The organism is Enterobacter sp. BWH52 (assembly GCF_001037565.1).
GTDB lineage: Bacteria > Pseudomonadota > Gammaproteobacteria > Enterobacterales > Enterobacteriaceae > Enterobacter > Enterobacter hormaechei_C.
The window spans coordinates 1,525,139-1,580,277 of sequence record NZ_KQ089854.1 but is presented as its reverse complement, the minus strand read 5'-3'; the positions used below and the strand labels follow the sequence as shown (position 1 = coordinate 1,580,277).

56 protein-coding genes, 4 tRNA genes and 1 riboswitch (2 of these 61 running past the window's edge) are annotated in these 55,139 nt (G+C 56.2%); of the genes, 33 read left to right on the top strand and 27 right to left on the bottom strand.

Annotated features, from left to right (window positions below; all coding sequences use genetic code 11):
- The 3 genes from SK47_RS07375 to ghrA all read right to left on the bottom strand — a co-directional run.
- Positions 1 to 159, bottom strand: partial view of a TorD/DmsD family molecular chaperone gene (locus SK47_RS07375; protein WP_048243746.1) — the 5' end (the start) only. The gene continues 396 nt to the left of window position 1, outside the view; the window shows 159 of its 555 coding nt (coding positions 1–159); the start codon lies at positions 157 to 159; its stop codon lies off the left edge, out of view.
- Positions 160 to 178: 19 nt separating this feature from the next.
- A complete protein-coding gene (locus SK47_RS07370) occupies positions 179 to 916 on the bottom strand; it encodes a phosphatase (RefSeq protein ID WP_003858061.1) in 738 nt (245 codons plus the stop codon).
- Positions 917 to 1,000: 84 nt separating this feature from the next.
- The gene (gene ghrA / locus SK47_RS07365; RefSeq protein WP_032608987.1) at positions 1,001 to 1,939 is read right to left on the bottom strand and encodes a glyoxylate/hydroxypyruvate reductase GhrA; all 939 of its coding nucleotides are present in this window, start codon (positions 1,937 to 1,939) and stop codon (positions 1,001 to 1,003) included.
- 229 nt (positions 1,940 to 2,168) lie between these two features.
- Here ghrA and SK47_RS07360 point away from each other — a divergent pair.
- A tRNA-Ser gene (locus SK47_RS07360) sits at positions 2,169 to 2,256 on the top strand.
- Between the two features lie 131 nt (positions 2,257 to 2,387).
- Here the strand turns inward: SK47_RS07360 and SK47_RS07355 are convergent.
- The gene (locus tag SK47_RS07355; RefSeq protein WP_023324439.1) at positions 2,388 to 3,293 is read right to left on the bottom strand and encodes a LysR family transcriptional regulator; all 906 of its coding nucleotides are present in this window, start codon (positions 3,291 to 3,293) and stop codon (positions 2,388 to 2,390) included.
- Between the two features lie 109 nt (positions 3,294 to 3,402).
- Here SK47_RS07355 and SK47_RS07350 point away from each other — a divergent pair, with 109 nt between their 5' ends.
- From SK47_RS07350 to SK47_RS07340, 3 genes are all read left to right on the top strand, one after another.
- Entirely contained in the window at positions 3,403 to 4,263 is an 861-nt protein-coding gene (locus SK47_RS07350; RefSeq protein WP_003858066.1) for a pirin family protein, read from the top strand.
- Between the two features lie 19 nt (positions 4,264 to 4,282).
- Positions 4,283 to 4,960 (top strand): isochorismatase family protein, encoded by a 678-nt coding sequence (locus SK47_RS07345; protein WP_003858068.1) that lies wholly within the window; start codon positions 4,283 to 4,285, stop codon positions 4,958 to 4,960.
- Between the two features lie 137 nt (positions 4,961 to 5,097).
- Positions 5,098 to 5,185: transfer RNA gene (locus tag SK47_RS07340), tRNA-Ser, on the top strand.
- Positions 5,186 to 5,479: 294 nt separating this feature from the next.
- Here SK47_RS07340 and phoH read toward each other — a convergent pair.
- The 4 genes from phoH to efeU form a co-directional block, all read right to left on the bottom strand.
- Positions 5,480 to 6,268 (bottom strand): phosphate starvation-inducible protein PhoH, encoded by a 789-nt coding sequence (gene phoH, locus SK47_RS07335; protein ID WP_003858070.1) that lies wholly within the window; start codon positions 6,266 to 6,268, stop codon positions 5,480 to 5,482.
- Between the two features lie 500 nt (positions 6,269 to 6,768).
- Positions 6,769 to 8,052, bottom strand: a complete 1,284-nt coding sequence (efeB, locus tag SK47_RS07330) for an iron uptake transporter deferrochelatase/peroxidase subunit (RefSeq protein WP_003858074.1) — start codon at positions 8,050 to 8,052, stop codon at positions 6,769 to 6,771.
- Between the two features lie 3 nt (positions 8,053 to 8,055).
- On the bottom strand, positions 8,056 to 9,183 hold the full coding sequence (gene efeO, locus SK47_RS07325) for an iron uptake system protein EfeO (RefSeq protein WP_003858078.1): 1,128 nt from the start codon (positions 9,181 to 9,183) through the stop codon (positions 8,056 to 8,058).
- A 40-nt stretch (positions 9,184 to 9,223) separates the two neighbouring features.
- Complete coding sequence (gene efeU / locus SK47_RS07320) at positions 9,224 to 10,057, bottom strand: iron uptake transporter permease EfeU (RefSeq protein WP_003858080.1); 834 nt, start codon at positions 10,055 to 10,057, stop codon at positions 9,224 to 9,226.
- A 251-nt stretch (positions 10,058 to 10,308) separates the two neighbouring features.
- Here efeU and SK47_RS07315 point away from each other — a divergent pair, with 251 nt between their 5' ends.
- A complete protein-coding gene (locus SK47_RS07315) occupies positions 10,309 to 11,493 on the top strand; it encodes a NupC/NupG family nucleoside CNT transporter (protein ID WP_045345700.1) in 1,185 nt (394 codons plus the stop codon).
- An 82-nt stretch (positions 11,494 to 11,575) separates the two neighbouring features.
- On the opposite strand, the gene SK47_RS07310 is transcribed toward SK47_RS07315, so the two are convergent.
- Both SK47_RS07310 and putP read right to left on the bottom strand, forming a co-directional pair.
- Positions 11,576 to 11,995: a DUF3574 domain-containing protein gene (locus SK47_RS07310; protein ID WP_045345698.1), complete on the bottom strand. Its 420-nt coding sequence runs from the start codon at positions 11,993 to 11,995 to the stop codon at positions 11,576 to 11,578.
- Positions 11,996 to 12,066: 71 nt separating this feature from the next.
- Entirely contained in the window at positions 12,067 to 13,575 is a 1,509-nt protein-coding gene (gene putP / locus SK47_RS07305; protein WP_003858085.1) for a sodium/proline symporter PutP, read from the bottom strand.
- 422 nt (positions 13,576 to 13,997) lie between these two features.
- On the opposite strand from putP, the gene putA reads away from it, so the two are divergent.
- Entirely contained in the window at positions 13,998 to 17,960 is a 3,963-nt protein-coding gene (gene putA / locus SK47_RS07300; RefSeq protein ID WP_048243744.1) for a trifunctional transcriptional regulator/proline dehydrogenase/L-glutamate gamma-semialdehyde dehydrogenase, read from the top strand.
- Between the two features lie 51 nt (positions 17,961 to 18,011).
- Positions 18,012 to 18,407, top strand: coding sequence for a lysozyme inhibitor LprI family protein (locus SK47_RS07295; protein ID WP_032608981.1), 396 nt, complete (start codon positions 18,012 to 18,014; stop codon positions 18,405 to 18,407).
- On the opposite strand, the gene rutR is transcribed toward SK47_RS07295, so the two are convergent.
- Positions 18,404 to 19,042 carry an HTH-type transcriptional regulator RutR gene (gene rutR / locus SK47_RS07290; RefSeq protein ID WP_023324433.1) on the bottom strand — a complete coding sequence of 213 codons (639 nt, stop codon included), beginning with the start codon at positions 19,040 to 19,042 and terminating at the stop codon, positions 18,404 to 18,406. The two genes, SK47_RS07295 and rutR, sit on opposite strands and share 4 nt — an antisense overlap.
- 245 nt (positions 19,043 to 19,287) lie before the next feature.
- Here rutR and rutA point away from each other — a divergent pair, with 245 nt between their 5' ends.
- Genes rutA through rutG form a run of 7 tightly spaced genes read left to right on the top strand, consistent with a single transcriptional unit; the run spans position 19,288 to position 24,726 of the window.
- Positions 19,288 to 20,379 (top strand): pyrimidine utilization protein A, encoded by a 1,092-nt coding sequence (gene rutA / locus SK47_RS07285; RefSeq protein ID WP_022650759.1) that lies wholly within the window; start codon positions 19,288 to 19,290, stop codon positions 20,377 to 20,379.
- Positions 20,379 to 21,068 (top strand): pyrimidine utilization protein B, encoded by a 690-nt coding sequence (gene rutB / locus SK47_RS07280; RefSeq protein ID WP_003858095.1) that lies wholly within the window; start codon positions 20,379 to 20,381, stop codon positions 21,066 to 21,068. The genes rutA and rutB overlap by 1 nt, the downstream gene beginning before the upstream one ends.
- 11 nt (positions 21,069 to 21,079) lie before the next feature.
- Positions 21,080 to 21,466, top strand: a complete 387-nt coding sequence (gene rutC, locus SK47_RS07275) for a pyrimidine utilization protein C (RefSeq protein WP_008499822.1) — start codon at positions 21,080 to 21,082, stop codon at positions 21,464 to 21,466.
- 7 nt (positions 21,467 to 21,473) lie between these two features.
- Positions 21,474 to 22,274, top strand: coding sequence for a pyrimidine utilization protein D (rutD, locus tag SK47_RS07270; protein ID WP_048243742.1), 801 nt, complete (start codon positions 21,474 to 21,476; stop codon positions 22,272 to 22,274).
- A 9-nt stretch (positions 22,275 to 22,283) separates the two neighbouring features.
- Complete coding sequence (locus tag SK47_RS07265; RefSeq protein WP_023324429.1) at positions 22,284 to 22,874, top strand: malonic semialdehyde reductase; 591 nt, start codon at positions 22,284 to 22,286, stop codon at positions 22,872 to 22,874.
- A 13-nt stretch (positions 22,875 to 22,887) separates the two neighbouring features.
- Complete coding sequence (gene rutF / locus SK47_RS07260; RefSeq protein WP_048243740.1) at positions 22,888 to 23,382, top strand: NADH-dependent FMN reductase RutF; 495 nt, start codon at positions 22,888 to 22,890, stop codon at positions 23,380 to 23,382.
- Between the two features lie 21 nt (positions 23,383 to 23,403).
- A complete protein-coding gene (rutG, locus tag SK47_RS07255; protein WP_048243738.1) occupies positions 23,404 to 24,726 on the top strand; it encodes a pyrimidine utilization transport protein G in 1,323 nt (440 codons plus the stop codon).
- A 110-nt stretch (positions 24,727 to 24,836) separates the two neighbouring features.
- Here rutG and SK47_RS07250 read toward each other — a convergent pair whose 3' ends face one another.
- Positions 24,837 to 25,757 carry a DMT family transporter gene (locus SK47_RS07250; protein ID WP_003858106.1) on the bottom strand — a complete coding sequence of 307 codons (921 nt, stop codon included), beginning with the start codon at positions 25,755 to 25,757 and terminating at the stop codon, positions 24,837 to 24,839.
- A 116-nt stretch (positions 25,758 to 25,873) separates the two neighbouring features.
- Positions 25,874 to 26,044 (bottom strand): con-10 family general stress protein, encoded by a 171-nt coding sequence (locus tag SK47_RS07245; protein ID WP_001273664.1) that lies wholly within the window; start codon positions 26,042 to 26,044, stop codon positions 25,874 to 25,876.
- Between the two features lie 391 nt (positions 26,045 to 26,435).
- On the opposite strand from SK47_RS07245, the gene wrbA reads away from it, so the two are divergent.
- Both wrbA and SK47_RS07235 read left to right on the top strand, forming a co-directional pair.
- Positions 26,436 to 27,032 carry an NAD(P)H:quinone oxidoreductase gene (gene wrbA / locus SK47_RS07240; protein ID WP_006809323.1) on the top strand — a complete coding sequence of 199 codons (597 nt, stop codon included), beginning with the start codon at positions 26,436 to 26,438 and terminating at the stop codon, positions 27,030 to 27,032.
- Between the two features lie 18 nt (positions 27,033 to 27,050).
- Positions 27,051 to 27,278, top strand: a complete 228-nt coding sequence (locus tag SK47_RS07235) for a YccJ family protein (protein ID WP_006809324.1) — start codon at positions 27,051 to 27,053, stop codon at positions 27,276 to 27,278.
- Between the two features lie 32 nt (positions 27,279 to 27,310).
- Here the strand turns inward: SK47_RS07235 and agp are convergent, their stop codons facing one another.
- Positions 27,311 to 28,552 carry a bifunctional glucose-1-phosphatase/inositol phosphatase gene (gene agp, locus SK47_RS07230; protein WP_048243736.1) on the bottom strand — a complete coding sequence of 414 codons (1,242 nt, stop codon included), beginning with the start codon at positions 28,550 to 28,552 and terminating at the stop codon, positions 27,311 to 27,313.
- 92 nt (positions 28,553 to 28,644) lie between these two features.
- Positions 28,645 to 29,145 (bottom strand): DedA family protein, encoded by a 501-nt coding sequence (locus tag SK47_RS07225; protein WP_003858113.1) that lies wholly within the window; start codon positions 29,143 to 29,145, stop codon positions 28,645 to 28,647.
- A 158-nt stretch (positions 29,146 to 29,303) separates the two neighbouring features.
- Positions 29,304 to 29,473: riboswitch (M-box (ykoK) riboswitch) on the top strand.
- A 60-nt stretch (positions 29,474 to 29,533) separates the two neighbouring features.
- Between SK47_RS07225 and SK47_RS07220 the strand changes: the two genes are divergently transcribed.
- The gene (locus SK47_RS07220; protein ID WP_048243735.1) at positions 29,534 to 30,535 is read left to right on the top strand and encodes a magnesium transporter; all 1,002 of its coding nucleotides are present in this window, start codon (positions 29,534 to 29,536) and stop codon (positions 30,533 to 30,535) included.
- A 42-nt stretch (positions 30,536 to 30,577) separates the two neighbouring features.
- On the opposite strand, the gene SK47_RS07215 is transcribed toward SK47_RS07220, so the two are convergent.
- Positions 30,578 to 30,665: transfer RNA gene (locus SK47_RS07215), tRNA-Ser, on the bottom strand.
- A gap of 254 nt (positions 30,666 to 30,919) precedes the next feature.
- Between SK47_RS07215 and SK47_RS07210 the strand changes: the two genes are divergently transcribed.
- Positions 30,920 to 31,438, top strand: coding sequence for a LuxR C-terminal-related transcriptional regulator (locus SK47_RS07210; protein ID WP_048241054.1), 519 nt, complete (start codon positions 30,920 to 30,922; stop codon positions 31,436 to 31,438).
- Positions 31,439 to 31,478: 40 nt separating this feature from the next.
- Here SK47_RS07210 and SK47_RS07205 read toward each other — a convergent pair whose 3' ends face one another.
- Complete coding sequence (locus SK47_RS07205) at positions 31,479 to 33,092, bottom strand: mechanosensitive ion channel family protein (RefSeq protein WP_048241055.1); 1,614 nt, start codon at positions 33,090 to 33,092, stop codon at positions 31,479 to 31,481.
- A gap of 173 nt (positions 33,093 to 33,265) precedes the next feature.
- Between SK47_RS07205 and SK47_RS07200 the strand changes: the two genes are divergently transcribed.
- From SK47_RS07200 to SK47_RS07190, 3 genes are read left to right on the top strand one after another with little or no spacing between them, the layout of a single operon-like run.
- Positions 33,266 to 34,273 carry an ABC transporter substrate-binding protein gene (locus SK47_RS07200; RefSeq protein WP_022650752.1) on the top strand — a complete coding sequence of 336 codons (1,008 nt, stop codon included), beginning with the start codon at positions 33,266 to 33,268 and terminating at the stop codon, positions 34,271 to 34,273.
- Positions 34,270 to 35,301, top strand: coding sequence for a FecCD family ABC transporter permease (locus tag SK47_RS07195; RefSeq protein ID WP_022650751.1), 1,032 nt, complete (start codon positions 34,270 to 34,272; stop codon positions 35,299 to 35,301). Before SK47_RS07200 ends, SK47_RS07195 begins: the two co-directional genes overlap by 4 nt.
- On the top strand, positions 35,298 to 36,059 hold the full coding sequence (locus SK47_RS07190) for an ABC transporter ATP-binding protein (protein ID WP_048243733.1): 762 nt from the start codon (positions 35,298 to 35,300) through the stop codon (positions 36,057 to 36,059). Before SK47_RS07195 ends, SK47_RS07190 begins: the two co-directional genes overlap by 4 nt.
- A 61-nt stretch (positions 36,060 to 36,120) precedes the next feature.
- On the opposite strand, the gene SK47_RS07185 is transcribed toward SK47_RS07190, so the two are convergent.
- Both SK47_RS07185 and SK47_RS07180 read right to left on the bottom strand, forming a co-directional pair.
- Positions 36,121 to 36,208: transfer RNA gene (locus SK47_RS07185), tRNA-Ser, on the bottom strand.
- A 144-nt stretch (positions 36,209 to 36,352) separates the two neighbouring features.
- Positions 36,353 to 37,981: an ABC transporter substrate-binding protein gene (locus tag SK47_RS07180; protein ID WP_048243731.1), complete on the bottom strand. Its 1,629-nt coding sequence runs from the start codon at positions 37,979 to 37,981 to the stop codon at positions 36,353 to 36,355.
- A 270-nt stretch (positions 37,982 to 38,251) separates the two neighbouring features.
- Between SK47_RS07180 and yccA the strand changes: the two genes are divergently transcribed.
- Both yccA and tusE read left to right on the top strand, forming a co-directional pair.
- Entirely contained in the window at positions 38,252 to 38,911 is a 660-nt protein-coding gene (gene yccA / locus SK47_RS07175; protein WP_003858127.1) for an FtsH protease modulator YccA, read from the top strand.
- 89 nt (positions 38,912 to 39,000) lie between these two features.
- Complete coding sequence (tusE, locus tag SK47_RS07170) at positions 39,001 to 39,330, top strand: sulfurtransferase TusE (protein WP_032610197.1); 330 nt, start codon at positions 39,001 to 39,003, stop codon at positions 39,328 to 39,330.
- On the opposite strand, the gene yccX is transcribed toward tusE, so the two are convergent.
- Positions 39,327 to 39,608 (bottom strand): acylphosphatase, encoded by a 282-nt coding sequence (gene yccX, locus SK47_RS07165; protein ID WP_017693676.1) that lies wholly within the window; start codon positions 39,606 to 39,608, stop codon positions 39,327 to 39,329. The genes tusE and yccX overlap by 4 nt on opposite strands.
- Before the next feature lie 93 nt (positions 39,609 to 39,701).
- Here yccX and rlmI point away from each other — a divergent pair, with 93 nt between their 5' ends.
- Complete coding sequence (gene rlmI, locus SK47_RS07160; protein ID WP_023315772.1) at positions 39,702 to 40,892, top strand: 23S rRNA (cytosine(1962)-C(5))-methyltransferase RlmI; 1,191 nt, start codon at positions 39,702 to 39,704, stop codon at positions 40,890 to 40,892.
- A 60-nt stretch (positions 40,893 to 40,952) separates the two neighbouring features.
- Positions 40,953 to 41,270 (top strand): heat shock protein HspQ, encoded by a 318-nt coding sequence (gene hspQ, locus SK47_RS07155; protein ID WP_003858136.1) that lies wholly within the window; start codon positions 40,953 to 40,955, stop codon positions 41,268 to 41,270.
- Positions 41,271 to 41,302: 32 nt separating this feature from the next.
- On the opposite strand, the gene SK47_RS07150 is transcribed toward hspQ, so the two are convergent.
- On the bottom strand, positions 41,303 to 41,716 hold the full coding sequence (locus SK47_RS07150; protein WP_003858138.1) for a CoA-binding protein: 414 nt from the start codon (positions 41,714 to 41,716) through the stop codon (positions 41,303 to 41,305).
- A gap of 171 nt (positions 41,717 to 41,887) precedes the next feature.
- Between SK47_RS07150 and SK47_RS07145 the strand changes: the two genes are divergently transcribed.
- A complete protein-coding gene (locus tag SK47_RS07145; protein ID WP_022650746.1) occupies positions 41,888 to 42,550 on the top strand; it encodes a curli synthesis inhibitor in 663 nt (220 codons plus the stop codon).
- Between the two features lie 80 nt (positions 42,551 to 42,630).
- Positions 42,631 to 43,089, top strand: coding sequence for a methylglyoxal synthase (gene mgsA / locus SK47_RS07140; RefSeq protein WP_003858146.1), 459 nt, complete (start codon positions 42,631 to 42,633; stop codon positions 43,087 to 43,089).
- A 53-nt stretch (positions 43,090 to 43,142) separates the two neighbouring features.
- On the opposite strand, the gene helD is transcribed toward mgsA, so the two are convergent.
- Positions 43,143 to 45,197: a DNA helicase IV gene (helD, locus tag SK47_RS07135; protein WP_048243729.1), complete on the bottom strand. Its 2,055-nt coding sequence runs from the start codon at positions 45,195 to 45,197 to the stop codon at positions 43,143 to 43,145.
- A 122-nt stretch (positions 45,198 to 45,319) separates the two neighbouring features.
- Here helD and SK47_RS07130 point away from each other — a divergent pair, with 122 nt between their 5' ends.
- On the top strand, positions 45,320 to 45,766 hold the full coding sequence (locus tag SK47_RS07130; protein WP_048243727.1) for a YccF domain-containing protein: 447 nt from the start codon (positions 45,320 to 45,322) through the stop codon (positions 45,764 to 45,766).
- A gap of 18 nt (positions 45,767 to 45,784) precedes the next feature.
- Positions 45,785 to 47,947 (top strand): YccS family putative transporter, encoded by a 2,163-nt coding sequence (yccS, locus tag SK47_RS07125; protein WP_003858151.1) that lies wholly within the window; start codon positions 45,785 to 45,787, stop codon positions 47,945 to 47,947.
- On the opposite strand, the gene SK47_RS07120 is transcribed toward yccS, so the two are convergent.
- Positions 47,904 to 48,530 carry a TfoX/Sxy family DNA transformation protein gene (locus SK47_RS07120; RefSeq protein ID WP_023315767.1) on the bottom strand — a complete coding sequence of 209 codons (627 nt, stop codon included), beginning with the start codon at positions 48,528 to 48,530 and terminating at the stop codon, positions 47,904 to 47,906. The two genes, yccS and SK47_RS07120, sit on opposite strands and share 44 nt — an antisense overlap.
- 217 nt (positions 48,531 to 48,747) lie before the next feature.
- Here SK47_RS07120 and sulA point away from each other — a divergent pair, with 217 nt between their 5' ends.
- Both sulA and ompA read left to right on the top strand, forming a co-directional pair.
- Positions 48,748 to 49,257, top strand: coding sequence for an SOS-induced cell division inhibitor SulA (gene sulA, locus SK47_RS07115; RefSeq protein WP_003858155.1), 510 nt, complete (start codon positions 48,748 to 48,750; stop codon positions 49,255 to 49,257).
- Between the two features lie 356 nt (positions 49,258 to 49,613).
- Positions 49,614 to 50,666: a porin OmpA gene (gene ompA / locus SK47_RS07110; RefSeq protein ID WP_003858156.1), complete on the top strand. Its 1,053-nt coding sequence runs from the start codon at positions 49,614 to 49,616 to the stop codon at positions 50,664 to 50,666.
- 65 nt (positions 50,667 to 50,731) lie between these two features.
- On the opposite strand, the gene matP is transcribed toward ompA, so the two are convergent.
- Complete coding sequence (matP, locus tag SK47_RS07105; protein ID WP_003858158.1) at positions 50,732 to 51,184, bottom strand: macrodomain Ter protein MatP; 453 nt, start codon at positions 51,182 to 51,184, stop codon at positions 50,732 to 50,734.
- Positions 51,185 to 51,370: 186 nt separating this feature from the next.
- Between matP and SK47_RS07100 the strand changes: the two genes are divergently transcribed.
- On the top strand, positions 51,371 to 53,131 hold the full coding sequence (locus tag SK47_RS07100; protein ID WP_032608967.1) for an AAA family ATPase: 1,761 nt from the start codon (positions 51,371 to 51,373) through the stop codon (positions 53,129 to 53,131).
- A gap of 68 nt (positions 53,132 to 53,199) precedes the next feature.
- On the top strand, positions 53,200 to 53,718 hold the full coding sequence (gene fabA, locus SK47_RS07095) for a bifunctional 3-hydroxydecanoyl-ACP dehydratase/trans-2-decenoyl-ACP isomerase (protein ID WP_000227926.1): 519 nt from the start codon (positions 53,200 to 53,202) through the stop codon (positions 53,716 to 53,718).
- Between the two features lie 71 nt (positions 53,719 to 53,789).
- Here fabA and rmf read toward each other — a convergent pair whose 3' ends face one another.
- The 3 genes from rmf to pqiB form a co-directional block, all read right to left on the bottom strand.
- Positions 53,790 to 53,957, bottom strand: coding sequence for a ribosome modulation factor (gene rmf, locus SK47_RS07090; protein ID WP_003858162.1), 168 nt, complete (start codon positions 53,955 to 53,957; stop codon positions 53,790 to 53,792).
- Between the two features lie 254 nt (positions 53,958 to 54,211).
- Positions 54,212 to 54,778, bottom strand: a complete 567-nt coding sequence (pqiC, locus tag SK47_RS07085) for a membrane integrity-associated transporter subunit PqiC (RefSeq protein WP_017384809.1) — start codon at positions 54,776 to 54,778, stop codon at positions 54,212 to 54,214.
- Positions 54,775 to 55,139, bottom strand: partial view of an intermembrane transport protein PqiB gene (gene pqiB / locus SK47_RS07080; protein ID WP_003858166.1) — the 3' end only. It continues 1,276 nt past the right edge of the window; 365 of the gene's 1,641 nt are visible here — the last part of the coding sequence; the start codon falls outside the window, past its right edge — the gene reads right to left on this strand; the stop codon is at positions 54,775 to 54,777. The genes pqiC and pqiB overlap by 4 nt, the downstream gene beginning before the upstream one ends.

Below are 55,139 nucleotides of genomic sequence, written 5' to 3'. Positions count from 1 at the left end.
TTTTTGCAAGCGTTCCAGCAATTCATCCTGTTCGAGCGGCCAGTTCTGCGCCAGTTTACCTTCACGAATCAGGGTAAACAGCGGAACCAGCAGCGGATCCTGCGGCTGGCGGTAATATAAGGTGCCCAGCACGCGGCAAAGGATGGAAAACTCATTCATGTTTTTATTCCGTTATTAATTAAAGATCGGCAAATTCATCAATCGGCGCCATGCCGCGCGACTCAAGGAAGTCGAGCATACGACGCGGCGTGACGTTCAGGATCTGTTCTTCCGGGAAATTCACGTCCCGCAATATTTTCAGGCACTCGCTGAAATCCCCCAGCGTGAAGGCCGTGTGTGAATCAGAGCCCAGCGCCACCATTCCGCCCGCGTCACGCACTGCCGCCGCCACTTCGCGGCAGTTGGCTTCACTGCCCTTACGCGAGTGAACAAAGGAGGAGTTGTTAATCTCCAGCGCCACGCGGTGCTTCGCTGCCGCCTGCGCCACGGCCTGAATATCAATCGGGTATTTCGGATTTCCCGGGTGGCTGATAATGTGCACGTTGCCGCTGGCAATAGTGGCAATCATCGCTGCGGTGTTGGTCTCTTTATCCTGGGGCGCAAAGACCGGCTCATGGAAGCCAGCGAGGATCAGATCTAAAGAGGTCAGCATCGGGCCGGTGCAGTCAATCTCACCGTCAGTATTTTTGATGTTCGCTTCGATGCCGCGCAGTATCCCAATACCGTCCACCAGGCGTGGCCAGATACGCATATTCACAAAATGCCAGTAGTGCGGCGCATCCGCCATATCCGGACCGTGATCGGTTATCGCAAACAGTTTGATGCCTTTCAGCTTCGCCTGAGCGATATAATCATGGAGGTTACTGTAAGCGTGGGTACTGGCGACGGTGTGCATATGCAGGTCAACGGGATACATCTTTCTCTCCTCTGCGGTTTTTCCAAAGGATAGCAGTTATCAGCGGCGAATATTAGCAAAAACCCGGCGAACGCCGGGTTTCTCTCAGTAGCCTCGCTGTCTGTCGACCTGTCCGGTCACCGCGTTACCCTTCTCTATTTCGCTGATGGTATGCGAGATGTACGCCACGGCCTCCGCCGGTCGCGTCACGGCCGCAATATGGGGCGTCATCGCCACGCGCGGATGTGCCCAGAGCGGGCTGTCTTTTGGCAGCGGTTCGCGGCTATACACATCCAGCATTGCGCCTTTCAGTTTACCGCTATCCAGCGCTTTCAGCAGATCGTCTTCCACAACGTGTACCCCGCGCGCCAGGTTCATTAAGTAGCTGTCTTCTGCCAACTGGTTGAGGAGCGTGCCATTGATAATGCCGACCGTTTCCGCCGTATTCGGCAGCAGGTTAATGAGGACGCGAGTCCCTTTCAGGAACGCCGGGAGTTCGTCCGTTCCGGCAAAGCTCTCGACGCCCGGATACTCCTTACGGCTCCGGCTCCAGCAGCGCAGTGGGAAGCCCCACGGTGCGAGCGCTTCGGCGACTTTCGAACCCAGTACACCCGCGCCGAGGATGCCGATGGTGAAATCTTCACGCTGATAATCCGGAAGCGGTTCCCAGTGGGATTGCTGTTTGAACGCCTGATAATCGTCGAAGCGGCGGAACCAGTGCAGCACCTGGCTCACGGCATATTCCTGCATCTGCTGCCCCATACCGGTATCTTCCAGACGAAACAGGGGAATATCTTCCGGCAGCATTTCAGGGTGTGCCTTCAGCTTACTGAGAATGGAATCCACCCCTGCACCAAGAGCAAACACCGCCTTCAAACGGCGTCCCTGAAGCATTTCGACCGGGGGATGCCAGACCAGCGCGTAGTCGGCATGTTCATTATCGCCCTGTTTCCATTCGCGAACGCGTGCGCCAGGCAGAGCCGCCGTGAGCGCGCTAATCCAGTAAGCCGTATCAAAAGTGGGGTGATAGAAGATAATATCCATAGTCATTGCCTTTTATTGCGCTGTTTTATTTTCATTTTCAACTGGCTTGCCAGCATAACAAATTTATCGCTAAACCGCGTTGCTGATAAAAGAGGCGCATTTCGCACATTTAGGAATCAGGTTGCCTGAAGTTTGTCTAAACACGCTAAATTACTGAAAAAGTGGGTTGACGGCAGTACGGCTTTTCCTTACATTAGCGCCCGTCCCGACAACAACGGGATGACAATATGGTGAGGTGTCCGAGTGGCTGAAGGAGCACGCCTGGAAAGTGTGTATACGGCAACGTATCGGGGGTTCGAATCCCCCCCTCACCGCCATATTTGAAAAAGAGCTCGCATGAAAATGCGGGCTTTTTTTTCACATGTTGCACGCCTGTGGGGGATTCGAACTTTGCAGCCCCTGCGGTAATTGTGTCGGGTGGCGCTACGCTTACCCGACCTACAAAAAGCTAGTCTTCAACCATCTTTGCATACTCTTCGGTGAGAAAATCCACCAGCGTCCTGACCGATGGCAGCAGGCCGCGCCGGGATGGATACACCGCGTGGATCACTTCCCGTCTGGGTTCCCAGGCATTCAGCACCCGAACAAGTTCACCTGAAGCCAGCTGATCCTTCACCATCAAAATGGGCAGCTGTACCACGCCCACGCCCGCCATCGCTGCCTCCCGCAGCGCCAGCATGTCGGTAGTCACCAGGCGCGGCGTGAAGTGAATTTCTGCCTTTGCGCCCTCCGGACCGTTCAATTCCCACTTATGCAGGTGCTTGCCCGCCCCCATACTTAACCCCGGCCACTCGCTGAGTTCAGAGGGCATCGCCGGGTTGCCCATCCGTTCAATCAGTGCCGGCCCGGCAACCAGACAGTGTCCCCTGTCCGCCAGCACCCTTAATACCAGATCGCTGTCATCAAACGGGCGCGGACGAACGCGGATCGCCACATCCACCCCCTCCGCCACCAGATCGACCCGGCGGTTGGTGGCTTCGAGCTGAAGGTTGATCCCCGGATAGCGCGCCATAAACCGCGCCAGCATGGGCCCCACGTGAACGTGCAGCAAGGTGACAGGACAGGTGATCCGGACCATACCACGCGGCTCAGCCTGTAAAGCAGCCACCGCCTCCTCCGCAGCTTCAGCCTCCACCAGCATAGCTTTACAGTGCTGATAGAATGTCTGCCCCACCTCCGTCACCGCAAACTGCCGCGTGGTACGTTGTATCAACCGAACACCCAGGCGTTCCTCCAGCTGCGCAATCCGACGGCTCAGTTTCGACTTAGGCTGATCGAGCGCCCGACCCGCCGCTGCAAAGCCGCCATGCTCCACCACCTTCACAAACCATACGAAATCATTGAGGTCCTGCATACGCCTCCATTGTTCCATTTAAGGAACAGTGAATGTCATTTTTGCTATCTACCGGGATATTAACCCTGAATATAAGCTAATTCCATCAACAGGACATCAGGAGTTAATCATGAAAAACGTAACAGGCGTGTATACCGCACCTCGTCCGCACTGGGTCGGTGACGGTTTTCCGGTTCGTTCGATGTTTTCTTACCAGACGCATGGCGAGCCCCTGAGCCCGTTCCTGCTGCTGGACTACGCCGGACCGCATACCTTCCCGGCGGATGGCGCGAAACGCGGCGTGGGCGAGCATCCTCATCGCGGTTTTGAAACGGTGACCATCGTCTACTCAGGCGAAGTGGAGCACCGTGATTCAACCGGCAGAGGCGGCGTTATTGGTCCAGGTGACGTGCAGTGGATGACGGCGGGCGCAGGCATTTTGCACGAGGAGTTCCACTCCAGCGCGTTTTCGCAGAAAGGCGGTGAACTGAAAATGATGCAGCTGTGGGTCAACCTGCCCGCCAAAGACAAAATGGCGACGCCTGGCTACCAGAGCATCACTCAGGCGGATATCCCGGTGGTCACCCTGCCGGATAACAGCGGAACATTGCGCGTGATTGCTGGCCGCTTTGGAGAGGTAACCGGCCCGGCGCATACCTTCTCACCGCTGAACGTGTGGGATCTCGCGCTGCATCAGGGTAGCCACCTGACGCTTAATCAGCCCGAAGGCTGGAGCACGGCGCTGGTTGTCGTTGAAGGCAGCGTGACGGTGAACGGCACCACGCCTGCCGGTGAGGCGCAACTGGTCGTGCTGAGCCAGAGCGGTGACAAACTGCATCTCGAAGCCAGCAGCGATGCCAAAGTGCTGCTGATGGCCGGGGAGCCGCTGAATGAACCCATCGTGGGCTATGGCCCGTTTGTGATGAACAGTAAAACCGAAATCGCCGAGGCTATTCGCGATTTCAACTCCGGCCGCTTTGGCCAAATCTAAACGTAATAAGGAGCGCATTATGTCTACCCCTGCAAACTTCAACGGTGCACGTCCCGTTATTGACGTAAACGATGCCGTTATGCTGCTTATCGATCACCAGAGCGGGCTTTTCCAGACCGTTGGAGACATGCCAATGCCTGAGCTGCGCGCCCGTGCAGCGGCGCTGGCAAAAATCGCCTCGCTGGCGAAGATCCCGGTGATCACCACGGCGTCGGTTCCACAAGGACCGAACGGCCCGCTTATCCCGGAGATCCACGCCAACGCGCCGCACGCACAGTATGTCGCACGCAAGGGTGAGATCAACGCCTGGGATAACCCGGAGTTCGTGGCGGCGGTGAAAGCCACCGGGCGCAAAACGCTGATTATCGCGGGGACGATCACCAGCGTCTGCATGGCCTTCCCGTCCATCAGTGCGGTGGCGGACGGATATAAAGTATTTGCGGTGATTGATGCCTCTGGCACCTACAGCAAAATGGCGCAGGAGATCACCCTGGCGCGCGTGGTGCAGGCAGGCGTGGTGCCGATGGACACGGCAGCCGTTGCTTCCGAAATTCAGCGCACGTGGAACCGTGAAGATGCGGGTGAATGGGCTGAGGTGTACACACACATCTTCCCGGCCTACCAGCTGCTGATCGAAAGCTACAGCAAAGCGCAGGACGTGGTGAAAAATAGCGAAGTGCTCGATTCGCAGCGTTAATCCTGCGCGCTGCGACATAAGCTGATTAAGGCTTAACCGAACAAGCACGAATGCTGAAAATCTGCTTGACCGTTTTAGCGCAACTCCCTATAGTAGCGCCCCGTTGCCCCCCAAGCGGTCAGGCAGCAAAACAATATGGTGAGGTGTCCGAGTGGCTGAAGGAGCACGCCTGGAAAGTGTGTATACGGCAACGTATCGGGGGTTCGAATCCCCCCCTCACCGCCATATTTGAAGAAGAGCTCGCATGAAAATGCGGGCTTTTTTTTCGCATGTTGTACGCCTTTGGGGGGAATGAGAACCCCCGACCGGGGTTCGACAACTGGCGCAGCCAGTTGGACAGACTGAGAACGTAGCGAACAGGCTGCCCGCAGGGCGAGCGCAGCGAGTCAATCCCCCCCGGTGCTATATGCAGCTCGGTGCGGCCTGAGCCCCTCACCCTAACCCTCTCCCCAGGGAAGAGGGGATAAAATGCACAAAAAACAAAGCCCGGTTTCCCGGGCCTTGAACACAACAGCATATTCAATAATACGCTTGTAGCGTGCGCTGGCAGAGCGCCGAGCGGACGCAGTCCTCTTTTGTGAAGCGGACCACCCCTATCATCTCATCTTCCTCAAAACGTGACATGGCATCGCTCAGGCCGGACTTCACGCCCGACGGCAGGTCACACTGGGTAATATCGCCGTTGACGATCACCGTCACGTTCTCCCCGAGGCGCGTTAAAAACATCTTCATTTGCGCAGCGGTCACGTTCTGAGCCTCGTCAAGAATAACGACCGCATTTTCAAATGTACGTCCGCGCATATAGGCGAACGGCGCGATTTCCACCTTGCCAATCTCTGGTCGCAGGCAGTACTGCATAAAGGAAGCGCCCAACCGCTTCACCAGCACGTCATAGACGGGCCTGAAGTACGGGGCAAACTTCTCGGAAATATCGCCGGGCAGGAAGCCCAGATCTTCATCCGCTTGCAGTACCGGACGGGTAACGATGATCCTTTCCACGTCCTTATGAATCAGCGCCTCCGCCGCTTTGGCGGCGCTGATCCAGGTTTTCCCGCATCCGGCTTCCCCGGTTGCAAAGATGAGCTGTTTACTCTCGATAGCATTCAGGTAGTGCGCCTGAGCTTCATTTCGCGCCACAATTGGCGATGCATCGCGGCTGTCCCGCGCCATGCCAATGGATTCTACGCCGCTCATCTGCACAAGCGAGGTGACCGATTCTTCTTCACGCTGTTTATGACTACGTGAATCCCGTCTCAGCACACGTTTTGCTTCGCGACGAGCTTTGATCACTGCTTTCTGTCTTCCCATGGATAGCACCTTGAGTTGTTGGTATTCATCACACGCGCCAGCATCGGCACGATTATGCGCACGAACATCAGAGGGTTGGCTTCCTTGTAAGCCATTGCTTGCATTACCGGATGACGATATACAACGGCTACGCGCACCGTTATGCACGTCGGTAGAAAAAGGTTGTTGAGGTGAAGGAGAGAATTTGGTGGTGAAGAAATCGCTGCCGGAGTCTGAGCCTCCGCGCCGGGTACTGCGGTTGATATGTTTACCTTGTCCAGTACAGGACGCAACCATTCGCGATCTCCATAGTGAGTTAACATCACTGCCGGGAACTACCGCTGTCTTCTCTTAAGTACATCAGGAATTATCATAAATGCAACATTTATTTTACCTGAATGCAACTTTTCGGACTGCCCCTACATGGAAAATCAGTCTTATATAGAAATATTACAGAAATATAACAATACGATAGTCTGGGAAAAAAATAATGTCCCCGCGAACTGTCGCAGGGACGATTATCAGGCTTCTATCAGACCCTGAGCGAGCCAGGCGTTCGCGTCACGCGCGCCGGGCAGGGCAAAGAAATAGCCGCCGCCGATGGGCTTAATGTACTCTTCCAGCGCTTCGCCGTTGAGCCGCTTCTGCACGGTGAGGAATCCCTTCTCCAGATCGTGCTGATAGCAGACAAACAGCAGTCCCATATCAAGCTGCCCGGAGTTGGTCACCCCCAGCGAGTAGCTGTAACCCCTGCGCATCATCAGGCTGGATTGCGTCTCTTTGGTGCGAGGATTGGCGAGGCGAATATGGCTGTCCAGCGCGATGACATCCCCGTTCGGATCGCGGGCGTAGTCGGGTTCATCGTGCTCGAGCTTCATGCCGAGCGGTGCGCCGGTTTGCTTATCGCGACCGAAGATAGTCTGCTGCTCTTTCAGCGGCGTGCGGTCCCAGAACTCCACGTGAAACTGAATGATACGCACCGCCTGATAGCTGCCGCCCACCGCCCAGGCCGGTTCGCCCTGATCCGCCGTCACCCAGACCACCTTGTTCATCAACGCGGTATTGCTGCTGTCCGGGTTGGCGGTACCGTCTTTGAAGCCCAGCAGGTTGACCGGCGTCTCTTTCCCTTTACTGCGCGCGGCGTGGTCAGAGATAAAACCTTCCCGCTTCCAGCGCACGCTCAGCAGATCCGGGGTGTGCTTGATAATATCGCGCAGGGCGTGGATCACCGTATCCTGGGTATTAGCGCAGATCTGCAACAGCAGATCGCCGTGGCACAGCGCCGCGTCGAGAGAATCATTCGGGAATCGCGTCATTTTTTGCAGCGCTTTCGGCTTCTGCTTCGCCAGACCGTAGCGATCATCAAATAGTGATTCCCCCACCGACACGGTGATGGTCAGATTATCGGGAGCGATAAACGCCCCGAGGATCCCGGAATCCATCGGCGGCAGGCGCGGATTCGGTGTTTCCGGTGCCGGACCTCCGGCGGTGAGGAAGGCAATGCGCGTGGTTAATAGCCTGAACAGACGCTCAAGGTCGGCCTTATCACTCGCCAACGAATCGAAAGCCACCAGCATCATCGAGGCCTGCTGCGGCGTCAGGATCCCCGCCTGGTGCTCACCATAAAACGGCTGCGTTTCCATACGCGCGTCCGGGGAGAGCGTGCCGGGTGCGCTTTGCGGTTTTGCCGCATGCGCCACCGGACAGCCGCCCGCCAGGGCAAACGCGCCGCCCAGCGCCCCTACCCCTTTTAACAACCGACGTCGGGAAGGTTCCGCCACGTCGTACTCGTCATGCTCGTTCATCGCTTAATCCAGACCCAGTACGCCACGCAGCAGGGAGAGATCTTCCGCCAGCGTCGTAATCGGGCCTTTCAGCGCGTTACGATCAGCATCGGTCAGCTTGTCGTAGGTTTCGAACCCGTCTTTGGTGCGGTATTTCGCCAGGATAGCGTCAACTTTCTTAAAATTGGCATCCACTTTCGCCAGCAGTTCGCCGTTCTCTTTTTGCAACTGTGGCCGCAGCAGATCGACAATTTTCTGTGCGCCGTCGACGTTTGCCTGGAAGTCCCACAGGTCGGTGTGGCTGTAACGATCTTCTTCACCGCTGATTTTGCTGGCGGCTACTTCTTCAATCAGACCCGCTGCGCCACCCACCACTTTCGACGGTGGGAATGCCAGCTCGCTGATGCGTTTTTGCAGCTCCAGCACGTCGCTGTTGAGCTGCTCGGCGTATTTCTCCATCCCCCTGGTGGAGTTATCGCCAAACAGGGCTTTTTCCAGACGGTGGAAGCCGGTGAATTTCGGATCGGCGGCCTTCTGCTCGTAGTCGTCTTCACGGGCGTCAATGCTGCCATCGAGGTCAGAGAACAGCTCGGCAATCGGCTCGATGCGCTCGTAGTGCTGACGTGTAGGCGCATACAGGGATTTCGCTTTTTCGATATCGCCCGCTTTCACCGCGTCGGTAAAGGCTTTGGTGCCTGCCACCAGGTCCGCCGTCTCTTTGGTGACGTAGGCTTTATAGGCGGTAATAGCGTCGCCGAGACTCAGCAGCGCCGTGCCTTTGGCCGCGTCCGCCGTCGCTGCGCCTTTGACGATCAGCTTACCTTTCGGGTTAGTCAGCAGGCCGCAGGTCATGTCATATTCCCCAGGCTGAAGATTTGCGGTCATCTTCTGGCTGAAGCCCGGCGCGATATTCTCGCGCTCTTCCACCACCATCACGCCTTTCAGGATCTCCCACTCCAGCGCTTTCTGGCTGTGGTTCTGAATAATAAACTGGGTTTTACCGCTGTTAACCGTGATGGTCATCGGCTCACACTGTTTATCGTTGACGGTGACTTTGACCTGCGGAATATCTGCTGCCTGAGCGGCGAAGGCAGACACGAGCAGCGCGGCGATGCCTGCGCATAACGCACTACGACGGAACTGAATGGCCATGACTCTACCCTTTAAAAGTATGTTGTAACTAAAACAGCACTTACGGCGCAACGCGCGACGTCTGCGAGCCGGTACGCGGCGGCATAGCGAACAGGATCAGCGCCGGAACCAGATAGATAAAGTACATCGCCACTTCGCTGACGCTCGGCGTTTCCTGGTAGCCGAAGATCCCTTCAAGCAGGGTACCGGTCAGTGAATGGGTCGACAGGACGTTGCTGAGATCGAACGCCACGTCCTGGAAGTGGTTCCACAGGCCCGCTTCGTGGAAGGCGCGGATCGCCCCTGCCGCCAGTCCCGCGGCCACCAGCAGAATAAACAGGCTGGTCCACTTGAAGAACGCGCCCAGGTTAAGACGAATGCCGCCCCAGTAGAGCAGGAAACCAAGCACAACCGCCGTGGCCAGCCCGAGCATCGCGCCCAGCGGCGGCCAGATGCCCACGTCCTGCTGAAAAGCCGCGAGCAGGAAGAACACGGACTCCAGGCCTTCACGCGCCACGGCGAAAAAGACCATCATGATCAGCGCCCAGCCGTGGTGGTTGCCTTTTTGCAGGGCGTTATCCACCGCCTGCTCAAGCTGTACCTTCACGTTACGGGAAACTTTGCGCATCCAGAACACCATCCAGGTGAGGATCACCACCGCTATTACGGCAACAATGCCTTCAAACAGCTCCTGCTCTTTCTGCGGAAATTCACCGGTGGTTTCGTTGATAAGAATACCCAGCCCCAGGCAGAGCGCCGCGGCAAGGAAAACGCCAACCCACATCACGCCAATCCAGCGTCCGCGCTGGGTACGCTTCAGATAACTGGCGATAAGGCTAACAATCAGGGCCGCTTCAAGGCCTTCACGTAACATAATGAGAAAAGGAACAAACATGCCGACACCTTAAATGTTTATCGCGGTCAACTGATGCAAAGAAAGGTAAATTCTTGTGATAGTGATTATCATTACGGCAACAAGAAAAACAAGCGAAATGTGTTGCGTTTTGATGACCAGATGTAAACGCATTGCGGAGTAATAATTGCCTGAGTAACCGTTGCGTTTATAAGGTATAACAAAAATGCTCATTTACGGTTAACCGGGGCTGTGGCTAAATGTCCACCTCGAAAACCAACTGAAAATAAACCATGTTTAAAATTGTCCATTTCCTGCTGGCGCTGGTGATTATTCTTGCGCTTGCCTGGCTGGTGAGTTTCGACCGCCGAAAAGTTCGTATTCGTTTCGTTTTACAGCTGATCGTGATTGAAATTGCGCTGGCGTTCTTTTTCCTGCATGCAGAAAGCGGTCTGTTTATTATTAAATACGTCTCCGGTTTCTTTGAGTCGCTGCTTAAATTCGCTGCCGAAGGGACGAATTTTGTCTTTGGCGGGATGGGTGAAAAAGGGCTGGCGTTTATTTTCCTTGGCGTGCTCTGCCCCATTGTTTTTATCTCGGCGTTGATTGGTATTCTTCAGCACTGGCGCATTCTGCCGATCTTTATTCGGGTGATCGGGACGCTGCTGTCAAAACTGAACGGCATGGGCAAGCTGGAATCCTTCAACGCGGTGAGCTCGCTGATCCTCGGTCAGTCGGAAAACTTTATTGCCTACAAGGGCGTACTCGGGGATCTCTCTTCGCGTCGTCTGTTTACGATGGCTGCCACGGCAATGTCGACGGTGTCGCTGTCGATTGTCGGGGCCTATATGACCATGCTCGACGCCAAATTTGTCGTCGCGGCGCTGATCCTGAACATGTTCAGCACCTTTATTATTCTTTCGGTCATTAACCCGACCCGCCCGGAAGCGGAGCCGGATATCAAGCTGGAAAAACTGCACGAATCCCAGAGCTTCTTTGAAATGCTGGGCGAGTATATTCTGGCCGGTTTTAAGGTGGCAATGATTATTCTGGCGATGCTGATTGGTTTTATCGCCCTTATTAGCGCCGTTAACGCCCTCTTCTCCAGCATATTTGGCATGAGCTTCCAGCAGATTCTGGGTTATGTGTTTTATCCGCTGGCGTGGCTTATTGGTATTCCATTGAGCGATGCCTTAAACGCGGGGAGCATTATGGCAACTAAACTGGTGGCGAATGAATTTGTGGCGATGATCGAGCTGCAAAAAATTGCCCATCAAATGTCACCTCGCGGGCTGGGTATTTTGTCCGTGTTCCTGGTGTCGTTCGCTAACTTCGCTTCCATTGGCATTGTGGCGGGGGCAATAAAAGGTCTGAACGAGCAGCAGGGCAACGTGGTGTCGCGGTTTGGTTTGCGTCTGGTGTACGGCGCGACGCTGGTGAGCCTGCTTTCGGCGAGCTTTGCGGGGTTGGTGTTGTAAGTTTTGTGCGGTTAATGCCCGGCGGCGCTTCGCTTGCACGGGCCTACGATACTACAACGGCGGGATTTCCCGCCGTTTTTCATTAAAACTGCACGCACACCGGCTGGTCAACCCGCATCACCGATTCCTGCGCGAAGCGTGACTTATAGATCCCGCGCAACGCTTCAATATTCTTCTCACTCTGCACGTCTTTCCCGTGGATCAGCATCAGCGCCTTGCTCGGCTCGCGCGCCACCTTGCCGTCGTTACCCAGCCACTGACCACGGGCATCAAACACCGTTAAGCCATCGCGGAAACGCGGCGTCACGTCCTGGTCAACAAACTGCTGCCACTCGCTGCCGGTAATCTGCGCCCCTGCCGGGCGATTCAAGCCAAAATAGAGCGTGGTCTGCTGCATCTGGTTATCCGCTTTGCAGGTTTCCACCGGCACGTGCTGCGCGGGTGCGTTACAGCCCGCCAGCATCACGAATGCTGCCACCATTAACCCTGTTTTAATTCTCATTGATGAAGACTCACATAGGTGAAAGGACTATCCCCTCTCCCCACCGGGGAGAGGGTTAGGGTGAGGGGAGATTACTCAGCCTGAAGCTTAGTCGGCGGCGCAGTGTGGTAGTGCGCGTCGGCTTCCGCAAAGCGTTTCTGCATGGAGGCAGACGGTGCTTTACCCAGCAGGCTGAAGACAACGATACCGATGCTGCCGAAGATGAAGCCAGGAATGATTTCGTACAGGCCCAGCCAGGCGAACTGTTTCCAGACGATAACGGTCACCGCACCGATAATCATCCCCGCCAGCGCGCCGTTACGGGTCATGCGTGACCACATGACGGAGAACAGGACTACCGGCCCAAACGCGGCACCGAAGCCCGCCCACGCGTAGCTCACCAGCCCCAGCACGCGGTTTTCCGGGTTTGCTGCCAGCGCAATCGCCACCAGCGCAACCAGCAGCACCATAAAACGCCCTACCCACACCAGCTCTTTCTGGCTCGCGCCCTTACGCAGGAACGCTTTGTAGAGGTCTTCGGTGATGGCGCTGGAGCACACCAGCAGCTGACAGCTCAGGGTGGACATCACCGCCGCCAGGATCGCGGAGAGCAGAATACCGGCAATCCAAGGGTTAAACAGAATCTGCGCCAGTTCGATGAACACGCGCTCGGCGTTCTGGTTCACCGCGCCCGCCTGCGCCGGGTTGTTATTAAAGTAGGCGATACCGAAGAAACCGACCGCACACGCGCCCGCCAGACACAAAATCATCCACGTCATGCTGATGCGACGCGCGTGAACGATGGTATGGTGAGAATCCGCCGCCATGAAACGCGCCAGAATGTGCGGCTGGCCGAAGTAGCCCAGGCCCCAGCCCATCAGGGAGACGATGGCGACAAAGTTCAGCCCTTTCAGCATATCGACGTTTTCGATGCTCTTCTGCTTGATCACTTCCAGCGATTCGCCAAAGCCGCCGACGGTGAAAATGACAATCACCGGAGTCAGGATCAGGGCGAAGATCATCAGGCTCGCCTGCACGGTGTCGGTCCAGCTTACCGCCAGGAATCCGCCCACGAAGGTATAGAGGATGGTCGCGGCCGCACCGGCCCACAGGGCGGTTTCATAGCTCATGCCGAAGGTACTTTCGAACAGACGCGCGCCCGCCACGATGCCGGAAGCACAGTAGATGGTGAAGAACAGCAGGATCACCACCGCAGAGATAATGCGCAGGATACGGCTGTTATCTTCAAAGCGTCCGGTGAAGTAGTCCGGCAGCGTCAGGGCGTTGTTGTTGGCTTCGGTATGCACGCGCAGACGGCCTGCCACCAGCTTCCAGTTGATCCACGCGCCGACGGTCAGGCCGATGGCGATCCAGCTTTCGGAGATACCGGAGATGAAAATCGCGCCCGGCAGCCCCATCAGCAGCCAGCCGCTCATGTCGGAAGCGCCCGCAGAGAGTGCGGTGACCATCGGGCCTAAGCTGCGCCCGCCGAGGATGTAGTCGTCAAAGTTTTTAGTGGAACGCCATGCCAAAAACCCTATCAGGATCATGCCAAAAATATAAACGAGAAATGTCACCAGCATCGGTGTGCTAATAGCCATTCAAATTCTCCAAAATGTCGAGCGACAACCGTCCGGGTTGCCTTGTTATGTCATCACCGGAACGTAGTGATGTGTGTATGTGTTTCCGTTGGGCGCGCTATCCTGCCGTATACGCATCCCACTGACAAACGATTTAACACTGCATTTACATGAATTTCATCACTGGTTTTATACGTCTTTCCTATAGGTTGCACTCGCTCACGCTTTTACGGGTTGCACCTTTAAAAAGTGTTAAGCACCGCATAAAAACTGGGCTCAGAAACGGCCGCACGTTCTTTTTCACAGCTAACTAATCGTTAACAATCCATTCATTTTCCAGCTTGCAGACCAGGTCACATTTAACACGGTTGCACAAAGTTGCAACATGGTGGATATTTCACGCTATCAACAGAACGCTATTACAGAACAACAGGAGTTTTGGCATGGGGATGACCACCATGGGGGTTAAGCTGGATGACGCTACCCGCGAACGGATTAAAACCGCTGCGACCCGCATCGACCGCACACCGCACTGGTTAATCAAGCAGGCGATTTTTAACTATCTGGAAAGACTGGAGAGTGAAGAAGGTCTGCCGGAGCTGCCTGCCCTGCTGGCGGGCGCAGCGAACGAAAGCGAAGAAGCCGCGACGGCCGTTGAGGAGAACCACCAGCCGTTCCTCGAATTTGCCGAGCAGATCCTGCCGCAGTCCGTCAGCCGCGCCGCCATTACCGGCGCCTACCGCCGTGCCGAAACCGACGCCGTGCCGATGCTGCTGGAGCAGGCGCGCCTGCCGGAAGCCGTTGCCGCTCAGGCGCACAGCCTGGCGTATCAGCTCGCCGACAAGCTGCGTAATCAGAAAACCGCCAGCGGACGCGCCGGTATGGTGCAGGGTCTGTTGCAGGAGTTCTCCCTCTCCTCGCAGGAAGGCGTGGCGCTGATGTGTCTGGCGGAAGCGCTGCTGCGTATTCCGGATAAAGCCACCCGCGATGCCCTGATCCGCGACAAAATCAGCAACGGCAACTGGCACTCCCACATTGGCCGCAGTCCGTCGCTGTTCGTTAACGCCGCCACCTGGGGCCTGCTGTTTACCGGCAAGCTGGTCTCCACCCATAACGAAGCCAACCTGTCGCGCTCTCTGAACCGCATCATCGGCAAGAGCGGCGAGCCGCTGATCCGCAAGGGCGTGGACATGGCGATGCGCCTGATGGGCGAGCAGTTCGTCACCGGGGAAACCATTGCCGAAGCGCTGGCGAACGCCCGCAAGCTGGAAGATAAAGGCTTCCGCTACTCCTACGACATGCTGGGTGAAGCGGCGCTGACCGCCGCCGACGCGCAGGCCTACATGGTATCTTACCAGCAGGCGATCCACGCCATCGGTAAAGCGTCCAACGGTCGCGGTATTTATGAAGGCCCGGGCATCTCCATTAAGCTTTCCGCCCTGCACCCGCGCTACAGCCGCGCGCAGTACGACCGGGTGATGGAAGAGCTCTACCCGCGCCTGAAGTCCCTGACCCTGCTGGCGCGCCAGTATGATATCGGCATTAACTTCGACGCCGAAGAGGCGGACCGTCTGGAGATCTCCCTCGATCTGCTGGAAAAACTGTGCTTCGAGCCGGAGCTGGCGGGCTGGAACGGGATTGGTTTCGTTATCCAGGCCTACCAGAAACGCTGCCCGTTCGTCATTGACTACCTGATTGACCTGGCCAGCCGCAGCCGTCGCCGCCTGATGATCCGTCTGGTGAAGGGCGCCTACTGGGACAGCGAAATCAAACGCGCCCAGATGGAAGGTCTGGAAGGTTATCCGGTCTATACCCGCAAGGTCTATACCGACGTCTCTTACCTCGCCTGCGCGAAAAAACTGCTCGGCGTGCCGAACCTGATTTATCCTCAGTTCGCCACCCACAACGCCCACACCCTGGCGGCGATCTACAGCCTGGCGGGTCAGAACTACTATCCGGGCCAGTACGAGTTCCAGTGCCTGCACGGCATGGGCGAACCGCTGTACGAGCAGGTGACCGGTAAAGTGGCCGACGGCAAGCTGAACCGTCCGTGCCGAATCTATGCCCCGGTAGGTACCCACGAAACCCTGCTGGCCTACCTGGTGCGTCGTCTGCTGGAGAACGGGGCGAACACCTCCTTCGTTAACCGCATCGCCGATACCACCCTGCCGCTGGACGAACTGGTGGCCGATCCGGTACAGGCCGTTGAGAAGATGGCGGCGCAGGAAGGCCAGATTGGTCTGCCGCATCCGAAGATTGCCCTGCCGCGCGAGCTGTATGGTGCAGGTCGCGTCAACTCGGCGGGTCTGGATCTCGCCAACGAACACCGTCTGGCGTCGCTCTCTTCTGCCCTGCTAAACAGCGCATTGCAGAAGTGGCAGGCCAGGCCGATCCTTGAGCAGTCCGTTGAGGACGGTGAAATGCAGCCGGTGATCAACCCGGCAGAGCCGAAGGATATCGTCGGCTACGTGCGCGAAGCCACGGAAACGGAAGTGGAGCAGGCCCTGGAGAGCGCGGTGAACAACGCGCCAATCTGGTTTGCCACCCCGCCGCAGGAGCGTGCCGCCATTCTGGAACGCGCGGCGGTGCTGATGGAAGATCAGATGCAGCAGCTGATCGGCATTCTGGTGCGTGAAGCGGGTAAAACCTTCAGCAACGCCATCGCCGAAGTGCGCGAGGCGGTAGACTTCCTGCACTACTACGCCGGTCAGGTGCGCGATGATTTCGACAACGAAACCCACCGTCCGCTCGGCCCGGTGGTGTGTATCAGCCCGTGGAACTTCCCGCTGGCGATCTTCACCGGCCAGATTGCCGCGGCGCTGGCCGCAGGCAACAGCGTGCTGGCGAAACCGGCAGAGCAGACCCCGCTGATTGCCGCCCAGGGCATTAACATTCTGCTGGAAGCGGGCGTACCGGCGGGCGTGGTGCAGCTGCTGCCAGGGCGCGGTGAAACGGTCGGGGCCAAACTGACCTCCGATAACCGCGTACGCGGCGTGATGTTTACCGGTTCTACCGAAGTGGCCTCCCTGCTACAACGCAACATCGCCACCCGTCTGGATGCGCAGGGCCGTCCTACCCCGCTGATCGCTGAAACCGGCGGCATGAACGCCATGATCGTGGACTCCTCCGCACTCACCGAGCAGGTCGTCGTTGACGTGCTGGCTTCTGCCTTCGACAGCGCGGGCCAACGCTGTTCCGCCCTGCGCGTACTGTGCTTACAGGATGACGTGGCTGACCACACGCTGAAGATGCTGCGCGGTGCGATGGCGGAATGCCGCATGGGCAACCCGGGCCGTCTCACTACCGACATCGGGCCGGTGATCGACGCGGAAGCCAAAGCCAACATTGAAAACCACATTCAGACCATGCGTGCAAAAGGCCGTCCGGTGTTCCAGGCGGTGCGCGAGAACAGCGAAGATGCCCGCGAGTGGCAGACCGGCACCTTCGTGCCGCCAACGCTGATTGAGCTGGCAAGCTTCGACGAGCTGAAAAAAGAGGTCTTCGGCCCGGTACTGCACGTGGTGCGCTACAACCGTAACAACCTCAACGAGCTGATCGATCAGATCAACGCCTCGGGTTACGGCCTGACGCTTGGCGTGCATACCCGTATCGACGAAACCATTGCCCAGGTGACCGGCAATGCTAAAGTTGGCAACCTGTACGTCAACCGCAACATGGTTGGCGCGGTCGTGGGCGTGCAGCCATTCGGCGGTGAAGGTCTCTCCGGCACCGGCCCGAAAGCGGGCGGTCCGCTCTATCTGTACCGTCTGCTGGCAAACCGTCCGGAAAATGCGCTGGGCGTGACGCTGGCGCGTCAGGACGCGGAATATCCGGTGGATGCGCAGGTGAAAGCCGTGCTGACCCAGCCGCTGGACGCGCTGATTAAGTGGGCTGAAAATCGTCCCGAGCTGCATGCGATTGCACAGCAGTACGGCGAGCTGGCGCAGGCGGGAACACAGCGTCTGCTGCCGGGTCCAACCGGTGAGCGCAACACCTGGACGCTGATGCCGCGCGAGCGTGTGCTGTGCGTGGCGGATAACGAGCAGGATGCGCTGGTGCAGCTGGCAGCCGCAACGGCAACGGGCTGTGAGGTGCTGTGGCCGGAAGATGCCCTGCATCGCGACCTCGCCAAACAGTTGCCAAAAGCGGTTTCGGCCCGCATTCGCTTTGCGAAGGCCGATGCCCTGCTGACCCAGCCGTTTGACGCGGTGATCTACCACGGTGATTCCGACCAGCTGCGCGAACTGTGCGAGCAGGTTGCGGCCCGCAGCGGTGCCATCGTTTCCGTGCAGGGCTTTGCGCGCGGGGAAACCAACCTGCTGCTGGAGCGTCTGTACGTTGAGCGCTCGCTCAGCGTCAACACCGCGGCGGCGGGGGGTAACGCCAGCCTGATGACAATCGGCTAACGCTGTGCTAATAAGGCTCCGGAGACGGAGCCTTATTTTATTGGGGAGTGTATGAAACGATATCTTATCGCAGGCGCAGCACTGCTGCTCAGCGCCGGCGCGCTGGCCGACGAGTGCGACAAAGCGACCACCCAGACAGAACTCAGTGCCTGTGCGGCAGAGCAGTACCAGGCTGCGGATAAAAAGCTCAACCAGACGTACCAGGCCGCCATCAAACGCGCGGCAGCCCCTCAGCGCGACCTGCTGAAAAAGGCGCAGCAGGCGTGGATCGGCCTGCGCGACGCAGACTGTGCGTTTATCGGTTCGGGTACGGAAGGCGGGAGCGTTCAGCCAATGATTGTGAACCAGTGTCTGGCGGAGAAAACCGCAGAGCGCGAAGCGTTTCTGGCCACGCTGATGCAGTGTGAAGAGGGCGACCTAAGCTGCCCTCTCCCACCGGGCAATTAACGCACGCGGATCCCTTCGATAATCATCCGCTGTACGTTTTCGAGGGTGCTCTGGAAAAACGCCTCGTCCTGGAGCGTTTTACCGGTCACCGCCTCGACCTGGGCCGCGAAGTCAGCGTAGTGCTGGGTTGAGGCCCAAATCATGAAGATCAGATGATGCGGATCGACGGGCGCCAGTTTTCCGCTGGCGACCCATCCGGCAATAATGGCCGATTTATCGTCCACCAGCTGCTTTAGATCTCCCGTCAGCTCCGCCTGCAACAGCGGCGCGCCCTGCAACATCTCCAGACAGAACAGCCTGGATGCCTGCGGGTAATCACGCGATACCTCCAGCTTCAGCCTTATGTACTCCTCTATCGCCACCAGCGGGGCCAGCTCTTCGCGAAACGCCTTGAGAGGTGCCAGCCAGATATCGAGGATTTGCTGCATCACCGCCACATACAGCGCCTCTTTCGACGGGTAGTAGTAGAGCAGATTGGTCTTGGACACCCCGGCCTGCTCCGCCACCTGCTCAAGGCGCGTACCGTGAATACCAAACTGCGAAAATGTCTCCAGCGCAGCGCTGAGGATCGCCTGTTTCTTGGCGCTCACCGCCTGCGAACGTTTTCCGGGTGTTTTCACTGCGCCTTGTGTCATTTTCGCTCTCCATTTTCTGTCCTGCGCTCAGCATAGCAAAACCCCCGTCTCGCCACGACCTTCTGCACCCTCAGCGCGCATGAGTGCCTGTTTTCTGTGCAATGATTTTGACCATCTAGTCCACATTTTCGCTGTTAATTTCAACAACCATCATTTAACACCCTAATAACAAAGTGATTTTCAAAACTGGCACTGCCTTTGCAAAAACATCGTGACACCTGCGACGTAATGAAGAGAGGTTCGTGATGAAAATTGGCGTATTTGTACCGATCGGCAACAACGGCTGGCTTATCTCGACCACTGCCCCGCAATACATGCCGACCTTTGAGCTGAATAAAGCCATCGTGCAGAAAGCGGAGCATTACCATTTCGACTTTGCGCTCTCGATGATCAAGCTGCGCGGTTTCGGCGGTAAGACCGAATTCTGGGACCACAACCTGGAGTCCTTTACCCTGATGGCGGGCCTGGCGGCGGTCACCTCGCGGATCCAGATCTACGCCACCGCCGCCACCCTTACCCTGCCCCCGGCGATCGTGGCGCGGATGGCCTCCACCATCGACTCCATCTCCGGCGGGCGCTTTGGCGTTAACCTGGTCACCGGCTGGCAAAAGCCGGAGTACGAGCAGATGGGGATCTGGCCGGGGGACGATTACTTCTCCCGTCGCTACGACTACCTGACTGAATATGTGCAGGTGCTGCGCGATCTGTGGGGCACCGGCAAAAGCGATTTCAAAGGCGATTTCTTCACCATGAACGACTGCCGCGTCAGCCCGCAGCCGTCGGTGCCGATGAAGGTTATCTGCGCCGGGCAGAGCGACGCGGGAATGGAATTTTCCTCGAAATACGCCGACTTCAACTTCTGCTTCGGTAAAGGCGTTAACACCCCTGCCGCCTTCGCGCCCACTGCGGCACGCATGAAAGCGGCCGCCGACAAAACCGGGCGCGACGTGGGCTCCTACGTGCTGTTTATGGTGATTGCCGACGAAACCGATGACGCCGCGCGCGCCAAATGGGAACGATACAAGGACGGCGCGGATGACGAAGCGCTGAGCTGGCTGACCGAGCAGAGCCAGAAGGATACCCGCTCCGGCGCGGACACCAACGTTCGCCAGATGGCCGACCCGACGTCTGCCGTCAATATCAACATGGGCACCCTGGTTGGCTCGTATGCCAGCGTCGCCAGAATGCTCGACGAAGTGGCTGCCGTGCCCGGCGCCGAAGGCGTACTGCTGACCTTCGATGATTTTCTCACCGGCGTGGAAACCTTCGGCGAGCGCATTCAGCCGCTGATGCAGTGCCGCGCCCACATCCCTGCCGTGACGAAGGAGGTGGCGTAATGACGACCCTCAACGCTCGCCCGGAAGCCATTACCTTTGACGCGCAGCGCAGCGCGCTGATCGTGGTGGATATGCAAAACGCCTATGCCAGTAAAGGCGGGTATCTGGATCTGGCCGGGTTTGACGTCTCCACCACGCAGCCGGTGATCGAGAACATTAAAACCGCCGTGCACGCTGCGCGCGCTGCGGGCATGCTCATCGTCTGGTTCCAGAACGGCTGGGACGACCAGTACGTCGAAGCTGGTGGTCCCGGCTCCCCCAACTTTCACAAATCCAACGCCCTGAAAACCATGCGCCAACGGCCAGAACTCCAGGGCACGCTGCTGGCGAAAGGCGGCTGGGATTATCAACTGGTGGATGAGCTGGTACCGGAAGCCAGCGATATCGTACTGCCGAAACCGCGCTACAGCGGCTTTTTCAATACCCCGCTCGACAGCCTGCTGCGCAGCCGGGGCATTCGTCATCTGGTCTTTACGGGCATTGCCACCAACGTCTGCGTGGAGTCGACCCTGCGCGACGGCTTTTTCCTCGAGTATTTTGGCGTGGTGCTGGAAGACGCTACCCATCAGGCCGGGCCGGATTTTGCCCAGAAAGCCGCCCTGTTCAATATCGAAACCTTTTTTGGCTGGGTCAGTAACGTCAATGATTTCTGCGACGCGCTGGATCCCCCGCTCGCCCGTATCGCCTGAGGAGAACCGCTATGCCGAAATCCGTGATTATTCCGCCGGGCACCAGCACTCCGATTGCCCCCTTCGTTCCCGGCACCCTCGCCGACGGCGTGGTGTATGTCTCGGGCACGCTGCCGTTTGATAAAGACAACAACGTGGTGTTTATCAATGACCCAAAGGCGCAAACCCGCCACGTGCTGGAGACGATCAAAACCGTGATCGAAACGGCGGGTGGCACGATGGAGGACGTGACCTTCAACAGCATCTTTATCACCGACTGGAAAAACTACGCCGCGATTAACGAAATCTACGCGGAGTTTTTCCCGGGCGATAAACCGGCGCGGTTTTGCATCCAGTGCGGGCTGGTAAAGCCGGACGCGCTGGTTGAAATTGCCACCGTTGCGCACATCGCGAAGTGAGGCCGCCATGAAACTGTCCATTTCCCCGCCCCCCTTTGCGGGCGCGCCCGTGGTGGTACTGATTGCCGGGCTCGGCGGCAGCGGGAGCTACTGGCTGCCTCAGCTCGCCGTGCTGGGGCAGGAGTATCAGGTGGTGTGCTACGACCAGCGGGACACGGGGAATAACCCGGATACCCTGCCGGAAGACTACACCCTCGCACACATGGCCGACGAGCTCGCACTGGCGTTAGCCGGGGCAGGGATCGCCCGTTACTGCGTGGTCGGCCACGCGCTGGGGGCGCTGGTGGGCCTGCGGCTGGCCATCGATAAGCCCGACGCCCTTACCGCGCTGGTCTGCGTCAACGGCTGGCTGACGCTCAATGCCCATACCCGACGCTGTTTTGACGTTCGCGAACGTCTGCTGCATGCGGGCGGCGCGCAGGCGTGGGTAGAGGCACAGCCCTTGTTCCTCTACCCGGCAGACTGGATGGCCGCCCGCGCCCCGCGGCTGGAGGCCGAGGACGCGCTGGCGCTGGCCCATTTTCAGGGCAAAGCCAATCTGCTGCGCAGGCTGCATGCGCTGAAGCAGGCCGATTTCAGCCGCCACGCTGCACGCGTTCGCTGCCCCGTGCAGATTATCTGTTCCACCGACGATCTGCTGGTGCCGTCCGTCTGTTCTGATGAACTGCACGCCGCACTCCCGCACGCCCGCAAAACGGTCATGCGCCAGGGCGGGCATGCCTGCAACGTGACCGCGCCGGACATCTTTAACACTCTGCTGCTGAACGGGCTTGCCAGCCTGCTGCACAGCCCAGAACCCGCTTTGTAAGGAGTTTGAATGAGCGAAGCCATCACGCCCGCCGCGCTGGAAACGCTGTTTACCGGCGCACGTACCCATAACGGCTGGCTGGATATACCGGTCAGTGACGAGACGCTGCGCGAGATTTATGACCTGATGAAATGGGGGCCGACGTCCGCCAACTGTTCCCCGGCGCGCATTGTCTTTGTGCGAAGCCCGGAAGGAAAAGAGAAGCTGCGCCCGGCGCTCTCCAGCGGCAACCTTGAGAAAACGCTCACCGCCCCGGTCACGGCAATTGTCGCCTGGGACAGCGAGTTTTATGAGCGCCTGCCTGTACTGTTCCCGCACGGCGATGCCAGAAGCTGGTTTACCGCAAGCCCCGCGCTGGCGGAAGAGACCGCCTTTCGCAACAGCTCGATGCAGGCCGCGTACCTGATCTTCGCCTGCCGCGCGCTCGGGCTGGACACCGGGCCGATGTCGGGTTTTGACCGGGAAAAAGTGGACGCGGCCTTTTTCACGGGCACGCTGCTTAAAAGCAATCTGCTGATTAACATCGGCTATGGCGATATGCGCAAAGTTTATGGGCGCTTACCGCGTCTGACCTTCGAAGACGCCTGCGGGCTGGCGTAAATAAGGAGCCATCATGACGACCCTTGATCAACAAACGTTCCGTGATGCCATGGCCTGCGTCGGTGCGGCGGTCAATATCATCACCACCGACGGCCCGGCGGGAATGGCGGGCTTTACCGCAAGCGCGGTATGCAGCGTAACCGATACCCCGCCCACTCTGCTGGTTTGCCTCAACCGCGGCGCGTCGGTCTGGCCGATTTTCAGCGAGAACCGCACCCTGTGCGTTAACACGCTGAGTGCCGGACAGGAGCCTTTATCCAACCTGTTTGGCGGGAAAACGCCGATGGCGGACCGCTTTGCCGCTGCCCGCTGGCAGACAGGCGACACGGGCTGCCCGCGTCTGGAAAATGCGCTGGCCTCGTTCGACTGCCGCATCAGCCAGGTGGTGAGCGTCGGCACCCACGACATTCTGTTTTGCGACATCGTATCCATCGTACGCCACCCGGCGCCGCAAGGGCTGGTGTGGTTCGACCGCGGCTATCACGCACTTATGCGACCCGCCTGTTAATCCGCATTCAGGAGACAGATCATGTTCGGACTTCCCCACTGGCAGTTGAAATCGACCTCCACAGAAGCAGGCGTGGTCGCGCCGGATGAAAGGCTCCCGCTCGGGCAGACAATGGTGATGGGCGTGCAGCATGCGGTCGCGATGTTTGGTGCGACGGTGCTGATGCCCATGCTGATGGGGCTGGATCCTAACCTCGCCATTTTGATGTCGGGTATGGGTACCCTGCTGTTCATTTTTGTCACCAGCGGACGTGTGCCCAGCTATCTGGGCTCCAGCGCCGCCTTCGTGGGGGTGGTTATTGCAGCGACCGGGTTTAACGGTCAGGGTATTAACCCCAACCTGAGCGTGGCCCTCGGCGGCATTATCGCCTGTGGGCTGGTCTACACCCTGACCGGTCTGGTGGTGATGAAAGTCGGCACGCGCTGGATCGAGCGGATGATGCCCCCCGTCGTCACCGGGGCGGTGGTGATGGCGATAGGCCTGAACCTCGCGCCGATTGCGGTGAAGAGCGTATCCGGCTCGCCGTTTGAAAGCTGGATGGCGGTGATTACGGTGCTGTGCATCGGCGTGGTGGCGGTCTTTACGCGCGGCATGATCCAGCGGCTGCTGATCCTGGTCGGGCTGATTGCGGCCTGTCTGGTCTACGCGCTGCTGGCGAACGTGTTCGGCCTCGGCAAACCGGTTGATTTCACACTGATTCATCAGGCCGCCTGGTTCGGCATGCCGCACATAACCTCGCCCACCTTTAACGCTCAGGCGATGATGCTCATCGCGCCTGTCGCGGTGATTCTGGTGGCTGAAAACCTGGGCCATTTGAAAGCCGTAGCGGGAATGACCGGCCGCAATATGGACCCGTATATGGGACGGGCGTTTGTGGGAGACGGTCTGGCGACCATGCTCTCCGGCTCGGTCGGCGGCAGCGGCGTGACGACCTACGCGGAAAACATCGGCGTGATGGCAGTGACCAAAGTCTACTCGACGCTGGTCTTCGTGGCGGCGGCGGTGATGGCGATGCTGCTCGGCTTTTCCCCAAAATTCGGCGCATTGATCCACACCATCCCGGCACCCGTGATTGGCGGCGCCTCGATTGTGGTATTTGGTCTTATTGCCGTCGCGGGGGCACGTATCTGGGTGCAGAATCATGTTGATCTGAGCCAGAATGGTAACCTGATCATGGTGGCGGTGACACTGGTGCTGGGGGCGGGTGATTTCGCCCTGACGCTGGGCGGGTTTACGGTAGGCGGGATTGGCACGGCGACCTTCGGCGCGATCCTGCTCAACGCCCTGCTGAGCCGCCGGAAAAGGGATGTACCGCAAGGAAAAGCCATCACCCCTTCCACCTGAAATACGTGCCGCATTCTTGCCGGGTGACGCTACGCTTACCCGGCCTACAATTGGCAAGTAGGCCCGAGCAAGCGAAGCGCCGCCGGGCTAAACGGACAGGGTGCGCGTTGTTAGCTATCTGCCCCTTGTTCAGCGCTCAATCCGGCAGTCGCCTTACGTCGTTTTTTTAACTTCAACTCGCTCACCAGCACCCCAGCGATAATAAATGCCGCGCCCACCAGCGCCAGCAGCGGCAGACGCTCCCCGGCGAGTCGCCCGAAAATACCCGCCCACACCGGTTCACCGGTGTAAATGACCGTCGCCCGTGTCGGGGATACGCTGCGCTGCGCCCAGTTCATGGTAACCTGGATAATGGCGCTGAAAATGCCCAGCCCCAGCGCCACGACGATAAGCCCGGTAGACATCGGCGGGACGGACTCCCCTGCCGGCACCATCGTCGCGAACGCCACCAGCGACGCGGTGGCAAGCTGCACCACCGTCACCCGCTTGACGTCCACTTTTCCTGCCCAGGCGCTAATCAGAATAATTTCTGCCGCAATGGCGACGGCCCCCACCAGAGTGATGATCTCCCCCGGCCCCAGCGCCAGCAGATTATTTTCCGGCCCGGCTAATAAAATAAGGCCGATGAACGCCAGCACGATGCCAATGCACGACATCAGGCCCGGCATTCTGCCGAGGCACAGCCACTGCAACAGCGGCACCAGCGGTACGTACATGGCGGTGATGAAGGCGGATTTACTGCTGGAGATAGACTGGAGCCCCCACGTTTGCAGGCTGTAACCCATGGCAATCGCCACGCCAATGGCGACACCCGCTTTAAGCTCTCTCAGGGTCAATCCGCGCAGGGTTTTCAGTGAAATAAGCGCCACGGCAACCGCCGCGGTTGCAAAACGCAGCCCTACAAAGAAAAACGGATCGCTCATCGTGACCGCGTACTGAACGGCAAGAAAGGTTCCGCCCCAGAACATGGTGATCAAAATCAGGATGGCTTCCTGAGGCTTAATGGAGAAGGTAAAACGGGAAACGGACATGGGACACCAGCACGAAGAATCAATCCTGTAGTGTGCGATGCCTTTTATGACAGTTCAATGTAGCAGACATAAAAAAACCGCCGGGAAACCCGGCGGCAGAGAGTTAACCCGGCGTACTACTTGTTGCTGCCGTGGCTATTTTTACCCCCTTTTTTACCAGCCTCTGATGCGCGCTGAGGGTCGTTTTTAAAGTTGCCCCCGCTAGACTGGCCACCTTTACGACCTGCTTCTGATGCTCTTTCACGGTCTTCAGCGAAATTACCTGAACCACCACGATGGTTTGCCATCTCTAACCTCCAGAGTGTGAAACATTAGACATCATATTGCATTCAGTAAAAGAGGATTCTTTCACCTCGCGGCTCAAGGACAGTGCCTTTATCTGTGCCGCGTGAAACTAAGCTTAGTGTAATGCGGCTATCCGGCAAGCGAGAGGTAATATTCTGCAACATGATCTCAGCCTTTCGTATGAAATATTGAGGAAGTCATTCATAAGCCATTCTTATATTTTGAAAAATCCGCGCCGCGAAAGTTGTTTCATTTTGCTACAAAGCACGTAACGAAAAGATATTGTTATATATCAAATAAATGCCGTTCATTTTTGCAGTCTGGCCGTGATGTCATATCTTTAAAGTAACGCAGCGATCCGCTGTAAGAAAAACCAACGAGGAGTGATGCAAAATGGCAAAAGTTCTGGTGCTCTATTATTCCATGTATGGACACATTGAAACCATGGCTCACGCAGTAGCAGAAGGCGCAAACAGAGTAGACGGCGTTGAGGTCGTGGTTAAACGCGTACCGGAAACCATGCAGGCGGAAGCCTTCGCCAAAGCCGGGGGGAAAACACAAAACGCCCCGGTCGCCACCCCGCAGGAGCTCGCGGACTATGATGCCATTATCTTCGGCACCCCGACCCGCTTCGGCAATATGTCCGGCCAGATGCGCACCTTCCTCGACCAGACGGGCGGGCTCTGGGCCTCCGGCGCGTTATACGGCAAGCTGGCCAGCGTGTTCAGCTCTACCGGCACGGGCGGCGGCCAGGAGCAGACGATCACTTCCACCTGGACAACGCTTGCGCATCATGGGATGGTCATTGTGCCGATTGGCTACGGCGCGCAGGAACTGTTTGATGTCTCCCAGGTCCGTGGTGGTACGCCCTATGGCGCAACAACGATTGCCGGTGGGGATGGTTCACGTCAGCCAAGCAATGAAGAACTTTCAATCGCCCGCTATCAGGGTGAATACGTCGCGGGTCTTGCCAAAAAACTGAACGGCTAACCCAACAGGAGGACAAGTATGCCAACTCAAGAATCCAAAGCTCACCACGTGGGCGAATGGGCAAGTTTACGCAATACCTCTCCGGAGATTGCCGAAGCCATCTTTGAAGTCGCCAATTATGACGAAAAGCTGGCTGAGCAGATTTGGGAAGAAGGCAACGATGAAGTGCTGGTTCGCGCCTTCGAAAAAACCGACAAAGACTCGCTGTTCTGGGGCGAGCAAACCATCGAACGTAAAAACGTCTGAACGTTCCCCCCGCCCACGCGGGGGGTTATTTTCTATTTCGCCGCGTTATCCATCACCGCATTGAATTTATCGACAGGACAGAAGCCGTTGCCATCCACCGGACAGCCCTTCAGCTCCAGCGTCACGCGCTGCGCAGGGGATTGCAGCGACAGTACGCTGGCGTTACGCAGCTGATCTGAACTCTGGTAAACATACTCAATTTTCATCAGCTCCTGGTTAGTGTTTTTATCATGCCAGCGCTGGAAGACAATTTTACCGCCAATCGGGGTACTTTCCTGCTGGTCGTGCAGCTGATAAGGCCTGAAGTCCAGCGCGGTCAGCAGCGAGGCGATGTTAGAGTCGTGCCCTACCAGCAGGGTGATTTTTGGCGCTTTTGCCTGGTCGTTCACCAGCGCTTTATCAATGTACTTCACCAGCGGTTTAGCCACGTTCTGCGCCACCTCCGTCGACGTAAACAGCGAGTCCTGATAGCCGTTTTTCAGCTTCGACAGCACGCGCCACTGCTGATCGGTTTTGATTTCCCCCCAGGCCACCTGGTCTGTCGGGAAGCCTTCGTAATACTGTAGCGTGAACGCATCCACCAGCGAGTTACCCACCTTCAGCGGCCCGGAGACGCCCGGCTCTTTTTCATAATCGGCGCTGAAGGTATCTTTCGCCTCCGTCAGGGAGCAGACTTTTTTCTCCTTGCAGGACGGCGATTCGCTGTAGTTTGTCAGCTGTTCCAGCAGTTTGTAGCTTTCATCCAGATGCATTTTCTGCCGTTCCGTCTCCATCGCTTTCAGCGCTTTCTCGCGAAACTCAGGGGAGTTATCGGTAATGACCGGATTGAAGGTGGGGTCCATGGTGCCCATTTTTTCCTGATGATGCACAGGAACATCGCACCCGGGGAACGCGCCGGTGATAAAGAACTGCGCGGTCGCCACGGTGCGCTGGAGGCTGTTGGCGTAGGCATAGACGGTATCCGCTGGCGGGCATTCACCCGTCTTCACCATTCCCTGCTCTGCCAGCCACTCGCGCATATAGTGACCCATATACTCTTCCAGTACGCCGCCTTTGGTGGTGAGCTGTCCACCCGGGACGTCCCACTCCGGCCACTGCTTGGGCGTGGACTGCTCCAGCACGCTGCCGTTATTGGCAAGCGGCGCGCGCAGGTTGTGGCGGCTCATGATGAGCACCTGTTCCAGCTGATAGCCATCCGGCGTGTCCTGTGCCTGCGCCCCAAACGTCACTGAAAGCGTTCCTGCCACGGCGACAGCGAGTAGTGCTTTTCTCATCCCTTTTTCCTCATGCGTTTTTATCGTTACGCTGAGTGTGACAGACTGGTGACCGTTTTTTCGGGAAGCATTTCTCAAACTGATGAATACGTTCAGATGCTGATGCCGGTGACGATGCCGACATACAGCGCCGCCCATGCGCAGGCTGACAGCAGGCTAACGACGTAAACCTTCATCGCGCTCATCCTGAGCATGCCGGCCGCCAGCGGCACGATATAACGCAGCACCGCCAGGAAACGCGACGTGAACAGCGCGACTACGCCGTTCTTTTGCAGCTGATGCTGTACCCGCAGAATCTTATCGGCATGTTTTGCGGTGAGGCGTGACACCAGCCGGGTATGCCCCATCAGCTGGCCGATATGGTAATTCAGCACCGAACCTGCCGTAGCGCCCATCACCACCGCCAGCCACGTCATTCCGGGATGCAGACTCGACTGGCTGACGGCGATCCCCGCCATCAGCATGACCGATGCGGGCGGCAGCACCGAGGAGACCAGCACCGTCGATTTACTCAACGCCATAACAACGAGCAGCGCGAACAGATGCGTCGGATAATGCGCAAAATGATCCAGCAGCGTGTCCAGCCATGCCATTTTACTCTCTCCGGTAACAAATGAATTCTCCATTTAAAAAGAAAACAGTTAAATAAAACCTCAACATGCGTTTAATACTATTCATTTAAACCGTTCTTCAACATTATTAAAATTCCTCAGCAGCAGTTTTAAATAAGCGTATTATCCCTCTCGTTTTACAACGATCTCGTTATGGCGAGGCTCCTGTACAAATAAACGTTATCGCTCTGGTGGGTTCGAGAGAACCGGCACAGGGTAAAACAGGCACTGTCGAATCAAGGCTTTGTCAGTATAACTTCCCTTGCGGGATACGGTGTACAGTGCTGAACCCAGGACGTGGGGATCTCCTTTCCGACATGCCCTGTCTTGCTCGCCCCTGAGAGATTTTATTATTCAAAGGGAATTTACTATGTCTTACGCTATTCACAACCAAAACCTGGCTTTCAATGACAGCGCCATCGCGCAATATATGAATACCGATTTTATCGTTATTGATATTTCATTATGCGTGGCTCTGGCACGCGAGCAGTTCTTTGAAAAATTAAAAGATGATGATATTCCGTCGCATATTTTTATCGAAGATAACGGTCGCCTCGCGGGTTTGATCGCCGTACGCAAATTGTTGCAGGCCACCGACACCGTGCAGCCCGTTAAGGGGTTGATGATATCGGATTTTATTCAGCTCAAACCGGAAGATGAGCGGGCGGATGTCGCCGGGCTGCTGGCGCATGCGGGTGCGGATGTAGTGCCGGTGGTGACCCACGGCAAGCTGGTGGGCTGCCTTACCGAGCGTGAAATCGCCCATCTGCTGGAAGATGACGTTACTGAAGATGCCCAGCTTCAGGGGGCGACGCTGCCGCTGGAGAAGCCCTATCTGGAAACCAGCGCCTTCAGCCTGTGGAAGAAACGCTCCGTCTGGCTGCTGCTGCTGTTTATTGCGGAAGCGTATACCAGTTCGGTGATCCAGCATTTTGAAGAGGCGCTGGAATCTGCCATCGCGCTGGCGTTCTTTATTCCGCTGCTGATTGGCACCGGCGGAAACAGCGGGACGCAGATCACCTCGACGCTGGTGCGCGCCATGGCGCTGGGTGAAGTCCACCTTCGCGATGTGGGTCGCGTGCTGCGCAAAGAGATCAGCACCTCGTTAATGATTGCCGCCACGCTGGGTCTGGCGGGCTGCGTTCGCGCCTGGATGATGGGTATTGGGATGGAAATCACGCTCATCGTCAGCCTGACGCTGGTCTGCATTACGCTGTGGAGCGCCATCGTCTCGTCGGTGATCCCGATGGTACTGAAACGCTGCAAAATCGACCCAGCGGTGGTATCCGCACCGTTTATCGCCACGTTAATCGACGGCACCGGGCTGATTATCTACTTCAAAATTGCGCAGTATACGCTGGGGCTTGAATAACGAAAAAACCCTGCGATATTGCTATCGCAGGGTTTTCGAATTTGGCGGAAGCGTAGAGATTCGAACTCTAGAACCCTTTCGGGTCGCCGGTTTTCAAGACCGGTGCCTTCAACCGCTCGGCCACGCTTCCAAAGTGAGGCGCACTATAAACATCTCTGAGCATGATGTAAAGCACGAAATTGCATAACGTTACACGTCTTTCGTCGTCCCCTTCCGTCCCGCTGATTTCTTCGTCATCGACTGGTTAAAATGTAAACATTTATTTTTACATTCATAACGTTTATTAGATTCGCGGGTGGTCATTTAGACTCTTTTTCGCACAACACCCATTAACCGTGGATCACTGCGATAAGAGATTAGCCATGACTTTATTTAACGACGATTATGAATTTTTTATTTATCAGTGATAACTATTACCTTTGCCATGGTGTATCAAGCTCCCTGACATCAACCCATTTGATTCGCGATGACGCGGATATTCACGATCTTGATGGGGTCGATCAGGCGATGGATTTTATCATTGCGATTGAACAGGATAAGTTACGCAATAAAACCATTCGGCAGGTCAAAAAAGTTAAGCGTGATTACATTGTCCTGATGCATGAGATAGAAGCCAACCGCGCGGTGAGAATAGATAATATTATCTATTCGTCGATGCATTTTACTGCTCACCCTTTTCAGCAACTGATGCGTTTTTACCGGGCGCTCAGGACACACTCCTTTACGCGACGCGAGTATGACGTGCTGAAGCTGTTTCATTTGGAAAACCATGAGATCGCGAAAAAGCTGCAACTGTCACAAAAAACGACCAGCGCCTACCGCGTGAGGATCATCGAGAAATTAAATATGCGCTCAAAAAACATTCTGGCGATGACCCGTGTAAAATCGGCGATCGTCGATTAAAAGCTGTGACATTTTGCCTTGCCACGGAAAAACCGGGCCGTCACGTTTCGCCCTGAGGGGGTTTGGCTGGCGCGGTATACCAGTTCTCTTTGGCAACCATCACGCTGCCCTCTGGCTGCATAACAAAATTCGGGGACATGATCTGCACGTTAAATTCGTTAAACACATCCTGTATCTGGCTATGCAGTTCATTGCGGGCAACCGCGAGGGACTGATCGGGCAGCAGGCGGACCTGCAATTCGTAAGCGATATACCAGTCCATTAACCCTAACTGGCGCACCAGCGGCGGCTCGGAAAGGTCAAACCCTTTTGCCCGTTTCGCGGCCAGCTCCAGCATGGCATGCACCTGACGCCATGGGGTGTCATAACCGATAGTGACGCTGACCGTCAGATTGAGGCTGCCATCGGGCTGTAGCGCGCTCAGATTGGTGATCTTACCGCTCACCACCACCGCGTTGGGCACGGTAACGACATAATTTTCCCGGGTAATAATTTTGGTCGCCAGCATGCCAATTTCACTGACCTTGCCTTCGTTATCCGCTACCCGAATGACATCGCCTTTACGCAGTGCGCGGGAGTAAATCAGGACCAGACCGCTCATGGCATGGTTCATCACCCCTGCCGAACCCAGCGTTAACATCAGTCCAAAGAAGACGCTAATACCTTTAAACGCCAGCGAGTTTGCACCGGGAAGAAACGGCCAGGCGGCGGAGAGAGCAAATAGCCAGACGGCAACGGAAATGAGCTTACGGGTAGCCCCCACGGTTTCCGGATGTACGCCGGGAAGTTGCAGACGACCAGCCTCCACCTGATTCAGCACCATCTTAAGAAGCTTCAGAATAAAAGCGGTAATGAGGAAAATGATCAGAACAATCGTCAGCCCCGGCAAGGCCGAGACAATCGCCAGGGCGATTTGCTGCACCACGCGAAGCGTCCAGTCTCCCAGCGACGTGCCCCACACCCGCGTCCACGGAAACAGACTGAATGCCCAGCTCAGCCAGACGTAAAAGCCGATCAACCCCAGCAGGAACATCAGCAAGGCGTAAAGCCGAATCTCAATGGCGCCAATGTACCGCCGCCAGCTTTGCGGCACCCGGCTGCGATTCTCCACAATACGCCGACGGTAGACGCGCCGGAACCAGCGCCAGGATCGCCACGCGCCGTAGCAGAGCAGCAACAGCGCCAGCAGGCCAGCGGCAGCTTTTACCGTCGACAGCGCCAGCCAGCCGGAATCGTATTGATCGCGCAGCGCCATTCTCTGTGCTTCCATGCGCGCCAGCACGCGCTGTGCGGCCTGATCGAGGGTAAGATCGTCCCCTTCGTCTAAATCCCCTTCGGTCAGCAGCATCACAGGTTTCCCGTTCATCACTATCAGCCGTCCCTGCTGGTTATAGCGGGTCACGGGGACGATGCTGAGCGGCTCACGCACATCCGCCTCGGTAAAATTGCGCAGGGTGTTGCGGATGCGTAAAACGCGCTCTTCCGGCGTGGTCAGGCCAAATTTCGCCTGTAGCATGACGATGGGCTGATGGAAGATATAGACCGTTCGGGCGCGCTCCTGCTCCGTAGGCGCCTGGCGGGGCTCTGCGGCATACGATGAGAAGGCGCTCAGGGCGGCAAAACAGAACGCAAACGCGAGCAGGATCTTTTTCATCCTCACTCCCCCAGGTCAGAAATCTTGTTATTTTTCAGGCAACCCGCGAATGCCAGGTGGGTATGTTGAGAATAGTCCAGCCTTTCGTTTCTGCAACAAGCGACGGTGAGCGTGTTGCTCTCAATCGCAATATATGTATTATGTTATAACATAACAATTTCGGATAGCGTTCTATGTTACTTAAAAAAGGGTTATTTCTGGCTTCACTGCTCTCCATGGCACCTGCCGCTTTCGCCGCAACCACCTGGCCTCTCACGATTGAAAATTGCGGCGTAAAGCAGACCTTTACGCAGGCTCCTCAGCGCGTCGTGACCGTGGGTCAGCATGAAACAGAATTACTGCTCGCACTGGGGCTGGAGAAAACCATCGCCGCGACGTCAGTCTGGTTCGGCACGCTGCCACCCACGCTGGAGGATGCCGGGAAAAACCTCCCCCGGCTTGCGGATAATTCCCCCTCCTTTGAGGCCGTGGTAGGGCAGAAACCTGAACTCGTTCTCGCGCAGTATCACTGGCACATTGGTCCGCAGGGAGAAGTGGGAACCCGTGAACAGTTTGCGTCGCTGGGGATTAATACGTGGATCTCCCCTGCCGACTGCACGGATAAAACGGTAACGGAAACCTCAAACGCAGACGGAGCACGTAGCGCGCCGTTTTCACTGGCGGAAATTACGCGGGAAGTGACAGATCTGGCGACGATTTTTGATGTTTCCGCGCGAGGTGAGCAGCTCAATCGTGCGCTGGCGGAGCGTATTAAAAAGGCCCAGGCGCGCGCCTCCGCGAAACAACTTAGCGTCGTATTCTGGTTCTCCAGCAGCCGTCTGAATGGCGATCCCTGGGTGGCGGGGAATTACGGCGCGCCTGGCTGGATCAGCCGCACGCTGGGGTTGAAGAACATTATTGACTCTCACGACGAATGGCCCGCTGTAACGTGGGAACATATTGCCCGATCGCAGCCGGACGTGATTGTTATCGCCGGGATGTCCCGCAGGCTCTATCCTGCCGATGAGGTTGAGGTAAAAAAAGCGTTCTTGCGCAGTGACCCGGTGACAAAGAACATGCCTGCGGTCAGGAACAACCACATCATCGTGGTGCCAGCGATGTCGTTAAACCCTTCATTGCGTAACGTCGATGCGGTTGAGCTTATCAGCGATCGGCTGGCTTCTTTCCAGGATGAACAATGAGTCATTTCGCTTTTGACCGCCGCCAGCAGGGTTTACTGGCAGCAGGTGCCATGGCGCTGCCGCTGATGCTGGTCTTTGCCGCCAGTATCGGGGATATGCCGGTGTCGTATGCCAGTACCGGGAAAGCGATCCTCAACGGACTGGGTTTGACCTCTTATGCGTTGCCGCAAACGGAGGAAGGTATCGTCTGGCAATATCGCATGAGCCGGGCAGTAATGGCCGCGTGCAACGGCGGCGGCCTGGCGATGTGCGGGCTGGTGTTACAGTCGATCCTGCGTAACCCTCTGGCTGAGCCTTATCTGCTGGGGATTTCCGCGGGCGCCTCGCTGGGGGCCGTCTGCGTGATGCTTCTCGGCATGGGGGGAAGCGTGATTGGCGTGAGCAGCGGTGCGTTTGTCGGCTCATGCGCCGCCTTTGCGCTCATCATGGTGATAACAAACGGGATGAGTGAAAGCCCGTCGCGCATTTTGCTGGCTGGCATTGCGGGCACCCAGCTCTTCAACGCCATGACCGCGTACGTCGTCAGCACGTCCGCCAATGCCGAGCAGTCCCGTAGCGTCATGTTCTGGCTGCTGGGAAGTCTGAGCGGCGTGCGCTGGCCTGACGCGCTGCTGGCGCTGGCCGTTACGCTGGCGGGTTTACTGGTGGTATTGCTCTTTTCACGGGCGCTGGACACCTTCACCTTCGGGGATGAGGTCTCCACCACGCTGGGGATCCCGGTTACCGCCGTGCGTATTGTCTTATTGCTGACCTGTGCCATTGTTACCGCAACGCTGGTGAGCGCCACCGGCGCAGTGGGGTTTGTCGGGCTGGTCATTCCCCATGTGACGCGCATGCTATGCGGGCCGGGCCATCGTCGCTCGATCCCGCTGACGTTTCTTATCGGCGCCCACTTTATGATCCTCGCCGATATCGTCTCACGCACGCTGATTGTGCACCAGGTTCTGCCCATCGGGGTAGTGACTGCGCTGGTGGGCGCCCCCGTCTTTGTGGCGTTGCTTTATCAAAACCGAAAGGAGCATCCATGAATATTACTGTGGCCGGGTTAACCGTAACCCGACAAGCGCAGACGGTGCTTAAGGATATCGATCTCGACCTGCCATCCGGGCAGATTATCGGCCTGTTAGGGCCAAACGGCTCGGGCAAGTCGACGCTGCTGCGCTGTCTCGCCGGGCTGTTTCCACGACTCGGCGAACGCGTGGCGCTTAATGGCACAACGTTCGGCATGATGCCGCTGAAAAAACGCGCGCAGCACATGGCGTTTGTCCCGCAACATGCTGAGGTCGACGGAGAACTGACCGTTGAGGACATTGTCAGACTGGGGCGTACGCCCTACCGGAAAACATTCCAGAGAACCTCGCGCGACGATGAGGCTGCGGTTGAGCAGGCGATTGGCCTGATGCAGTTATGCCGCTTACGCCAGCGGCGATGGCACTCTTTGTCTGGCGGAGAGCGCCAGCGAAGCCAGATAGCCCGCGCGCTGGCCCAGCAGCCGCAGGTGCTGTTGCTCGATGAACCGACAAACCACCTGGACATTCAGCACCAGCTGGAGCTGATGCGGCTCGTTTCACAGCTGCCGCTTACGGTGGTGGTTGCACTGCACGATCTCAATCTTGCGGCCAATTATTGCCAGCGTCTGATCCTCCTGAAGGCCGGGCAGATCGCCGCCACGGGCGCGCCCGAAGCGGTTGTGACGCCGGCAAACATTGAGGACACCTGGTGCGTAAAAGCTCAGGTCTGCAAAGCCGACGCCGGGATCACGATAAGCTACAACATGGTGGCATGACGGAAGACTGGCGCAAAAGCAAAAAACCCCTGCGATATTGCTATCGCAGGGGTTTCGAATTTGGCGGAAGCGTAGAGATTCGAACTCTAGAACCCTTTCGGGTCGCCGGTTTTCAAGACCGGTGCCTTCAACCGCTCGGCCACGCTTCCTAAGTGAGGCGAACTATAAACACCTCACCGCGCGCTGTAAAGAGTGCGCGCATTCGTTCGCTTTAAAAATAGCCAAAATGCGTTTAATCGGTTGAATAGACGACAGATTGGCCGTTTTGACAGCATAATATCCACCGCGGATCGTTAGTGCTTTTTGATGTACATATCTTTGGTGTAGTAGTACCCGAGCTTGTCTGGCGTGAAGCCCCCTACCCACGGTTTCACCAGGTGCGTGCGCACGTAATGATAAACAGGGATCGCCGGTACATCCCGTCCCAGCAGATCTTCTGCCTGCTGGTAGAATTTACCGCGCTCCTCCGCCGTTTTCGATTTCGCCGCGTTCACCAGTGCCCGATCGTAGTCCGGATTGCTGTACTGAGTGGTGTTTTGGCTGTCCCCGGTACGGAAGTTGTTCAGGAAGGTTGCCGCATCGTCGTAATCGGCAATCCAGGCGTAGCGTACCGCGTCAAAGTTATGGGTGTGCATGGTATCAAGCATGGTTTTCCACTCCTGATTTTGCAGCTTCGCCTCCACGCCGAGGTTCTTCTTCCACATTGAGCTGGCGGCAATGGCAATACGCTGGTGCGATTCCGAGGTGTTATAGAGGAGATTAAAGCTGAGCGGATGGCTGTCGTTAAATCCGGCTTCGGCCAGCAGCTTTTTCGCCTCGGCAATGCGTTTATCTATCGGCCAGCTGGCGTAATCCGGGTTCTGGAGCTTGACGCCGCCAATATCCGGCTGGCTGATGAGCCATGCCGGGCGCTGACCCTGCCCTAATACTTTATCGGCGATAATGTCTTTATCCAGCGCCAGGTTCAGCGCCTTGCGCACGCGGGCGTCGTTGAACGGCGGCCGGGTGGTGTTGAATTCGTAATAATAGGTGGCAAGCTGCGGCGATACATCCAGCTCGCTCCCCAGCGTTTTCTTCAGCTGAGCAAACTGGTTGATCGGCACCGTGTAGACAATGTCGATTTCGCCCGCTTTGTAGCGGTTAACGTCAGCAGCTTCAGAGGAAATGGGCAGATAGGTCACCTTGTTAATGACGGTATGTTCGTTATCCCAATATTTCGGGTTAAGCACCGCCACAATGCGTTCGTTAACCACCCACTGTGACAGTTTATAGGCCCCGCTGCTGACGAAGTGCTCCGGTTTGGTCCACTTATCACCGAAACGGCCTACCAGGACTTTATCTATTGGCACCAGAGACGGGTGAGCCAGCATCGCCAGGAAAGCGGCGTTAGGTTGCGTGAGCGTCACTTCCAGCGTGGTGTCATTGATGGCTTTCACCCCCAGCGACTCGGGCGCTTTTTTGCCTTCTGCGATATCAGTGCCGTTGACGATACGCATACTACCGGGATAGCTGGCATACGGAGAGGCGGTTTTCGGGTCGACCAGCCGCTGCCAGCTCCAGACAATATCTTCCGCGGTGATGGGGGTTCCATCGCTCCAGGTAATGCCCGGGCGCAGATGGAACGTCCAGACGGTGTTGTCTTTATTTTCCCATTTCTCCGCCAGGCGCGGCTGGATTTCACCTGCCGGAGAGACGCTGACCAGCCCGTCGAATAAATCGCTGATAATATTGAATTCGACATCGCTTTCGACTTTATGCGGGTCGAGCGAGGCGGGTTCACTGCCGTTGTTCCTGACCAGTTCCTGCTTATCTGCCAGCTGGGTTCCTGCCGGCACCTTAGCCGCCCAGGTTGCCGTGCTGGCGCACAGGATCCCTGCGGTTAACAAAGAGAGTGTAAAGTGCGTGCGTGTTTGTGGTTTCATTTCCTTCGCCTTATTGTCTGTTTTTATGACGATCCGGAAATAACTCTTAGCGGCCTTAGGGAAATAACGCAATATTTTTCAGTGACCTATAAGAGGTTGATCTGAATACGCCCTACAAACCGCACTTCATTCTGAGTATAAAGGCTTTGCCAGAATAAAAAACCAGCATAATCCCTAAGGGGCTGAGTAAAGATGGGTAAAACCACTTTGCGTCTGCCGCGCCGTTTCCTATTCTTTGCGCTAATTACATCTGTCATAAGAGAGTGACTCATGGATCGTATAATTACTTCTTCACGCGACCGCACATCGCTACTCAGCACCCATAAGGTGCTGCGCAATACCTATTTCATGCTCAGCCTGACGCTGGCGTTTTCGGCGATCACCGCAACGGCCAGCACCGTACTGATGCTGCCTTCTCCAGGCCTGATCCTGACGCTGGTGGGTATGTACGGTCTGATGTTCCTGACCTACAAAACCGCGGATAAACCGGTGGGGATTCTCTCCGCGTTCGCCTTTACCGGCTTCCTGGGCTACATTCTGGGGCCAATCCTGAATGCCTATCTGTCTGCCGGAATGGGCGACGTGATTGGTATGGCGCTGGGCGGTACCGCGCTGGTGTTCTTCTGCTGCTCGGCCTACGTGCTGACCACCCGTAAGGACATGTCCTTCCTTGGCGGTATGCTGATGGCGGGTATCGTGATTGTACTGGTCGGTATGCTGGCGAACATCTTCCTGCAATTGCCTGCGCTGCATCTGGCAATCAGCGCGGTGTTTATCCTGATTTCATCCGGCGCAATCCTGTATGAAACCAGCAACATCATTCACGGCGGTGAGACGAACTATATCCGCGCCACCGTGAGCCTGTATGTGTCGCTGTACAACATTTTTGTCAGCCTGCTGAGCATCCTGGGCTTCGCCAGCCGCGATTAACTCACCGTGCTGTGAACAGGGCCCCGCTTATGCGGGGCTTTGTTTTTTTTGGTAGACTGAGGCGGTTTTTGACTAAAGCGTGAATGAATATGTTGAGTTTTGAAGGCAAAGAGATCGAAACCGATAACGACGGTTATCTGAAAGAGAGCAGCCAGTGGAGCGAAGCGCTGGCGGAGAAAATTGCGGATAACGAAGGAATTACCCTCTCCCCGGAACACTGGGAAGTGGTGCGCTTCGTGCGAGAATTTTACCTTGAATTCAACACGTCGCCAGCTATCCGCATGCTGGTCAAAGCCATGGCGAATAAATTTGGCGAAGAGAAAGGCAACAGCCGTTATCTGTATCGCCTGTTTCCGAAAGGCCCGGCTAAACAGGCGACAAAAATCGCCGGCCTGCCAAAGCCGGTAAAATGCATTTAATAGCGAATACTGAAGTCAGCGTATTCCCGGTCGGGTTGATGCGGTTCCGTTAGCACCTTATCAACCCGCGCGCTGCGCGGCCCGCCCGCTTTCAGCCACGCCACCAGCTTCTCAACCCGATCCGCCTCACCGCAGGCCACAACCTCCACGCTGCCATCATCCATGTTACGCGCATACCCCGTCAGCCCGAGCTGAAGGGCTTCGCGCTGGGTGCTGTAGCGGAATCCGACGCCCTGTACAAGGCCATGGACCCAGGCAATGGTGCAAACATTTGACATCATCCTTCTCCTTATCCGACTGGCGCGTTGCATTTCCTCACTGAAGTCGGGAAAATGGCGGCCATTTCATTGGAATCGACAGAATAGCAAATTATGAGTGTACGTTTAGTGTTAGCCAAAGGGCGCGAGAAGTCATTACTGCGCCGTCATCCCTGGGTCTTTTCCGGCGCGGTTGCCCGCATGGAAGGTAAAGCCAGCCTCGGTGAAACCATCGATATTGTTGACCATCAGGGGAAATGGTTAGCACGCGGCGCATACTCGCCTGCATCTCAGATCCGCGCGCGCGTCTGGACGTTCGATAAAGAAGAAGCCATCGATATCGACTTCTTTGTCCGTCGTCTGCAACAGGCGCAGCAGTGGCGTGAGTGGCTGGCAAAGCGTGACGGGCTGGACAGCTATCGTCTGATTGCCGGAGAGTCCGACGGGCTGCCGGGCGTGACCATTGACCGCTTCGGCAATTTCCTGGTGTTGCAGCTGCTGAGCGCCGGGGCGGAATACCAGCGTGCCGCGCTGATTAGCGCCCTGCAAACCCTGTTCCCGGAATGTGCCATTTACGACCGCAGCGACGTGGCGGTACGTAAAAAAGAGGGCATGGAGCTGACGCAAGGCCCGGTCACCGGCGAACTGCCGCCTGCCCTGCTGCCTATTGAAGAGCATGGCATGAAGCTGCTGGTGGATATCCAGGGCGGCCATAAGACCGGTTATTACCTCGACCAGCGTGACAGCCGTCTGGCAACGCGCCAGTACGTTGCCGATAGGCGCGTGCTGAACTGCTTCTCTTATACCGGCGGCTTTGCGGTCTCTGCCCTGATGGGCGGCTGTGCCCAGGTTGTGAGCGTCGACACCTCACAGGAAGCGCTGGACGTGGCGAAACAGAACGTTGAGCTGAACAAGCTGGATCTGAGCAAAGCGGAGTTTGTGCGCGACGACGTGTTCAAACTGCTGCGTAAATACCGCGACCAGGGCGAGAAATTTGACGTTATCGTGATGGACCCACCTAAGTTTGTAGAAAATAAAAGCCAGCTGATGGGCGCTTGCCGTGGCTATAAAGACATTAACATGCTGGCGATCCAGCTGCTGAACCCGGGCGGCGTACTGCTGACGTTCTCCTGCTCTGGCCTGATGACGACAGATTTATTCCAAAAAATCATCGCCGATGCCGCAATAGATGCGGGTCGTGATGTACAATTTATAGAGCAGTTCCGTCAGGCCGCCGATCACCCGGTGATCGCTACCTACCCGGAAGGGCTGTATCTGAAAGGGTTTGCCTGTCGCGTCATGTAACTTGAAAAGAGAAATATTGCCCGCACATAGTGTGTATGTAATGTTTCCCGGGAGGTGACTATGATTGCCAGCAAATTCGGTATCGGCCAGCAGGTCCGCCACACCTTGCTTGGATATTTGGGTGTGGTCGTGGATATCGACCCGGAGTATTCCCTTGATGAACCGTCAGCAGACGATCTGGCCGTTGACGCAGAGCTTCGCGCCGCGCCCTGGTATCATGTGGTTATGGAGGGCGACGATGGTCAGCCTGTCCATACCTATCTTGCCGAAGCGCAGCTGAGTGGTGAACTACAGGATGAGCATCCGGAACAACCCACTATGGACGAGCTTGCTCAGACCATCCGCAAACAGTTACAGGCACCAAGACTGCGTAACTAAAGGTGTAAAAAAGCCCGTCAAACGGGCTTTTTTTATTTTGCCAGCCCCAGACGGGGAATATCGATTGCCGGACAGCGATCCATCACCACTTTCAGCCCGGCATCGCGTGCCAGCACGGCCGCCTGCTCATTAATCACGCCCAGTTGCATCCACAGCGTTTTCGCGCCAATGGCGATCGCTTCCTGCGCCACGCCCCAGGCCGCTTCTGAATTACGAAAAACGTCCACCATATCCACCTTTTCCGGCACGTCCGCGAGCGTCGCATAGCCCTGCTGACCCAGCAGCGTTTTCCCCGCCACCTTCGGGGAGACCGGGATCACGTGATATCCCTGGTCCAGAAGGTATTTCATGACCCGATAGCTTGGGCGATCCGGTTTATCGCTCGCGCCGACCAGCGCGATAGTGCGCGTGGTCGTCAGAATCTCGACAATGTCGTTCTCTTTCATGCTGTGCCTCCTGGTTTTTTTCAAAGTGTACGTCAAAGCGAACATCTCAACCACGCATCCCATACAGAAGTATGAGGGCAAAACGGCAGAATATGTCTATATGTTAGTAAACGTGTTTATCGAAAAATTTTGATACATTCTTACCGGGTAGTTTGTCTACAGGAGTCAGCTATGAAAACCGGCATTGCCTGGGCTGTGGTTGCGTTAATCATGCCGGTTTGTGTTTTCGCAACTACTCTCAGACTCACAACCGACATTGACCTGCTGGTGCTGGACGGGAAAAAAGTCTCCAGCTCCCTGCTACGGGGCGCAGACAGCATCGAGCTGGATAACGGCCCGCATCAGCTGGTTTTTCGGGTGGAAAAGACCATTCGCCTCGCCGACGACGAACAGCAGGTGTACATTTCGCCTCCGCTGGTGGTCAGCTTTAATACCCAGCGTATCAGCCAGGTCAATTTTCGTCTCCCGCGCCTTGAGACAGAAAAGGAGTCACTGGCATTTGATGCCTCGCCGCGCATTGAACTGGTGGACGGGGATTCCATGCCCATCCCGGTAAAGCTGGATATTCTGGCGCTGACAAAAAGGCCAAAGGGAACTGACTATGAAGCGGACACCGAGACCTACAACAGGGCCAGCAGGCGCGCCTCGCTGCCCCAGTTCGCCACCATGATGGCGGATGACAGTACCCTGCTTTCGGGCGTATCGGAGCTGGATGTACTCCCCCCTCAGTCGCAGACCCTTACTGAGCAACGTCTCAAGTTCTGGTTCCAGAATGCCGATCCGGACACGCGCGCCCGTTTTCTGCAATGGGCAAAACAACAACCTTCGTCGTAAGCCACATTTTTTTGTCCTTTCTCTTGCAGCATCAGTCAGTTCCCGTCATCGTGTAGCGAGGTAACCTCACGGATAAGATTATGGAACTGACAACACGCACACTTCCGGCGCGCAAGCACATTGCTCTGGTTGCGCACGATCACTGTAAACAAATGCTGCTTAACTGGGTTCGTCGCCATCAGCCTCTTTTACAGCATCATGCCCTTTCTGCTACGGGAACAACCGGCAACCTGATCCACCGCGAAACCGGTCTGGAAGTGAATGCCATGCTGAGCGGCCCGATGGGGGGTGACCAGCAGGTAGGCGCTCAGATTTCAGAAGGTAAAATTGACGTTCTTATTTTCTTCTGGGATCCGCTGAACGCGGTTCCGCATGATCCGGACGTTAAAGCGCTGCTGCGTCTGGCGACGGTGTGGAACATTCCGGTAGCCACCAATCTTTCAACGGCAGATTTCATCATTGAATCGCCGCAGTTTAACGATCCGGTGGAGATTTTGATCCCGGATTATCAGCGTTATCTTGCGGAGAGACTGAAGTAGTTTTTTGCCCGGTGGCGCTGCGCTTACCGGGCCTACAGAATTTGCCCGGCGCGTTACGGCTTTCTCGCCACCGGCACGTCAATACTCTTCAAAATATCGACAAACACCGACGGCTCCTCTTTGTTGAACAAGAGGCACACGCGATGGCGCGCGCGGGTTATCGCCACGTACAGTAAGCGCCGCTCCTCTGCATCCGGGAAATCTTCCGGAACAGGTAATAACGCCTCTTCCATCACGGATTCCCGCGCCGGCGCCGGGAAACCGTCGCTCCCCTCTTTTAGCCCCACCACAATCACGTAGTCGGCCTGCTGCCCTTTACTGGCATGAATGGTCATGAAATCGAGCTGTAGTTTTGGCCAGCGCGTCGCCGCTTTTTCCAGCGCCGTCGGCTTGAGGTGGTGGTAACGCGCCAGCACCAGAATTCGTTCATCCGGTTTCGCATAGCCGCTCAGTTTATCCAGCAGCGGTTCCAGCTGATCGTCCGCCAGCAGCGTGACGGCCTTTTTATCACCCGACGTCAGGCTGTTAAGCGGTTTCGACATCTGGTGCGGGTTCTGCTGAATAAAACGGTTGGCTATTTCGCCAATCCGCGCGTTGAAGCGGTAGGTGGTGTCCAGATCGCTGCGATCGCCTTCCCCAAAATAGTGGTGGAAGGCCGTCGTGAGAGAAAGTTGCGCCCCGCTGAAACGGTAGATAGCCTGCCAGTCATCGCCCACGGCAAACAGCGACGTGTGTTTATTCTGCGCCCGCAGCGCCGAAAGCAGCGCAGCGCGCTGCGGCGAGATGTCCTGAAACTCATCCACCAGAATGTGTTTCCACGGGCTGACGAAGCGCCCTTTCTCCAGAATGATAATGGCCTGATGGATCAGCCCCGAAAAATCGACCGCGTTTTCGTCTTTCAGCGCGGTTTTCCACGCTTTCAGCATCGGCGCCATCAGCTTAACCCGCTTAGAAAACACGGCGCGGATCGCTTCCGGTGCGCTTTCTATCATCTCCGTCTGAGAGCCGCCGTGCATGCGCATCAGGCTTACCCACCGGTCGAGACGAGAGGCCAGCCGGCGCGCCAGCTTTTCATCCTGCCAGAAGCTGCCCTCCGGCACCTCCCAGTTGAGTTCCTCTTCAAGCCACTGACGCCAGCCTTTCGCCTGCGCCTTTTTTTCACTGCACTGCTGACGCCATGCCTTGATAAACAGCGTCTGGCGAGCCTGAGCGTCGTTCTCCAGCTTGCTGACAACAGGGACTTTTTTGCTGCCCTGTTGAATGATGTGTAAAGCGAGGGAGTGGAACGTGCGCGCCGAGATATCCTGGGTATGCAAACGCGCCTGAATGCGCTCATCCATCTCCTGCGCCGCCTTGCGACCAAAGGCCAGCAGCAAAATCTGGTCGGCAACCGCCTCGCCCGTTGTCAGAAGCCAGCCCGCGCGTGCCACCAGCACCGACGTTTTGCCGCTCCCGGCGCCTGCCAGCACTAAAAGAGACTGCTCGCCATTCACCACGGCGCGCGCCTGGGCAGGATTGAGGGGCGATGATTCCACCGTACTGAAAAAATCGGCATATTGCGTAAGCATCGCCTCAGTCCAGGCCTGGTTATGCGCCAGACGGCTTTTCTCGATATCGTTCAGCCAGGCCTGACACTTCCGCCACGCGTCGCGGCAGTTATCAAATTCCTCAAGCCGCGCCACCGGTAAAGGCAATGCCGTCAGCGCCTGGGCAATTTTTTGCTGAAGCCCGGCGGTTTGCTGGCGCGTCAGCCACTTCTGCTGCGTATTGCTTAGCGCGATATCGTCCAGCACCTGTTGCAGCACCTGTGCGGCTATCACGCTCATCTCCTGGCTCCACTGTTGCCAGCGCGTATTCAGATGGTAGTGGAAGCGTTGGGTTTCCGCCCACTCGGTCCCGTGAAGCCGCACCACTTTGTCTGACGGCAAGACGAACTCCAGCTCCCCCCATACCAGCCCTCGTTTACAATGAATGGCCAGTAGCTGATTAAACGGAATAAGATATTCGTGGCGTTCCCCGGAGACTTTCACTCCCGCATTGAGAAGGACAACCTTGTCGTAAGGGTGCTGCGCCAGGCGTTTGCCCATTGAAGTTGCTTTCAGTTCCATATCCTGCCGGATCCACGAGGTCATGATTTGTCAGACAGTTTAACTGCCAGTTTTAAGGTGCTCCAGCCCAAAAAAACGTTACAATCACCGGGCGTTAATCATATCGAAGGAAATGAGGGTTTATGCGTACCGTTCTGAATGTGTTGAATTTTGTCCTTGGCGGTTTTGCCACCACCCTTTCCTGGCTTTTTGCCACCCTGGTGAGCATTGTGCTCATCTTCACCCTTCCGCTGACGCGCTCCTGCTGGGAAATCACCAAACTGTCCCTCGTTCCTTATGGAAATGAAGCCGTGCACGTGGATGAGCTGGAGCCGGAAAGAAAAAATGCCCTGATGAATACCGGCGGCACGCTGCTGAATATTTTATGGCTGATCTTCTTTGGCTGGTGGCTGTGTCTGATGCATATTTTCGCCGGCATCGCCCAGTACATTACGATTATTGGCATTCCGGTTGGCATCGCTAATTTCAAAATTGCCACCATCGCCCTGTGGCCGGTAGGACGCCGAGTTGTCCCGGTCGAAGTCGCGCAAGCCGCGCGTGAAGCCAATGCCCGTCGTCGTTTTCAGTAATAAGGACTGGCCGCTCTCATGCTAAGCCCCCTGCTTCGTCGCTATACATGGAACAGTAACTGGCTGTATAACGTCAGGATTTTTATCGCCCTCTGCGGCACCGTCGCTCTGCCGTGGTGGCTGAATGATGTGAAGCTCACCATCCCCCTCACGCTTGGGGTGGTGGCCGGTGCGCTGGCGGATCTCGACGACCGCCTGGCCGGTCGTTTGCGTAATCTGGTCATCACGCTGGTCTGCTTCTTTATTGCTTCCGCCTCCGTTGAGCTGCTTTTCCCGTGGCCCTGGCTGTTTGCCTTAGGGCTGACGGTGTCCACCAGCGGCTTCATTTTGCTCGGCGGCCTCGGGCAACGCTACGCCACTATCGCGTTTGGCGCCCTGCTGATTGCCATTTACACCATGCTGGGCGTCTCTCTTTACGAGCAGTGGTATCAGCAACCGGTCCTGCTGCTGTTGGGTGCTATCTGGTATAACCTGCTGACCTTAACCGGGCATCTTATTTTTCCGGTTCGTGCCTTACAGGACAACATTGCCCGCAGTTACGAACAGCTGGCCCACTATCTGGAGCTGAAATCCCGGCTGTTTGATCCGGATATTGAAGAGGACAGTCAGGCGCCCCTGTACGATCTGGCGCTGGCAAATGGCCAGCTGGTCGCCACGCTGAATCAGACCAAAGCGTCTCTGCTCACCCGTCTGCGCGGCGATCGCGGTCAGCGCGGTACACGGCGCACACTGCACTACTATTTTGTCGCCCAGGATATTCACGAGCGCGCCAGCTCCTCGCATGTGCAGTACGCTGACCTGCGCGAGAAATTCCGCTATAGCGACGTGATGTTCCGTTTCCAGCGCCTGCTGTCGATGCAGTCTCAGGCCTGCCAGCAACTTGCGCGCTCAATACTGCTGCGCACGCCCTATCAGCACGATCCGCGCTTTGAACGCGCATTCAGCCACCTGGATGCGGCGCTCGATCGCGTTCAGGCCAGTGGGACATCACCGGAACAGTTCAAAGCCCTGGGATTCCTGCTCAACAACCTGAGAGCCATTGATGCTCAGCTCGCCACCATTGAGTCTGAACAGGCGATGGCGATGCCGGGCAATGACGCTGACAACCAGCTTGCCGACGACAGTCTCAACGGTTTCAGCGATATGTGGCTGCGCCTGAGCCGTCATTTTACGCCGGAATCCGCCCTCTTTCGCCATGCGGTAAGGATGTCGCTGGTACTGTGCGTCGGCTACGCGTTTATCCAGATAACAGGATTGCACCACGGCTACTGGATCCTGTTGACCAGCCTGTTTGTCTGCCAGCCGAACTATAACGCTACCCGCCATCGGCTCGCGCTGCGTATTGTCGGGACATTAGTCGGGGTCGCCATCGGGCTGCCGGTGCTCTACTTTGTGCCATCCGTAGAAGGGCAACTGATCCTGATTGTGATTACCGGTGTACTGTTCTTCGCTTTCCGCAATGTGCAGTATGCCCACGCCACGATGTTCATCACGCTGCTGGTGCTGCTCTGCTTCAATCTGCTGGGTGAAGGCTTTGAGGTGGCCCTCCCTCGTGTGATTGACACGCTAATCGGCTGCGCCATCGCCTGGGCGGCGGTGAGTTTTATCTGGCCTGACTGGCGTTTCCGAAATTTACCGCGCGTGTCCGACAGAGCAATGAACGCCAACTGCCGCTACCTGGATGCTATTCTTGAGCAATACCATCAGGGTCGCGATAACCGTCTGGCCTATCGGATTGCCCGTCGCGATGCGCATAACACTGACGCAGAGCTGGCTTCCGTTGTCTCGAATATGTCAACTGAGCCGCGCGCTACGGCAGAAATCCGTGAGACAGCCTTCCGCCTGCTGTGTCTGAACCACACGTTCACCAGCTATATCTCTACCCTTGGCGCCCACCGAGAGAAACTGACGAATCCGGACATCCTGGCGCTGCTGGACGACGCCGTTTGCTACGTTGATGATGCGCTTCATCATCAACCTGCGGATGAGCCACGGGTTCACCAGGCACTGGATGAACTGGTGCAACGTATCGCACACCTTGATCCAGGCACCGACAACAAAGCTCCACTGGTCCTTCAGCAAATTGGCCTGCTTATCGCTTTGCTGCCGGAAATTTGTCGGCTGCGACAGCAGATCGCTACCTGGCGGAATGATGGCCCTGCGACTCAGGCAGCGCATTAAACCACTCCGTAAGCTCCCGGCGAATATCCGCCGGGAGTGCCGCTTCATGTAACCCTTCAATCGCGCCTTCAAGCGCGAACAATACCCGGATACTCAGCGCTTTATTCTTCGAGCGCATTTTCAGCCAGCTCGTCTTCGCCCCCAACTGTCGTAGCGTCTCTTCATTGGTAATGCCCGCCTCCATAAGCAGGACCTCAATCTGAAAGGTCAGGTTCGGCAGATCTTTAAGCCGGTTACGCTGATGGCGCTGGTAGCGCTCTTTCCTGGCGGCATCGAGCGCAAACGAGGAGAGCTGAAGCAGTTTTTCCCTGTTTTGCCACAGACCTTCGTCCACACGGTAGTAATTAAGCAGCACTGGGCGTCCTCGTTTCATCAGGGTCAGAAAAGAGGAAGCGTTTTTTACACAGTATTTTGCACTTTGCTCACAGGCGCGAAGGTACAGCTCGCCGTCAGACACCATCGCGAACACCGCTTCATCCACGGCCAGGGTATAACCGCCAAACAGGGCGCGATGATGAATTTCGCCCAGCGGAGAGAGGTATTCTTGAGATTGATAAATCCGCTCATAAGATATCTTTTTCATGATAATTCCATTAAAAATCATACAGTAACCACGATATTTCTTACTAACGGATCCGTTAGCAGGAAAATAGGCAACTTATTGCCGTTGGGCAAGATGATTTTTTCATGTTCACCCGGAATGGATGAAATTTGCGAGTCGCTTTCCGAAAATGAGGTTGATCTTTATGCATACAGGGGTTACTGTATATCCATACAGTAACTACAGGGCTGGAATGATTATGTACACTTCAGGCTATGCAAATCACTTAACACCTTCTACTTCTGCCGCAGGCAATGCTGCGCAGAATTCTATCGGGCGTGAATCGACAGGGCTTATCAGTGAAGTGGTTTACCGTGAAGACCAGCCGCTGTTGACACAACTCTTACTCCTGCCGCTTTTGCAGCAGCTCGGGCAACAGTCTCGCTGGCAGCTCTGGCTGACGCCACAGCAAAAATTAAGTCGCGAATGGGTTCAGTCGGCTGGGCTGCCGTTAGCGAAGGTGATGCAGATTAATCAACTCTCCCCTTGCGATACGGTCGAGTCGATGGTCCGGGCATTACGTACCGGGAACTATAGCGTCGTGATTGGGTGGTTGCCTGAGGATCTGTCGCAAGAAGAACATTTGCGTCTGACTGAAGCGGCTGAAGAAGGTAACGCGATGGGTTTCATCATGCGGCCAGTTCGTGGAGATTCCTATCGCAGAGGACAACATCCCGCGCTAAAAATTCACTCGAATGTGTACCATTGAGTGATTTTAAGAGTTTTCCTGGAATTTTTTTCGACCGCAGTATGCAAAAAAAGTTCAACGCGCCAAAACTGCGGCAAGTCTTGTCTGACGCGGTTCTCGTTAATTTTACTGCACAAAATTCGTTCAAAAATTGTTAAATATTAGGTATACGGAACTTTTTTTTTCATATGCCTGACGGACTTCACACTTGTAAGTTTTCAGCTACGTTGTAGACTTTACATCGCCAGGGGTGCTCGGCCTAAGCCGAAGATATCGGTAGGTTTATATTTGACCACGCCCCCCGGTGAAGGATTTAACCGTGATTCCTCCGATGGAGATATTCATGGCAAATTTTGGATGATAACGAGGCGCAAAAAATGAAAAAGACAGCTATCGCGATTGCAGTGGCACTGGCTGGCTTCGCTACCGTAGCGCAGGCCGCTCCGAAAGATAATACCTGGTATGCAGGTGGTAAACTGGGTTGGTCTCAGTTCCATGACACCGGTTGGTACGACAGCGCAAACAACAATGATGGCCCAACTCATGAGAGCCAGCTTGGTGCAGGTGCGTTCGGTGGCTATCAGGTTAACCCGTATGTTGGCTTTGAAATGGGTTACGACTGGTTAGGTCGTATGCCTTACAAAGGCAACGAAACCAATGGCGCTTTCAAAGCTCAGGGCGTACAGCTGACCGCTAAACTGGGTTACCCAGTAACTGACGATCTGGACGTGTACACCCGTCTGGGCGGCATGGTATGGCGTGCAGACTCCAGCAACAGCCGTGCTGGTGACGACCACGACACGGGTGTTTCCCCAGTATTCGCTGGTGGCGTTGAGTGGGCAATGACCCGTGACATCGCTACCCGTCTGGAATACCAGTGGGTTAACAACATCGGTGACGGTGCTACCGTTGGCGTTCGTCCAGACAACGGCATGCTGAGCGTTGGTGTTTCTTACCGTTTCGGTCAGCAGGAAGATGCGCCAGTCGTAGCTCCAGCTCCGGCTCCAGCGCCAGAAGTACAGACCAAGCACTTCACTCTGAAGTCTGACGTTCTGTTCAACTTCAACAAAGCTACCCTGAAACCAGAAGGTCAGCAGGCACTGGATCAGCTGTACACCCAGCTGAGCAACCTGGATCCTAAAGACGGTTCTGTAGTGGTTCTGGGCTTCACCGACCGTATCGGTTCTGACGCTTACAACCAGGGTCTGTCTGAGAAACGTGCTCAGTCTGTAGTTGATTACCTGGTATCTAAAGGTATCCCAGCTAACAAGATCTCCCCACGTGGTATGGGCGAATCTAACCCAGTTACCGGTTCTACCTGTGACAACGTGAAACCACGCGCTGCACTGATCGACTGCCTGGCACCAGATCGTCGCGTAGAGATCGAAGTTAAAGGTATCAAAGACGTTGTAACTCAGCCTGCGGCATAAGTTATCGTCTTATAAAAAAACCCCGCCATGCGGGGTTTTTTATTATCTGAAGAAAAGCAAAACGCTTATTTTTTACCTAACAGTGCCTGTAGATCGTTCTTCAGCGTCGACATCTGGCTGGCATACTTCTCTTTGTGCTCGGCATCTTCAATCAGCTGCACCACCGTTTCCGACAGGGTTTTCCCGCGCCGTTGCGCAAGCCCGGCCAGACGCTGCCAGACCATAAACTCCAGGTCGATGGATTTCTTACGGGTGTGCTGATGCTCGGCATTGAAATGCCGTTTACGACGAGCACGGATAGTTTGCTTCATCCGGTTTAACAGGGCCGGATTAATGTGTTTCTCAATCCAGCCGTTGACCAGTACCGGTTCGTTTTCGAGGGTCAGCAACATATCCACAGCTTCTTGCGCCGCGCTGGCTTCGATGTAGCAGGTGATCAGCTCCCCTTCACGGTGCTTTTTGACCAGGTACTTCCATTTCCAGCCGCTTTCGAGGTTTTCCAGTTGTTGATATTTCATTGCGATCTCAGTGTTACCGTGTAACTCTGTTCAGAATATCAGTTTTTTGGCAATCTGCTGAAAAGAAATCATATCCTGTGAAACGCCGCAGGCGATCCGCATGACGAAAACCCGAATCCTGATTGGGCAGAGTGCGCCGCTTACGGTATACTCCACGGTTTTACTTCTGACTAAAAAACATCAACTTTGACCATTACGAAACTTGCATGGCGTGACCTGGTTCCGGATACCGAGAGCTATCAGGAGCTGTTTGCACAGCCAGACCTCACAAAAGAACACGAATTCATACTTAGCGATACACAACCGCGTTTGCATTACGCGCTGGAGCAGATGTCATCCCCATGGGCTACATCTCCTTTCATGCTGCTCAAAGCCCCGGAAGAAGCCGAGTATCTGACGCTTCTCGGTGATGCCATGCGCCAGTTGCAGCCAAAAACGAATGCCGTTTTTGGTGGCCAGTATCATATTGCCGGACGTGACGTGACGTACGAACCTGCCACGCAGGCAGACGGACAGTTCGCTGCAAAAGGCGAGGTGATCACCGCCAACTGGGTGGAAGCAGAACAGCTGTTCGGCTGCCTTCGTCAGTTCAATGGCGATGTGTCACTGCAACCGGGGCTGGTACACCGCGCGAATGGCGGCGTGTTGCTCATCTCCCTTCGCACCCTGCTTGCGCAGCCTCTGCTGTGGATGCGCCTGAAAACGGTGGTGACACAGCAACGTTTTGACTGGGTAGGCTACGACGATTCGCGTCCGCTGCCTGTATCCATTCCGTCTATGCCGCTGTCGCTGACCGTCGTGCTGACGGGCGACCGTGAATCTCTGGCTGATTTCCAGGAAATGGAGCCAGAACTCGCGGAGCAGGCTGTCTATAGCGAATTTGAAGACAATATTCAGATCGCCGATGCCGATGACATGGCGCAGTGGTGTCAGTGGGTTATGGCCGTGGCGGAACGTTTCGCACTGCCCTCGCCTGCCGAGGATGCGTGGCCGGGCTTAATCCGCGAGGCCGTACGCTACACTGGCGATCAGGAAACCCTGCCGCTCTGCCCGCTCTGGATCGGTAAACAGCTGCGTGAAGTGGGGGTTATCAGCGGTAACGGTCCGTTTACCGGTGAGCAGCTTAGCCAGATGCTGGCCCAGCGTGAATGGCGTGAAGGTTATCTTGCTGACCGTATGCAGGATGAAATTCTGCTGGAACAGATTCTGGTGGAGACCGAAGGCGAACGTATCGGGCAAATCAACGCCTTGTCCGTCATCGAGTTCCCCGGACACCCGCGCGCCTTTGGTGAGCCTTCCCGTATCAGCTGTGTCGTACACATTGGTGACGGCGAATTTACCGATATCGAACGCAAGGCCGAACTGGGCGGAAACATTCATGCCAAAGGCATGATGATCATGCAGGCGTTCCTGATGTCTGAACTTCAGCTCGAGCAGCAGATCCCCTTCTCTGCCTCGTTGACCTTTGAGCAGTCCTACAGTGAAGTCGACGGCGACAGCGCCTCAATGGCGGAGCTGTGCGCCGTGATCAGCGCGCTTGCAGACGTGCCGATTAACCAGAATATTGCGATTACCGGGTCCGTGGATCAGTTTGGCCGTGCCCAACCGGTGGGCGGACTGAATGAGAAAATCGAAGGCTTCTTCGCAATCTGCCAGCAGCGCGGTTTAAACGGCAAACAGGGCGTGATTATTCCGGCACCTAACGCTCGCCATTTGAGCCTGAGCCAGGCGATTCTGGATGCGGTAGAGCAGGAACAATTCACCGTCTGGGCCATCGAAGGGGTTGAGGATGCACTACCCTTACTGACAAACCTGGTCTGGGACGGCGAAGGCCAGACAACCCTGATGCAGACCATTCAGGAACGTATAGCTCAGGCGACACAGCAGGATGCTCGTCATCGTTATCCGTGGCCGTTACGCTGGTTAAGTTGGTTTAGTGCGAACTGATCGGACTTGTTCAGCGTACACGTGTTAGCTATCCTGCGTCCTTCACTAAAATAAGGCTTACTGAGAACATGGTAGATAAACGCGAATCCTATACTAAAGAAGACCTTCTTGCCTCTGGTCGCGGTGAACTGTTTGGCGCGAAAGGTCCGCAGTTACCAGCCCCAAATATGCTGATGATGGACCGTGTCGTGAAAATGACCGAAACCGGCGGCAACTTTGATAAGGGTTACGTAGAAGCAGAACTCGATATCAACCCGGACCTGTGGTTCTTCGGTTGCCACTTTATTGGCGATCCGGTAATGCCTGGCTGCCTGGGCCTCGATGCCATGTGGCAGCTGGTTGGCTTCTATCTGGGCTGGCTTGGCGGTGAAGGCAAAGGCCGTGCGTTGGGCGTAGGCGAAGTGAAATTCACCGGTCAGGTTCTGCCTACCGCGAAGAAAGTCACCTACCGTATCCATTTCAAACGCATCGTTAACCGCCGCCTGATTATGGGCCTGGCGGACGGTGAAGTGCTGGTAGATGGTCGCCTGATCTATACCGCGAACGACCTGAAAGTGGGTCTGTTCCAGGATACCTCCGCTTTCTGATAACGGCTTTTAGCCCCATCCAGAAAGGCGAAACCTCCGCATTGCGGAGGTTTCTTTTTAAAGAGACGGTATCAAGCAAGTACTGCCCTGTCTCCGATGGCTTCTCGCCAGCCCCCTAGCCATTGGGACCTTTGATTCAGGGCCTGATAGGGACACATTTCTTTTGAACGTCCGGCGATGCCAGCCTGATAACCACGTTGATGAGCCCTTTCCAGGCGATCTCGTTTCTGTCTCTTCATGCCTCGTTTCCCTCATTCTTTTGTCTGGTGGAAAGAAAACAGTGGTTGCAATATGTGCAAGCACAGTTAACGAATACCCCGAATCGACGTCAGCGTCAACGTTCAAAATTCATACGGGTGTCATATTTGTGAGCTACATGGAAGATCGTTTGTACAAAAAATGTGACGCGGGACAAGTAACAACCTGAACGCAAAACGAAAAAAAAGCCGCAATCAGCAAGAAGCTGAGTGCGGCTTTCGTCGATGAATTTTACTTATGGCAGGCGGGAAATCTCTCTTGCGATAGCAGCCGACTCCTGTGCCCATCCCTGCGCAAGTACTTTCACCATTTCGTCATAGCCATCTTTCTGCTGCTTGAGTTCAAGATGAAAAGGACGCTTAATCAGCTGACCCTGGTGATTCAGCAGCCACTCCCCGCTGATAACAACGGCACCATCATAGCGGCCATGGAATCCCGTCACGTTAACATTCAGAGTGTCCTGATCGCTTCCCAGAGGCTGCGAGGCAACGACCCAACCGGGGAGCTGGCTGCTCAGATTCGCCACCAGCGTATTGCGTAGCTGCTGATCCAGCGGGCTGGCCCACAGGTTATTGTTGGCGATTACGTACTGCACATCGCTGGTCTGGTAGACCACCCCGTTGCCCGCCAGGTAATCTGGCACGGCAACCTGTTCAACCCACAGCAGACGGCTGCCCTGCGAGGTGCTGCTCTGCGCACCGGACTGGGCGCTTAACGGCAGCTGGTAGTAGCTTTTGTTATCGCTTCCAGAGCTACAGGCCGTTAATACCAGTGCGCCTGCGATGATTAGCCATTTTTTCATTGTTTCGCCCTCTTAGGCTCAGGATCCTTTTTGTCTTTCGCTTCAAACACCAGTGCGTTGCTCTTTTCATTGAGCGTTTTCAGAACGGGCTGTAGCTCGCGTAAAACCTGATCAAGACGTTGCATATCCGCCACCATCTTGTTGTAGGCCGCTGAGCCCGGCTGGAAGCCCTGCATACTACGATTCAGTTCGCGCAACGTTTTCTGCATATCCTGCGGCAGCTGCTGCATGGACTGGTTAGCGGTGATCTTGTTGATATTATCCAGGGTGGTTTGCAGACGTTGCATCGTTGCCTGGCTCTGATGCAGTGATCCCGTCGCAGCCTCAAGCATTGGATTCAGCGGCAGATTGTTGATCTTAT

Excerpts from the sequence above, each read along its gene's own strand:
- SK47_RS07370 (WP_003858061.1), bottom strand. The coding sequence starts at position 916 with ATGTATCCCGTTGACCTGCATATGCACACCGTCGCCAGTACCCACGCT.
- ghrA (WP_032608987.1), bottom strand. The coding sequence starts at position 1,939 with ATGGATATTATCTTCTATCACCCCACTTTTGATACGGCTTACTGGATT.
- SK47_RS07355 (WP_023324439.1), bottom strand. The coding sequence starts at position 3,293 with ATGCAGGACCTCAATGATTTCGTATGGTTTGTGAAGGTGGTGGAGCAT.
- SK47_RS07350 (WP_003858066.1), top strand. The coding sequence starts at position 3,403 with ATGAAAAACGTAACAGGCGTGTATACCGCACCTCGTCCGCACTGGGTC.
- SK47_RS07345 (WP_003858068.1), top strand. The coding sequence starts at position 4,283 with ATGTCTACCCCTGCAAACTTCAACGGTGCACGTCCCGTTATTGACGTA.
- phoH (WP_003858070.1), bottom strand. The coding sequence starts at position 6,268 with ATGGGAAGACAGAAAGCAGTGATCAAAGCTCGTCGCGAAGCAAAACGT.
- efeB (WP_003858074.1), bottom strand. The coding sequence starts at position 8,052 with ATGAACGAGCATGACGAGTACGACGTGGCGGAACCTTCCCGACGTCGG.
- efeO (WP_003858078.1), bottom strand. The coding sequence starts at position 9,183 with ATGGCCATTCAGTTCCGTCGTAGTGCGTTATGCGCAGGCATCGCCGCG.
- efeU (WP_003858080.1), bottom strand. The coding sequence starts at position 10,057 with ATGTTTGTTCCTTTTCTCATTATGTTACGTGAAGGCCTTGAAGCGGCC.
- SK47_RS07315 (WP_045345700.1), top strand. The coding sequence starts at position 10,309 with ATGTTTAAAATTGTCCATTTCCTGCTGGCGCTGGTGATTATTCTTGCG.
- SK47_RS07310 (WP_045345698.1), bottom strand. The coding sequence starts at position 11,995 with ATGAGAATTAAAACAGGGTTAATGGTGGCAGCATTCGTGATGCTGGCG.
- putP (WP_003858085.1), bottom strand. The coding sequence starts at position 13,575 with ATGGCTATTAGCACACCGATGCTGGTGACATTTCTCGTTTATATTTTT.
- putA (WP_048243744.1), top strand. The coding sequence starts at position 13,998 with ATGGGGATGACCACCATGGGGGTTAAGCTGGATGACGCTACCCGCGAA.
- SK47_RS07295 (WP_032608981.1), top strand. The coding sequence starts at position 18,012 with ATGAAACGATATCTTATCGCAGGCGCAGCACTGCTGCTCAGCGCCGGC.
- rutR (WP_023324433.1), bottom strand. The coding sequence starts at position 19,042 with ATGACACAAGGCGCAGTGAAAACACCCGGAAAACGTTCGCAGGCGGTG.
- rutA (WP_022650759.1), top strand. The coding sequence starts at position 19,288 with ATGAAAATTGGCGTATTTGTACCGATCGGCAACAACGGCTGGCTTATC.
- rutB (WP_003858095.1), top strand. The coding sequence starts at position 20,379 with ATGACGACCCTCAACGCTCGCCCGGAAGCCATTACCTTTGACGCGCAG.
- rutC (WP_008499822.1), top strand. The coding sequence starts at position 21,080 with ATGCCGAAATCCGTGATTATTCCGCCGGGCACCAGCACTCCGATTGCC.
- rutD (WP_048243742.1), top strand. The coding sequence starts at position 21,474 with ATGAAACTGTCCATTTCCCCGCCCCCCTTTGCGGGCGCGCCCGTGGTG.
- SK47_RS07265 (WP_023324429.1), top strand. The coding sequence starts at position 22,284 with ATGAGCGAAGCCATCACGCCCGCCGCGCTGGAAACGCTGTTTACCGGC.
- rutF (WP_048243740.1), top strand. The coding sequence starts at position 22,888 with ATGACGACCCTTGATCAACAAACGTTCCGTGATGCCATGGCCTGCGTC.
- rutG (WP_048243738.1), top strand. The coding sequence starts at position 23,404 with ATGTTCGGACTTCCCCACTGGCAGTTGAAATCGACCTCCACAGAAGCA.
- SK47_RS07250 (WP_003858106.1), bottom strand. The coding sequence starts at position 25,757 with ATGTCCGTTTCCCGTTTTACCTTCTCCATTAAGCCTCAGGAAGCCATC.
- SK47_RS07245 (WP_001273664.1), bottom strand. The coding sequence starts at position 26,044 with ATGGCAAACCATCGTGGTGGTTCAGGTAATTTCGCTGAAGACCGTGAA.
- wrbA (WP_006809323.1), top strand. The coding sequence starts at position 26,436 with ATGGCAAAAGTTCTGGTGCTCTATTATTCCATGTATGGACACATTGAA.
- SK47_RS07235 (WP_006809324.1), top strand. The coding sequence starts at position 27,051 with ATGCCAACTCAAGAATCCAAAGCTCACCACGTGGGCGAATGGGCAAGT.
- agp (WP_048243736.1), bottom strand. The coding sequence starts at position 28,552 with ATGAGAAAAGCACTACTCGCTGTCGCCGTGGCAGGAACGCTTTCAGTG.
- SK47_RS07225 (WP_003858113.1), bottom strand. The coding sequence starts at position 29,145 with ATGGCATGGCTGGACACGCTGCTGGATCATTTTGCGCATTATCCGACG.
- SK47_RS07220 (WP_048243735.1), top strand. The coding sequence starts at position 29,534 with ATGTCTTACGCTATTCACAACCAAAACCTGGCTTTCAATGACAGCGCC.
- SK47_RS07210 (WP_048241054.1), top strand. The coding sequence starts at position 30,920 with ATGAATTTTTTATTTATCAGTGATAACTATTACCTTTGCCATGGTGTA.
- SK47_RS07205 (WP_048241055.1), bottom strand. The coding sequence starts at position 33,092 with ATGAAAAAGATCCTGCTCGCGTTTGCGTTCTGTTTTGCCGCCCTGAGC.
- SK47_RS07200 (WP_022650752.1), top strand. The coding sequence starts at position 33,266 with ATGTTACTTAAAAAAGGGTTATTTCTGGCTTCACTGCTCTCCATGGCA.
- SK47_RS07195 (WP_022650751.1), top strand. The coding sequence starts at position 34,270 with ATGAGTCATTTCGCTTTTGACCGCCGCCAGCAGGGTTTACTGGCAGCA.
- SK47_RS07190 (WP_048243733.1), top strand. The coding sequence starts at position 35,298 with ATGAATATTACTGTGGCCGGGTTAACCGTAACCCGACAAGCGCAGACG.
- SK47_RS07180 (WP_048243731.1), bottom strand. The coding sequence starts at position 37,981 with ATGAAACCACAAACACGCACGCACTTTACACTCTCTTTGTTAACCGCA.
- yccA (WP_003858127.1), top strand. The coding sequence starts at position 38,252 with ATGGATCGTATAATTACTTCTTCACGCGACCGCACATCGCTACTCAGC.
- tusE (WP_032610197.1), top strand. The coding sequence starts at position 39,001 with ATGTTGAGTTTTGAAGGCAAAGAGATCGAAACCGATAACGACGGTTAT.
- yccX (WP_017693676.1), bottom strand. The coding sequence starts at position 39,608 with ATGTCAAATGTTTGCACCATTGCCTGGGTCCATGGCCTTGTACAGGGC.
- rlmI (WP_023315772.1), top strand. The coding sequence starts at position 39,702 with ATGAGTGTACGTTTAGTGTTAGCCAAAGGGCGCGAGAAGTCATTACTG.
- hspQ (WP_003858136.1), top strand. The coding sequence starts at position 40,953 with ATGATTGCCAGCAAATTCGGTATCGGCCAGCAGGTCCGCCACACCTTG.
- SK47_RS07150 (WP_003858138.1), bottom strand. The coding sequence starts at position 41,716 with ATGAAAGAGAACGACATTGTCGAGATTCTGACGACCACGCGCACTATC.
- SK47_RS07145 (WP_022650746.1), top strand. The coding sequence starts at position 41,888 with ATGAAAACCGGCATTGCCTGGGCTGTGGTTGCGTTAATCATGCCGGTT.
- mgsA (WP_003858146.1), top strand. The coding sequence starts at position 42,631 with ATGGAACTGACAACACGCACACTTCCGGCGCGCAAGCACATTGCTCTG.
- helD (WP_048243729.1), bottom strand. The coding sequence starts at position 45,197 with ATGGAACTGAAAGCAACTTCAATGGGCAAACGCCTGGCGCAGCACCCT.
- SK47_RS07130 (WP_048243727.1), top strand. The coding sequence starts at position 45,320 with ATGCGTACCGTTCTGAATGTGTTGAATTTTGTCCTTGGCGGTTTTGCC.
- yccS (WP_003858151.1), top strand. The coding sequence starts at position 45,785 with ATGCTAAGCCCCCTGCTTCGTCGCTATACATGGAACAGTAACTGGCTG.
- SK47_RS07120 (WP_023315767.1), bottom strand. The coding sequence starts at position 48,530 with ATGAAAAAGATATCTTATGAGCGGATTTATCAATCTCAAGAATACCTC.
- sulA (WP_003858155.1), top strand. The coding sequence starts at position 48,748 with ATGTACACTTCAGGCTATGCAAATCACTTAACACCTTCTACTTCTGCC.
- ompA (WP_003858156.1), top strand. The coding sequence starts at position 49,614 with ATGAAAAAGACAGCTATCGCGATTGCAGTGGCACTGGCTGGCTTCGCT.
- matP (WP_003858158.1), bottom strand. The coding sequence starts at position 51,184 with ATGAAATATCAACAACTGGAAAACCTCGAAAGCGGCTGGAAATGGAAG.
- fabA (WP_000227926.1), top strand. The coding sequence starts at position 53,200 with ATGGTAGATAAACGCGAATCCTATACTAAAGAAGACCTTCTTGCCTCT.
- rmf (WP_003858162.1), bottom strand. The coding sequence starts at position 53,957 with ATGAAGAGACAGAAACGAGATCGCCTGGAAAGGGCTCATCAACGTGGT.
- pqiC (WP_017384809.1), bottom strand. The coding sequence starts at position 54,778 with ATGAAAAAATGGCTAATCATCGCAGGCGCACTGGTATTAACGGCCTGT.